A 56,376-nucleotide genomic window follows, 5' to 3' on the forward strand; every position below is an offset into this window, starting at 1 on the left:
CCGGCCTGCGTTACACCGCTTCCCTGGTCTTTCCGCCCGAAGGCAACCTCTGGGGCTGAAAATAATAGGCTGCGATGACGATGCCGAGGCCGCAGAGCGCGACCAGCGCCATGACGTAAAAGCTGACCACGCCGAGTCCGGCGTAGAGGTAACCCGCAGCGATGGTCATCAGCGCCATCGCCATGCCGACATAGAAGAAATAGGCGCCTTGGGCCGAGGATTCCTGCGTCTCCTGCACCGTCGCCACGATCCGCCGCTGCACGCCGGTATGCACGAACGCATAGGTAAAGCCGTGGAAGCATTGCAGCAGGAAGAAGCCGACAAAGCCCGTATTCATGGGAAACAGAATCCAGCGGCAGACGCTGACGGCGCAGCCGAAGCGGATCAGCGTCCAGGCATTGAAGCGCCGGTTGAGACGCTTCGACAGGAAGAACACCGTCACTTCCGAAGCCACACCGGCGCTCCAGAGAAGACCGACCTCAGCGCCGGAGAAGCCGAGCTGATGCCAGTAGATCGATGAGAAAGCATTGAGCACGGCATGGCTTGACTGCTGGATGGCGACGCCGATCAGGAGCAGCAGCAGATGCGGCTCGCGCAGGCCGCTGCCGGTGGCGGCGGGAATGTTGATCGGCTGGCCGCGCCGCCGTGTCGGCCCGATGCGCGGACAGAAGATCGCCATGACCACGGTCATGGTAAAGCCGAACACCATCACCGGCAGCACCATCGCGCCGCCCCACCGGCTGATCAGCCGACCGCCGACCAGCGTCGACACGATGAAGGCGATCGAGCCCCACACACGCATCGACCCATAATCGAGCCCCCAGCGGCGCACGCCCGAGATGACGATCGATTCGACGACCGGCAGATAGGGCGCGAAGGTGGCGCCCTGCAGCGCATAGACGATCGTCACTGGCCAGAAACTCGTCGTCCAGTAGAGCGCAATCGCCGTCAGCAGCGACAGGCCACCTGACCAGAGCAGCACATCGGCGCGTTCCTTCAAACGGTCGGCGATCATGGCGACGATGGGCGCCACCAGCACGCGAACCACCATCGGTATGGCAAGGATGATGCCGATCTCGTGGTCGCTGAAGCTGTGGGTCGCAAGCCAGATGGGAAAGAACGGCAGGACGACGCCGTTTACGAGCAGCGGCGCGCAATAGGAAAGCGCGCTGAGCAGCCGGAAGCGCGGCGGCGCTCCCTCACTCGAGGACTGTTGGGCGGGAATCATGGGTGGACCTGAAGGAAACTTGTCGTTTTCCTAACACACCACCCCGGAGGTGCCTATTGCGAGAAATAGCCCTCCTGAAACGTTTTAGAAAATAAGTGAGGCCCTGTCACCTCGCGGCAACGGCTATATTCTTGTGGCACCGCTGCAGTATGCCGACGCCAATATCAAGCAGCTTGCGGGGCCAGTTCGCCCTCGTCATGCATCTCGATCGCGGTCAACGCCGGCACGGTGCTTGCAAGCGTGCGCCACGTGATCAGTTCGAACGTGCCGTCCTCGTGCTCGGCGACGGCCGTGCAACTTTCCACCCAGTCGCCGGTATTGATGTAGCGGATGCCGTCCATGTCCTGAATGACTGCATGATGGATATGACCGCAGATCACCCCGTCGGCGCCGCTCTTGCGCGCCTCTTCGGCGACGACGCGCTCGAATTCGCCAATGAAATTGACGGCATGCTTGACCTGCAGCTTGGCCCAGGCCGAGAAGGACCAGTAAGGCATGCCGAGGCGCCGGCGCACAGCCGCCAGCAGAATGTTGATGCGGATCGCCGTATCGTAGGCCCAGTCGCCGAGATAGGCGAGCAGGCGGGCATTGCGAACAACGACGTCGAATTCGTCGCCATGCAGGATCAGGTATTTCTTGCCGTCGGCGCCGTCATGCATCATCCGCTCGACGACCTCGATGCCGCCGAAATGCATGCCCGGAAAATCGCGCAGGAACTCGTCGTGATTGCCGGGGATATAGACGACGCGCGTGCCCTTGCGCGCCTTCCGCAAGAGCTTCTGGACGACGTCATTACAGACCTGCGGCCAATACCAGCTGCGCTTCAGCCGCCAGCCGTCGACAATGTCGCCGACGAGAACGATCGTATCCGCCTCGTGGTAGCGCAGGAAATCCAGCAGGAAGTCGGCCTTCGCGGCCTTCGAGCCGAGATGGACATCGGAAATGAAGAGCGTGCGGAAATGTCTGGGTTCCATCATGTCTATCACGAGCTACGGCTCATGCCCCATCTTTCATATAGCCTTCCAAAACCAGACTCGTGTTTCAGGAAGATGACAGACTGGGGAAAAGCCCTGCAAAGCTGGTTATCGCAAGCCAATCGTCCGGTCACGAATCGCCTTCCTGCAATGTTGCCCCGCACACCGCTCGCGTTCATGATGAGGCGATTCCAAGTCTGACAATGCGGGGACGGCTGATGCGCCTTTTTCTCGTTCGCCACGGCGAATCCCTCGGCAATATCGATGAACGGGCCTATCGCCAGTTCGGTGATCACAGCGTCCCACTGACGCAATGGGGCTACCGGCAGGCTTTGGAGGCCGGCTGCGTGATCACATCCTATCTGAGGGCATTGCCGGACGACGGATTTCAGAAGCTGCGCATCTGGTACTCGCCGTTTCTCAGAACACGACAGAGCAAGGATGCGTTGCTCAATGCCCTTCCGGAAGATTTCGTTGGCGATGTCAGGGAAGATTATCTGCTGCGCGAACAGGATTTCGGTCTCTTCACCGAAATTTACGACCAGGCCGAAAGGAAACAGAAGTTCCCCGAAGAATTCGAAAAATGGGCGCGGCTGCGCAGCAATAGCGGCAAGTTTTATGCGCGTCCACCCGATGGCGAAAGCCGGGCGGATGTCGCCCAACGGGTTCGTCTCTTCCTCCAGACGGTCATGCGCGACGGCGAGAACGACGACCATAACATCGCCATTGTCGGTCATGGCGTTACCAACCGGGCGGTCGAAATGAACTTCCTGCAGCACCCTGTTGAATGGTTCGAGCGCTCCGACAATCCCGCAAATGCCGACATCACGCTGATCGAGGGCACGCGCTCGCAAGGCTATGCCTCGATCCTGCTGCACCGGGCGGCCGACCGGCTGCCCGGACAGGATGGCGAGCTGCGCGATGCCCATGGCGCCGACGTGACGATCACACCAAAGCTTGGTGGCTGACCCCACTCAGTGGAAAGATGAAGCTTGGATCCGTTCATCTGTCCGATGTCTGCTCGAGCTCGCGCGCCACGACTTCGTCCCCCCTTGTACGGGGGGACGGATTTCGCGGTCGCAGAGCCCAATCGATCAGGCAGCCCGCACGGCCGCCACCGGTTTCACATTCTGATTCATGCGGAACAGATTGTTCGGATCATAACGCAGCTTGATTTCAGCGAGACGCGCATAATTGGCGCCATAAGCCATCTCGACCCGATCCGTCTCATCCTCCGGCATGAAATTGATATAGGCGGTACCCACAGCATGCGGCTTGGTTGCTTCGAAAAGTTCGCGGGCCCAGCCGATGCAGCTTGCGTCCATCCCGGTCTCCCGCCAGCGTGCATGCACATTCATGACGAAATGCGAGCTGCGCTGCGGAAAGGCAGAGGCTTCGGTCGGAATACGGCCGGCGGCCCCACCGACATGACCGATGAATATCTCACATTCCGGCCCCGGCAGCTTGCGCACGGCGCCGAGGAGAACATCGATCGCGGCATCCGAAAGCGCGGCGAAATCCTGGCTCTTCCAGTAGTTTCGCGCCCCCGGTGTCAGAAGCGGATCAAAAGCCTGCTGCCAGCCGGTAAACGGCACCGGACCGACGACATCGGCAATCGGTTTTCCGATCGCCCGCAATCTGGCCGTTGCCTTTTCCCCCGCCGCAATATCTCCGCAATAGCACATGGCGAGCACCACGATCTCCTTGCCGTGCCATTCGGCCGGAAGGAACGGCAGCGGCGGCGCCTGGCGCATCACCACCCAGCAGGTCAGTTCATCGGGTGCCTCTTCCAGCGCCTGCCGATATTCCCGCAGTACCTTCTCTGCATCGGCGAAAGGATGCACGACCAGTCCGGCGAGTACTTCGGAATGGAGCGGGTTGAGCTGGAATTCGAAGGAGGTCACCACGCCGAAATTGCCGCCGCCGCCGCGCAGCGCCCAGAAGAGATCCGGCCTCTCCGTTTCGCTAGCCTTCACCAGCTCGCCATCGGCCGTCACCACATCCACGGATATCAAATTGTCGAGGGTGAGCCCGAATTTGCGGGTGAGCCAACCGAAACCGCCGCCGAGCGTCAATCCTGCGATGCCGGTCGTCGAATTGATGCCGGTCGGCAGAACCAATCCGAAGGCCAGCGTTTCCTTGTCGATGTCACCGAGCGTGGCACCCGGCTCAATTCTGGCGCGGCTTATCTCGGGATCGACCCGCACCGATTTCATCGCCGACAGATCAATGACGATGCCTCCTTCGCACATGGCGTTGCCGGCAATGCCGTGCCCGCCGCCGCGCACCGACAGGAGCAAACTGTTGTCGCGGGCAAACCGCACCGCGCGCACGACGTCGGCCGCCCCGGCGCAACGCGCGATCAGTCCGGGCCGACGGTCGATCATCGCGTTCCAGATCGCCCGAGCCTCGCTGTAATCCGTATCCTTGCTGGTCAGGAGATTGCCGCGAAATCCAGCGGCAAAAGCATCCATGGCCACGTCATTGACCATCGTCTGCCCGCTTTGCAGCGTCGTCAGGTTCAAATTGTCCATGATTTCCTCCCTGCGACCGGCGCCCCGCACCGTCGCGGGCGGCATTTTGCGCTTGCGGCCGTCGCCAGACAAGTTTCCCCAAAAGGATTAGCTGGCCGCAGCGGCCGCGACATTTGTCATGACAGAAAGATCGGGAGAATGGCGGCAGGCTTCATCGCAGGGCAGAAGCTTGGCCCAGACCGCTCGCTCCACTTCCCACGCGTCCCCGGGAGATCGTCTGGCCCCTGACGAAAACTTCGCCTATCCCCCATTTCCATACTGTCGCCCGTATCCGATTGATGTATGGAGGGAACTCCAGAAAAAGACGTGCACGGAGGCGGCAATGGATCACCAGGATAAATCCAAGACGGACAAGAACCTGACGAGCGGCGATCTCGACGAGCAGGCGCTGTTCTTCCACCGCTATCCCCGCCCCGGCAAGCTGGAGATCCAGGCGACCAAGCCGCTCGGCAACCAGCGCGATCTGGCGCTCGCCTATTCGCCGGGCGTCGCCGCCCCTTGCCTCGCCATCCGCGACAATCCTGAAACGGCGGCCGACTATACCTCGCGCGCCAATCTCGTCGCCGTCATTTCCAACGGCACCGCCGTGCTCGGCCTCGGCAATATCGGCCCGCTGGCTTCCAAGCCGGTCATGGAGGGCAAGGCCGTGCTCTTCAAGAAATTCGCCGGCATCGACGTCTTCGATATCGAAATCGACGCTGCAAGCGTCGACCAGATGGTCTCGACCGTCAGCTCCTTGGAGCCGACCTTCGGCGGCATCAATCTCGAGGACATCAAGGCGCCGGAATGTTTCGAGGTCGAGCGGCGCCTGCGCGAGAAGATGAAGATCCCGGTCTTCCACGACGACCAGCACGGTACGGCAATCATCGTCGCCGCGGCGATCCTGAACGGCCTGGAGCTCGCCGGCAAGTCGATCGAGAACGTCAAGATCGTCGCCTCGGGCGCGGGTGCCGCCGCCCTTGCCTGCCTCAACCTGCTGGTAACCCTCGGCGCAAAGCGCGAAAACATCTGGGTCCATGACCTCGAAGGCCTCGTCTATGAGGGCCGCACCGAGCTGATGGATGAGTGGAAGGCCGTCTATGCCCAGAAGAGCGATACACGCACGCTGGCTGCAAACATCGGCGGCGCCGATGTCTTCCTCGGCCTGTCTGCCGCCGGCGTGCTGAAGCCGGAGCTGCTGGCGCAGATGGCCGACAAGCCGCTGATCATGGCGCTCGCCAATCCGACGCCGGAGATCATGCCGGATCTGGCCCGCGCCGCCCGTCCGGATGCGATGATCTGCACGGGTCGCTCGGATTTCGCCAATCAGGTCAACAACGTCCTCTGCTTCCCCTATATCTTCCGCGGCGCGCTCGATTGCGGCGCCGAGACGATCAACGAGGAAATGAAGATGGCGGCGGTGCGGGCCATTGCCGCGCTTGCCCGCGAAGAACCATCCGATGTCGCCGCCCGCGCCTATTCCGGCGAGACCCCGGTCTTCGGTCCGGACTATCTCATCCCCTCGCCCTTCGATCCGCGCCTCATCCTGCGCATTGCGCCGGCCGTCGCCAAAGCCGCCGAACAGAGCGGCGTCGCCCGCCGCCCGATCCAGGATTTCGACGCCTATTTCGATCAGCTGAACCGTTTCGTCTTCCGCTCCGGCTTCGTCATGAAGCCGATTTTCACCGCCGCCAAGGCTGCCGAGCGCAAGCGCGTCATCTTCTCGGAAGGTGAAGACGAGCGCGTGCTGCGCGCCGCCCAGGTGCTGCTTGAAGAAGGCCTGGCCAAGCCGATCCTCATCGGCCGTCCGCAGGTCATCGAAACCCGGCTCAAGCGCTACGGCCTGCGCATTCGCCCGCTGCAGGATTTCGAAGTCATCAATCCGGAAGACGATCCGCGCTTCCGCGAATATGTCGATCTCTATTTCTCGCTCGTCGGCCGCCGCGGCGTCATTCCGGAAGCCGCCCGCACCATCGTGCGCACCAACACGACAGTCATCGGGGCGCTGGCGCTGAGACGCGGCGAAGCCGATGCGCTGATCTGCGGCCTCGAAGGCCGCTACGAGAAGCACCTGCGCGACGTCCGCCAGATCATCGGCAAGCGTCCGAACGTGCGCGATTTCTCTGCGCTCAGCCTGATGATCTCACAGCGCGGCGCCACCTTCTTCACGGACACCTACGTCACCTTCAATCCAAGCGCCGAGGAGATCGCCGAGGCAACGGTGATGGCCGCCGAGGAAATCCGCCGTTTCGGCATCACCCCGCGCGCCGCTCTCGTCTCGCATTCCAATTTCGGCTCGCGCGAATCCGAAAGCGCCACCAAGATGCGCAACGCCCTGCAGCTCGTGCGCGACGCCGCCCCCGATCTCGAAGTCGATGGCGAAATGCACGGCGAAAGCGCCATCACCGAAGCCCTGCGCAAACGCGTCATGCCGCACACGACGTTGCATGACGAGGCAAACCTGCTGGTTTTCCCGAACCTCGATGCCGCCAACATCACGCTCGGCGTGGTCAAGTCGATGACGGATGGCCTGCATGTCGGCCCGATCCTGCTCGGCGCCGCCATGCCAGCCCATATCCTCGCTCCCTCCGTCACCTCCCGCGGCGTCGTCAACATGGCGGCATTGGCCGTCGTCGAGGCATCGCAGCCGGCTTAAACCGGCTGCCGCCAAACGAGAGCGCCGGCCCCGGCGAAGCCATATCAACCGCCTGCTAGAACAGGATGATTTTAGGCCCGGTCGGCCTAAAATCTGAATCCTACCGCTCACACTGTTCGGCATCATGCTCTAGCGACAGACGCCCTCTATCGGCGAGCGCATCGGCGCGTTCGTTGCCTGCAATCCCTGAATGGCCCTTGCACCAGGCGATGGTCACTAGGGCGTTTCGGGATAGCTGTAGATCGACCGCCTTCCAGAGATCCGCATTGGCGATCGTTCGTTTCCGGGCATTTCCATTCGGGCTGCTTTTCTTCCAGCCGTTATTTTTCCAGATTGGCCGCCAACTGTTGCAGCCTTTGACGGCATAGACGGAATCGGACCAGATGATCGCGCGTTCGCCCGCTGTTTCCCGATTGATCCATATTGCTGCCTCGAGCAGAGCCAACAATTCCATGGAATTATTGGCGGTATCCTCAACGCCACCGAAGCCGCAGGCAATTTCCACGGCATCTCGGAAAGCGACGAAGGCCCAGCCCCCACGCCCGGAACCGGGTTCATGACAACCGTCCACGAACAGGTGAAGGCCGCGTCCGGATTCGGGGGCGTCTGCTGTGGTTGCGGGAAATTGGACCCTGCCGGAAAGGCCTGTCATTTTAACCCAGTCTCGGGCAGTTGCTGGAAAAGATGACGAAAATACGCTAGAAATTTCACTGAGCTTATTAAGAGAAATACGTTAAGGGAAACGCGCGGCCGGTTGAAGTCGCATTCGACCTACCGACCGTTTGCTCATTCCGGGACGACGCCGTGAAACGCCGAAACCTGTCTTTTGTGCTTCTCCTCGCCGTCGCGACGCCCGTCGCTGCCCAGACGAGCGCCATCTGCGACGACTTGCGCGGTCGTCTGGCCGACTTGCCGCGATCCATCGGCACCAGCAATGGGCCGGAAGCACGCCAGTTTGCCGGCGCGATTGCCGAGCAGAATCTTGAGCTGCGCAAGGTCCGCAACGAACTGCGCAGCTACGGTTGCACCTCGGGCAGCATGGTGGTGATTGGCGGCGAGAATGGTGATTATTGCGCCGAGCTCTCGCAGGCCGAAGCCCGGATGATCGACAATATCCGCTATCTCCAGGATCGTCGCGCCGAACTGCGTCAGGGCGGCGGTGATGACGGCGGGCGCCGCGAATTGATGGCCGCGCTCGAGCAGAACGGCTGCAACAACGAGAATTTCTACGACCCGTCCGAGAGCAGCGCCGACGACCCTGCCCCGAGCATCGACGAGCAGGCGATGCGTGGCGATACCTTCATTCCGCTCGGAGGCGGTGAAGAGATCGATCCGCGTTATGGCCTGCCGCGCACCGAGATGCTTTCGCCGGTCAGCACCATCTGCGTGCGCAGCTGCGATGGCGGCTTCTTCCCGATCAGTTCGAACGCCACTTCGGTCGATTTCGGCCGCGATGCTGAGACCTGTGCCAAGATGTGCCCCGGCATCGAGACCGAGCTCTTCTATCGCGACGTCAGGAGCACGGAAGCCTCGAACATGATTTCGGTGGCAACCGGCACACCTTACAGCGCCATGCAGAACGCCTTCGCCTACAAGAACCGCGCGCCTGGTGAAAAAAATACCTGCGCCTGCAATCTCACCGCCTATTACGAAGAGATGCGCAGCAAGCAGGCCGTGAGCGAACCGCCGCAGCAGGGTTCGATCACGACGATCCGCACCAATCCGGCGACAAAAGGCGCAGCGACAACACCGGCGCCGCAACCATCCGTTCCAGATCGTCCCTACGATCCCACGCAGAACAAGGTCCGCCAGGTCGGTCCACAATTCCTGGCCGGCGACCAGGGCTCGATCGATCTTGCCAATCCGGCAAAGCCAGGCCCGCAGCCGCAACAGCAGTGACCACTACGGCTCGCTCCGTCCCCAGCCATCGTGGAAGACGAGTTCATCGAGCGGCAGCCGCTGCCGCCAGCCTTTGACGGAAAGCTCCGGCTCGTCATACAGCCGGCCGACGAAGCCGGCACAGAGCCAGGCGACCACCTCGATATGATCGGGGATGCCGAGAATGGTTTTCAGCTCGCCTTCGCGAAAGATGCTGACCCAGCCGATGCCGATCCCTTCGGCGCGCGCCGCAAGCCAGAGGTTCTGGATGGCGCAGACCGTTGAATAGGAATCCATCCTGGGATTGTGTGTGCGCCCCAGCACGACGCTGCCGCTACGCGTGGGATCGCAGGTCACGCATATGCCAAGCGGCGCCTCGGCGATGCCCTCAAGCTTCAGCGAGCGGTACGCCTGCCGCCGCTCGCCGTCAAACATCAGTGCCGCTTCCTCATTCGCTTTGGCGAAGGCATCCCGGACCCGCGCGCGCACCTCTGGGTTTTTCACCAGGATAAAATTCCACGGCTGCATGAAGCCGACGGAGGGCGCGTGATGGGCGGCCGTCAAGAGCCGCGCCACGACGTCATCCGGCAAGGGATCGGGCAGGAATTGGCTGCGAACATCGCGTCGCGTCATGATCGCGTGATATACGGCCTCGCGTTCGGCCAGAGAAAAACCGGATGCCGCCGACATGGCATCCTCATCAAAGGGTCGCATCGTCAAATCCCCAACAACGCAACCGCCCGCCGTCCGCGCGGGTTGGGTCTATCTTGCCAGGCCGGTCTTCTGACTTGGCGTCATCCGTCTGCCGCAGCCTTCCCGGCAAAAGCCAGTGGCATGGTAAAGCGGCGGGCGTCGGCCTTACAGCGTTGGGCACGTTCCGGTCTTGCACCGGATTCCCGATTCTCCCGCCTGACCGGCGGGCACCTGACGGAGCATCTATTTCAGGAAAGCGCTTCCCGGGCAAGCGCCGGCAGCAGAGCCTGGAGAGGCCATGACGAAGTAGCGATCGGCTTCCTGGCCCCGCCGGTGCACAGGCAGCGGCTGGTCGCGACCACGCTTGCAAATGCATTGGACAAGCCTTTGGCCGACCCTTCTTTCAGGCTGCAGATTCTGCGTGACAACGGAAGGCCGCCACGCTAAATACGCCGCATGTCGATCACTTCTGTCTACGCCTCGCGATTTTATTGGTACCGCTGCTCACAGCGGATGCGGGTCTATGCGTAACTGAAGTCGACGCGACGACAACCCGAACAGCCGCTAGTCTACCTGGCGGCTTTTTTGTTTCCGCACGGTATGACCAAACAGGAGCCCAACCGTGCCCGATATGATTGATGATCTACGTATCCTCGAGATCACCCCGCTGACCAAACCCGCAGATATCATTGCGGAAATCCCCCGAACCGTTGCCGTCAGCGAGACGGTGACCAGCAACCGTCATGCGATCCATAAGATTCTCGAGGGAGAAGACGACCGCCTGATCGTCGTCATCGGCCCTTGCTCCATCCACGATCCTGCTGCGGCGCGCGAATATGCCGAGCGGCTGGCGGAACAGCGGCAGCGCTTTTCCCGCGATCTCGAAATTGTCATGCGCGTCTATTTCGAAAAGCCCCGCACCACAGTCGGCTGGAAAGGCTTGATGAACGATCCGCATCTCGATGGCAGCTACCGCATCGAGGAAGGGCTTCGGATTGCCAGGCGCCTGCTGCTCGACGTCAATGCCATGGGCCTGCCCGCTGGCGTCGAATTCCTCGAGACGATCACGCCGCAATACATTGCCGACCTCGTCAGCTGGGGCGCGATCGGCGCGCGCACGACCGAAAGCCAGATCCATCGCCAGCTCGCCTCCGGCCTCTCCTGCCCGATCGGATTCAAGAACGGCACGGATGGCAGCGCCCGCGTGGCGCTCGATGCCATCCTCGCCGCGTCGCAGCCGCATCACTTCCCCGCCGTCACCAAGGACGGCCAGGCTGCTATTGCCTCAACGAAGGGCAACGAGGACTGCCACATCATCCTGCGCGGCGGCAAGCGCCCGAATTATGACGCTGCCGATGTCCAGGCGGTGGTCAGCGAAGCCGTCAAGCTCGGCGTGGATCCGCGCATCCTCATCGACGCCAGCCATGCCAACAGCAGCAAGGATCCGATGAACCAGCCGCGGGTGGTCAAGGACGTCGCCGGACAGATCGCCGCCGGCAACCGCGACATCAAGGGCATGATGATCGAAAGCAACCTCGTCGCTGGCCGCCAGGATTTGATTCCCGGCAAGCCGCTGGTCTACGGCCAATCCATCACCGACGGCTGCATCGACTGGGACATGTCGGTCGCGGTGTTGGAAGACCTGGCGAAAGCCGCCCGCGAGCGGCGCAAGGCAGCTCTCGCTGCCTGAGTGGCCGCATCAGTTGCCGCAAACAAACCCCACCGCCCATTCACAGGGCGGTGGGGACCGCACGAGATCAGGAGACTCGTGATGCGGCAAAACGTCAGTTGAAACCCAATGCTGCCAACACATACTTGCGTACGTGACACGCATTCACTCAGAGCGTCAGATGGCAGGCAAATTCGGAAAGATGATCTACTACGAGATCGGACCCACGCGCAGTGATCGCGGGGATGGATGGGATTTAATGAATCGCGACCGGCTGCAGTCTGATGGCGGTTGGCTCAAATTGAAGAATGCTTGGCCAGACGGTCGGGGGTCTTGCCAAGGGGGCCCTGGACACTTCCCGACTATCTTGAGCCGCCTCATTTCGTCTTCGATAGACGCCTTGGACGTCCCCCTCATGATTCCGGCATGCGCGACGGGCTCTTCCTGATCTCGGCCAAGATGAAGTCGCTTCTTGAGGAACTGGCACCGGATGCTTGGGACTATAGGCCATGTTCAACGAGTTATCGAAACGGTCAGCCTGCTCCAGAGCTTTGGATAGGCAGCGTTGTAAGAGCTTTCAAAGAAGCGGTGGACCTTGAGAATTCGAACATCAAAGTTTCGGCTTACGGCCTATATCTCCCTCCGATGTATCCGCAAAAGATGGAACTGGCTCTCAAGTCGGAAGTCATCGGTTCCGCGAATTGCTTTCGCCTTCGGGAATATCCAATCTCTGCTTTCTGCGACGATAATTTCCGAGAGCGTTGCAAAGAAGCTGGATTGCGAGGGATTTCCTTCGAAAGAGTTTGAAAGGAGCGCCACCCGAATAGGAGGGTTAGCGCTCCAGTGCGTAACCGCGCTCGCTACATTTCTTCGAGCGCTCTGTGCGACGACAACTCCAATACTTATGCGACGTTGTTTGGCCCACGATTCACCAAAAATCGCGTGGGCAATTTTTAAAGCGGATGATATGCAAAAACGCTTCCTCGCCGAGCTACTAGAAAAGCGGAGAAAGTCGCCTTCAGCGCGAAGAGCCTTTATTATCGCCGCACCGATTGCCGTGCTCGTCACGATCTCGTACGCCATCGATCCGGGCCGAAAGATAATGTTGGCTTTGTGCTTGATGTATAGCATCTTCATCGCACCAAAGGCTACAGAGGGCGTCATTACAAAGTTGAGACACGTCTATATCCTTGCGGTGGTGACATTTCCGTTCTTAGCCATTACCGAGTATTTCCAGTCAGGCGACACCCTAGTAGTTGGATGGCTGATGGTCTTCTCAGTGTTAAGTTATCAGTTCGGTCATGGAAAATTCATCGACGATTTGGCAAAAGCGGCTCGTGCCCGGCGGAAGCGAGATCAATGAGGCCAGATGATTCGTCCCATCCGGCAAAGGCCTTTCATCTTAACTTCCTGACCTCACCGCCCCATCATCAAATGGCGGTCCGCCGCTCTCAAGAGTTCACCGGAAAATACCTGACATAGGCAAATTCGTCACCGTCCGGTGACCAGCAGGGCACATTGATTGTGCCCTGCCCGCCAAATAGCTCGAACAGCGTCTTCAGGTTGCCGCCATCCATATCCATCAGCCGCAGCCGCACGTCGAGATCGCGCGGGTGGTCAAAAACGCTGGGGTCGTAGGACAGGATCAGCACCTTGTCATTCTTGGGCGATGGATGGGCGAACCAGTTGCCCTGATTGTCCGAAGTCACCTGTTCGAGGCCGGTGCCATCGGGATGGATGCGCCAGATCTGCATGAGCCCGGTGCGGCTGGAGTTGAAGTAGATCCATTGCCCATCGGCGGAATAATCCGGCCCGTCGTTGCGGCCCTCGCCATGCGTCAGCCGCGTCTCGATACCGCCGTCGACGGAGATCGTATAGATGTCGAAGAGGTCGTCGCGGATGCCGCAATAAGCGAGCTGGCGCCCATCCGGCGACCAGCCGTGCCAATAGGAGGGCTGATTTTCCGTAACGAGCCGCGGCGTGCCGCCTTCGATCGGCAGGATGTAGATCGACGACTTGCCGAACTCGCTCTTGTCGGAAATGACGATCTCGGTGCCGTCAGGCGAGATGCCGTGATCATTGTTGCAGTTGACGGCAAAGCCGGTGTCGACCTGAATAACCTCGCCGCCATCGAGCGGCAGCCGGAAGAGCAGCCCGTCGCCATTCAACAGGAGATAGGAGCCGTCGGGAGCAAAATTCGGCGCTTCCACCAGCCGATCAGTCTGCCAGACCTCACGCGCCCTGCCCGTCTTGACATTATAGATCTCGACCGAGCTGCGCATGTCTGCTCCTCCCTGATATCGATTGCGTCAGCGATCTCGATTGCGTTAGCGATCCCGGAACCGGTTGGTGATGGGATAGCGCCGGTCGCGCCCGAAATTCTTCTTGGTGATCTTCACGCCCGGCGCCGATTGCCGGCGCTTGTACTCCGCGAGATACAGCAGGTGCTCGACGCGGTGAACGGTCGCGACGTCATGGCCGCGCGCGACGATCTCCTCGACCGCCATCTCCTTCTCGACCAGGCATTCGAGAATATCGTCGAGAACAGGATAGGGCGGCAGCGAATCCTGGTCCTTCTGGTCGGGACGCAGTTCGGCGGACGGCGCCTTGTCGATGATATTCTGCGGGATCACCTCGCCTGACGGCCCCAGCGCACTCGGCGGCACATTCTCGTTGCGCCAGCGGGACAGCGCATAGACCTGCATCTTGTAGAGGTCCTTGATCGGGTTGAAGCCGCCGTTCATGTCGCCATAGAGCGTGGCGTAGCCGACCGACATTTCCGACTTGTTGCCCGTCGTCACCACCATCGCGCCGAACTTGTTGGAGATCGCCATCAGGATGACGCCGCGCGCGCGGCTCTGCAGGTTCTCCTCGGTGATGCCGCTATCCGTGCCCTCGAAGAGATCGGAAAGCGCGCTGCTGAAACCCGTCACCGGCTGCTCGATCGGCACGATATCGTAGCGGCAGCCGAGCGCCTTGGCGCAATCGGCCGCGTCCTTCAGCGAATCCTCCGAGGTATAGCGGTAGGGCAGCATAACGGTGCGCACCCGCTCCTCGCCGAGTGCATCGACGGCGATGGCCGCGCAGATCGCCGAGTCGATGCCGCCGGAAAGGCCGAGAACGACGGTCTTGAAGCCATTCTTGTTGACGTAATCGCGAAAGCCGAGCAGGCAGGCGCGGTAATCGGCCTCCTCGCCCTCGGGGATACGCGCCATCGGCCCTTCGGCGCAGTGCCAGCCGCTTTCGCCGCGCTTCCACGTCGTCACCGCCAGCGCCGTCTCGAACTCGCTCATCTGGAAGGCAAGCGACTTGTCGGCATTGAATGCAAAACTCGCACCGTCGAAGACGAGCTCGTCCTGGCCGCCGAGCTGGGCGGCATAGATCAACGGCAGACCGGTCTCAATCACCTGCTTCAGCACCACCTGATGACGGATATCGACCTTGCCGCGGTAGTAAGGAGAACCATTCGGCGACAGCAGGATTTCCGCGCCGCTTTCGGCCAGCGTCTCGCAGACGCCGAGCTCGCCCCAGATATCCTCGCAGATCGGAATACCGAGCCTCACTCCGCGGAAATTGACCGGCCCGGGCATGGCGCCCTGATGGAAGACACGCTTCTCATCGAACTCACCGTAATTCGGCAGATCGACCTTGTCGCGCACTGCGATGACCTTGCCGCCGTCGAGCACGGCGACGGAATTATAACGCCCGTTCTCGTCCTGCCGGGGAAAACCGATGATGACGCCTGGCCCACCATCGACGGTATCAGCGGCCAGGCTTTCGACCGCCTTCCAGCAAGCACGGATGAAGGCGGGCTTCAGCACCAGATCCTCCGGCGGGTAGCCGGAGATGAAAAGTTCGGTCAGGACGAGCAGATGCGCGCCCTCCCGGGCCGCATCGACGCGGGCCTCGCGTGCCTTGGCAAGATTGCCGGTGACATCGCCGACCGTTGGGTTGAGCTGGCCGATGGCGATGCGGAAGATATCAGAAAGAGCGTTTTCCTGTGTCATGTCATTTATTTAGCCTGCGCCTTCCGTAACCGCAACACGTTGGCGGTCAAAGCGTTGCATCGCGTCGACGAATTTTTTGTGAACGCCGGTAGCATGACCTTGCGGCACCGATCCGCATTGCAATTTGCTGGCGGAGCAGAATACTGGCGCCGAAATCCACTGCATCGACAACGGGCACCGGAAACAGGCCATGTCTAATCTCTCGAACTTCATGCACCATCATTTCGACAAGCCGGCCGATGAACTCGGCGACATCGAAAAACGCGTCCTGGCGAAAGCCCATGAGCGCAAGGTCATTTCGACCGACGTCAATGCCGCCTTCTCCGCCGAAGCTTCGTTCGGCGAGCGTGTCGCCGACGGCATCGCCCGTGTCGGCGGCTCCTGGTCCTTCATCATCGCCTTCCTGGCATTCCTCGGTGTCTGGACGATCATCAACACCATCCTCCTGGCGACCCGCGCCTTCGACCCCTATCCCTTCGTCTTCCTGAACCTGATCCTGTCGATGCTCGCCGCCATCCAGGCGCCGATCATCATGATGTCGCAGAACCGCCAGGCCGAGCGCGACCGCTTCGAGGCCGCAAAGGATTACGAAGTCAATCTCAAGGCCGAGCTCGAAGTGCTCTCCCTGCATCAGAAGATCGATATGCACGTGCTGACCGAGCTGACGGCGCTGCGCGAGGACGTCGCTCGCCTCAGCGCCGCGCTTTCCGCCAGAAGCTAGACCGGATACCTGTCATATTGCGGCAGGCCATCCGTGATCTCGTAGAAATCGCCCTTGTCCGTGCAATAAATGTGGTGACTGAAGGAAAGCCCGGTCGGCTCGTCGAAGCTTCCGGCCAGCACCGAAACCTCCTGCGATTCATCACCCTGCCAGAATAATGCCGAGCCGCAATTCGCGCAGAAGCCGCGCTGCGCCTCACTGCTCGACCGATACCAGCGGACCGCTTCGGCGCCCTCCACCGAAAGAGCCCCGCGCGGCACGTTCGCCGCGGCATAATAAAACCCCGTCTGCCGGCGGCACTGGGAGCAGTGGCAGCCGACGACGGGGCCGAGCTTGCCCGCAATCGAATATCGCACTGCGCCGCAAAGGCAGCCGCCTGTATGCCGTTCGCTCATGATCGCTCCTCCATTTTGCTGGAGGTTGCCGCCGATCGCCACGGGCGTCAAATCCATTCCGTTCAACGAGAGATCAGAAAACTTGAAGCTCACTCGCGTCGTATCGACACGGCCAGGGCGACCTTCCGCTGTTGCCCGTCGACAACACCGACCGATCTCCTCACGTCACCAAGTTGAATTGATCGAGCTTCTCAGCGATACTGTAAGTCCAATTCATTCAACCTGTGGGAGACTGTCATGAGAGCGATCCTGTCCAAACAGAAAGGAAACATCGCCCACAAGGACATTCTGCCTCATGAATATTCGGTTCTCCCGCGCGAGGAAAAGCTCGCGACGCCATAACCCTTTCCTGAAATTTTTTCTGCGCCATCCCGAGACCGCCGACCGCGGCCGGCGATGGGTGCGCGTGCGAAAATTTCTCTCCTACTATCGCCCGCATCTGCCGCTGCTGTTGGCGGATCTGCTTTGTGCCATCCTCGTTGCCGGCACGGCGGTCGCCCTGCCGCTTTGCGCCAATATCGTCACCAGCCGTCTTCTGGCCCTGCCCGATGCGCCGCAGGCCTTCACCCAGATCCTGTTGATGGGCGGCGTCATGCTGGTCGTTCTGGCAGTCCAGATAGCCGCGATCTTCTTCGTCGATTATCGCGGCCACGTCATGGGCGCCCGCATCGAGGCGACGGTCCGGCAGGAGCTGTTCGAGCACTGCCAGAAGCTTTCCTTCAGCTTTTACGACCGCCAGCGCACCGGCCAGCTGATGAGCCGCATCACCAATGACTCCCTTTGGTTGGGCGAGCTCTTCCACCATGGCCCCGAGGATCTCTCTATCGCCGTGCTGAAATATGGCGGCGCCATGCTGGTGCTGTTCTTCATCGATCCGGCATTGGCCAGCCTCATCCTGCTGCTGACCCCTGCGGCAGTGGCTTATGCCCTTTATTTCAACCGGCGCATGAACCGCGCGCTCGAAGCCAGCAAACGGCAGATCGCTGCCGTCAACGAGCGCGTGGAGGACGCGCTCGCGGGAATCCGCGTCGTCCAGTCCTTCGCCAACGAGGCGCTGGAACAAGAACGCTTCGCCGAGCAGAATCGTCGCTTTCTGCAAAGCCGCGCCGATGGCTACCGCAGCGAAGCATGGTTTTCGGTCGGCACCGAAAGCTTCGCCCAGCTCGTCACCATACTGGTGATCGTCGTCGGAGGCTTACGCATCCTAACAGCGCAGCTCACCGTCCCGGATATGCTGACCTTCCTGCTCTGCGTCGCCGTACTGGTCGATCCGGTGCAGCGGCTCGCCAATTTCGTGCGGCTCTGGCAGGAGGGCTATACCGGTTTCATCAGAGCCATGGAAATCCTGGAGATCACTCCTGATATCACCGACCGGCCGGCCGCCCAGTCGATGCCGGTGCCAAGAGGCGAGATCAGTTTCTCCGACGTCGCCTTCGGCTACGAGGCCGATGGTCCACGCGTACTGGAGCGGCTGTCGCTCACCATCGCGCCCGGGGAGTTTGTTGCCCTGGTCGGCCCTTCAGGGGTCGGCAAGAGCACACTGTGCGCACTCATACCGCGCTTCTATGATGTCGAGGCCGGGGCGATCCGCATCGACGGTACCGATATCCGCGATGTGACACTGGCCTCGCTCCGGCGCCATGTCGGGGTGGTGCAGCAGGATGTCTACCTTTTTGCCGGCACCGTAGCGGACAACCTGCGCTACGGCAGGCCCGACGCCAGCGATGCCGAACTGGAAGCGGCGGCCCGGGCCGCCAATGCGCACGACTTCATCATCGCTCTGCCCCAGGGCTATGATACCGATATCGGCCAGCGCGGCGTCAAGCTTTCGGGCGGCCAGCGCCAGCGCATCACCATCGCCCGCGCCTTCCTCAAGGATCCGGAGATTCTGATCTTCGACGAGGCGACCAGCGCGCTCGACAATGAGAGCGAACGGGCGGTGCAGCAGGCGCTGCTGAGCCTGGCGAACGGGCGAACCACGCTGGTCATCGCCCATCGCCTGTCGACCGTCCGCCATGCCGACCGCATCCTGGTGCTGACGGGCGACGGCATCGTCGAACAGGGCACGCATGACGATCTGATGACGCAAGGCGGCGTTTACGCGAACCTTCACAGTGTTCAGGCCAGCATCTGAATTCTGACAGCTCGACCATCAGAGCGTCGATATGGCTGGCCATCAACACGCTCGGTCATCCTCGGCCTTGTGCTGCACAAGGCCGAGGATGACGCCGAGTGAAAGGTCAGCCTTGTGAACAAAAAAGCCCGGGAGAACCGGGCTTTTCGTCATCCGTCCGGCCCAGTCTCAGCCGTTGGCGACCATGCGCTTCTCGTCGCGGCCGCCCTTCATGCGCTCGGCAAGCAGGAAAGCGAGCTCGAGCGCCTGATCGGAATTGAGGCGCGGATCGCAATGGGTGTGGTAGCGATCCTGCAGGTCGTCGGCGGTGACGGCGCGGGCGCCGCCGGTGCATTCCGTCACATCCTTGCCGGTCATTTCGACATGGATGCCGCCGGGATGCGTGCCTTCGGCGCGGTGGATCTGGAAGAAGCTTTCGACTTCCGACAGGATCCGCTCGAAAGGACGGGTCTTGTAGTTGTTGAGCGTAATCGTGTTGCCGTGCATCGGGTCGCAGGACCAGACGACCTTGCGGCCCTCGCGCTCGACGGCGCGGATGAGGCGCGGCAGGTTTTCGGCAACCTTCTCATGGCCGAAACGGCAGATCAGCGTCAGCCGCCCGGCCTCGTTAGCCGGGTTGAGGATGTCGATCAGTTGCAGCAGATCGTCGGCCTGCAGCGATGGGCCGCACTTGAGGCCGATCGGGTTCTTGATGCCGCGGCAATATTCGATATGCGCATGGTCGGCCTGGCGGGTACGGTCGCCGATCCAGATCATATGGCCCGATGTGGCATACCAGTCGCCCGACGTGGAATCGACGCGGGTCAGCGCCTCCTCGTAGCCGAGCAGCAGCGCCTCATGGCTGGTGAAGAAATCCGTCTCGCGCAGGCTCGGGTGGTTTTCCGAGGTGATGCCGATCGCCTTCATGAAATCCATGGTTTCGCTGATGCGGTCGGCAAGCTTGCGGTAACGCTCGCCCTGCGGGCTGTCCTTGACGAAACCGAGCATCCACTGATGCACGTTTTCGAGGTTGGCGTAGCCGCCCATCGCGAAGGCGCGCAGTAGGTTGAGCGTCGCGGCCGACTGGCGGTAGGCCATGGCCTGGCGTTCCGGGTTCGGAATGCGCGACTCCTCGGTGAATTCGATGCCGTTGATGATGTCGCCGCGATAGGCCGGCAGCGTCACATCGCCCTGCTTTTCGACATTCGACGAACGCGGCTTGGCGAACTGGCCGGCGATGCGGCCCACCTTGACGACCGGCAGCTGCGCGCCGAAGGTCAGCACGACGGCCATCTGCAGGAAGGCGCGGAAGAAGTCGCGAATGTTATCGGCGCCGTGTTCGGCGAAGCTCTCGGCGCAGTCGCCGCCCTGCAACAGGAAACCGTTGCCTTCGGCGACATTGGCGAGATGCTTCTTCAGGCGGCGCGCCTCGCCGGCAAAAACGAGCGGCGGATAGCTGGCGAGCGTGGCCTCCGTTGCCGCCAGAGCGGCTGCATCCGGATATTCGGGAACCTGCAGGATCGGTTTCTGCCGCCAGCTGCTCGGGGTCCAATTCTCTGCCATCTCACTCACCTGTTCTCGCCCCAGTTCCTGGAATGCGGCCTACCCTTGATAATCCGGGGGCTTATAGACCTTTAGATCCGGCTTGCAAAGATCAATTGCCCAAAGCGTCCCGTCTGGCCGCCGCAGTCGGCCATTGCCCGGTTAAACCGGCATATACCATGTCGATTTCCCCATATTTTAGACTTTGAATGTAGAAGCGGAAAGAGTTTCAACATCGGGGACATGGCATGGCGATCCTTCCGCCCGGTTTCATATCGGACCGCTCGGGCAATTTCGGCATCATGACGGCATTGCTCATGGTACCGCTTGTCGGGACGGCAGGCATGGCGGTGGATTTCGCCCATGCGCTGAGCCTGAGAACCCAGCTTTATGCCGCAGCCGACGCCGCCGCCGTCGGTTCGATCGCCGAAAAATCCGGCGCGGTCGCAGCAGCGATGGCGATGAACGGCAACGGCACGATCTCGCTCGGCAAGACCGATGCGCGCGACATCTTCATGTCCCAAGTGTCGGGGGAACTGGCCGAGGTTCATGTCGATCTCGGCATCGACGTCACCAAGACCGCCAACAAGTTGAATTCGCAGGTTTCCTTCACCGCCACCGTGCCGACGACCTTCATGCGAATTTTTGGCCGGGACTCGATTACGATCTCCGGCACGGCGACTGCCGAATACCAGACCGCCGCCTTCATGGATTTCTATATCCTGCTCGACAATACGCCCTCCATGGGCGTCGGCGCGACCCCGAGCGACGTTTCAAAGCTGGAGGCCAAGGTAGGCTGCGCCTTTGCCTGCCACCAGATGGACAAGAGCACCAACAACTACACCATCGCCAAAAGCCTCGGTGTCGCCATGCGCATCGACGTGGTGCGCCAGGCGACCCAGGCGCTGACCGATACGGCCAAGGCCGAGCGCGTCAGCAGCGACCAGTTCCGTATGGGCGTCTACACTTTCGGCACCAAGGCCGAGGATGCCAAGCTGACGACGATCTCCGGCCTGACCTCCGACCTGACGAAGGTGAAGAACTATACGGACGCGGTCGATCTGATGACCATTCCCTATCAGAACTACAACAGCGACCAGATCACCAACTTCGACAGCGCCATGACGCAGATGAACACGGTCATCGACCCGGCCGGTGACGGCACGTCGAACACCAGCGCCGAAAAGATTCTGTTCTTCGTATCCGATGGCGTCGGCGACAGCTACAAGCCGTCCACATGCACCAAGAAGACAACCGGGGGCCGCTGTCAGGAGCCGATCGACACCTCGTTCTGCAAGCCCTTGAAGGATCGCGGCGTCAAGATCGCCGTGCTCTATACCACCTATCTGCCGTTGCCGAGCAATAGCTGGTACAATACCTGGATCAAGCCCTTCCAGAGCGAGATCCCGACGAAAATGCAGGCATGCGCCTCGCCCGGATTCTATTTCGAGGTGTCGCCGACCGACGGTATCACCGATGCGATGAAGGCGCTTTTCCTCAAGGTCATCCGCGCGCCACGCATTACCAGCTAAAGAGCTGAACCGGACCTAACTGTTCTAGACACGCTTGCCGTCGCGAATGCGGTAGCTCGGCGCATACATGGTGACCAGCTCCTCGGCTGCCGTCGGGTGCAGCGCCATCGTCCGGTCGAAGTCATCCTTGGTGCAGCCGGCCTTCAGCGTGATGCCAAGCAGCTGCGCCATTTCCCCGGCATCATGGCCGAGGATATGGGCACCGACCACCCTACTGCTCGCCGCATCGACGATCAGCTTCATGATCATGCGCTCGGCCCGGCCGGAAAGCGTGGCCTTCAGCGGCCGGAACTGAGCGCGATAAACCTCGAGTTCGCCGTAGCGCTTGCCGGCCTCCTCTTCCGAGAGACCGACGGTGCCGATCTCCGGCTGTGAGAAGACGGCAGTCGGGATCAACTCGTAGTCCGGCCGCGTCGGATTGTTCTTGTACTCGGTTTCGATGAAGCACATTGCCTCGTGAATCGCCACCGGCGTCAGCTGTACCCGGTTGGTGACATCGCCGAGGGCGTAGATATTTTCGACATTGGTACGGGAATAGTCGTCAACGATGATGGCGCCGCGCTCGTCGACAGCGACGCCGGCCGCCTCCAGACCAAGGCCCTCGGTGTTGGGATCGCGCCCGAGCGCCAGCAGAACCACGCCAGCCCGCAGCGTGCCATTATTCATCGTCTCGAGAATCAGCCCGTCCTCACCTTCGGAGACCTTTTGCAGCGTGTCGTGGCAGAGAATGCGTATACCCTTGGCGACCATCGCCTCGTGCAGCCCGCGCCGCAGATCCTCGTCGAAACGCGACAGGATTTCGGCGCCGCGATAGATCAGCGTCGTCTCGACGCCGAGTCCATGGAAAATATTGGCGAACTCGACGGCGATATAGCCGCCGCCGGCGATTACGATTGATTTCGGCAGCTCCTCAAGATGGAAGGCCTCGTTGGAGGAAATGCAGAACTCGTGACCGGGAAGGGCCGCATGCGGGTTCGGCCTTCCGCCGGTGGCGATGACGACCGTTTTTGCGGTCACCGTCTGCCCTGTTTTCGCAAGCCGGACGGTATGAGCATCGACCAGCTCGGCGCGCGATTCCAGGATCTCGGCATTGGCGCCGGCGAGCCCCTTCTTGTAGAGCCCTTCCAGCCGCGCAATCTCGGCATCCTTGGCCGCCACCAGCTTCTTCCAGTCGAAGCTGCTTTCGCCGACCGTCCAGCCGAAGCCTTCCGCATCCTCGAAATGCTCGTGAAACTGCGAGGCATAGACGAAGAGCTTCTTCGGTACGCAGCCGCGGATGACGCATGTGCCGCCATAGCGATACTCCTCGGCGATCGCCACCCTCTTGCCGAGCGAGGCAGCCACGCGAGCGGCGCGCACGCCCCCGGAACCGCCGCCGATGACGAAGAGGTCGTAGTCGTAGGAAGACATGAGGAACTCCGGAAGGGAATCGCAGGAAAGGACGTTCCTGATATAGGGGCGATCCTCATGAAAACAAAAGCCCCGCCCTGCCTCTTCCTAACCCCATTGCCGAATCTTCATCGGAACCGCTCACCGGGTATGTTGAGCTCGATCACCGTTCGACGGTTGACCCGGTCACCGATTTGCGGTTGACCCGGCCAGCGGAGGCTGGCAGGGCAATGCTTGAGACGCAAAAGGATGCCGGAGCAAAAGATGGATCAAACTCTGTTCGCCAAGTTGTGCAAGGCCGGCAAATTCAAGGAGGCGCTCAATCTCGCCATCGAGGGTCACGAAGACGAGAAATTCACGCCGAGCCGCTTTGCGATGGACAAGAAAACCGGAATGCCGATTTTCTACCGCGGCAACAAGCGCGTCGAGCCGGATGAGACCGGCGCATGGCAATTGGCCAAAAGCTCGAAGGATTGGGACTGAGCGTCACACCACCTTGGCGGATTGCCGCTGTCATCAGGTGATGCGGAAATCCGTCGGCATCTTCTCAAGCCGGACCGTTTCCGTCTCCACGCCAGCAATCGATGCCCCTGCAGGCCCGCGCCTCAAACGCTCGATCATCGCTGAGATCACATGGTCCGGCCCGGCAACCAAGGCGGCGACGGAACCGTCCGCCTCGTTGCGCACCCAGCCAGTCAGCCCGAGCCGCAACGCCTCATCGCGCGTCCACATGCGAAAACCCACACCTTGGACCCTGCCTGTTATTCGTACTCGCACGGCCTCATAACGATCGGACATGTCTGCCTCACCAACCTTTGCCAGGCTCTGATGCATCATAACAAAAAAGCCCGGACGATGCCGGGCTTTCGCAAATTCTGTGGCAGTCGTTACTGCTGGGCGGCCGGTGCCGGAGCGACCGGACTGTCGGTTGCCGGCGGCGGTGCCTTGATAACCTTGGAAAGCTCGGCATTGCTCTGCTTTTCCAGGTCGCGCGAAATGCCCTGCGCCCAAATGTCGGCAGCCTTGGCCGTTTCGCGGGAGGCGACCGGGCCGTCGCGCAGCAGCTTCTTGCCGACGTCGGAATTATAGAAATCGGCAATCGCCTTCAGCTCGTCGATCGTAAAGGCCTTGGCGTAGGTAAGTGCCGCCTCCTTTTCCAGATCACCACGGCGTGGCGCCAGCTTCAGCGCCTGCGCGTCGACCGTCGAGGAAATGATGTCCTGGTAATTCGGCGAATCCTGAATCAGGCCGGCCTTCAGGCGCTCGGCGAGACCGGGCAGGATGTTGTCGAACTGGGCCGTGGCGCCGATGGCGTCGATCGCGGCACGAGATGCCTTCAGCTGTTCCTCGGAGACTTCCTGCGCCTTGACGGCGGAGCCGAAGGCAAGCCCGGAAAGAACGATGGTCGCAGCGGCAAAACGGCCAAGACCTGCAATGTTCATCATGAGTGTATGCTCCTGTTATCTGTTTGCCTGCAGCGTGCGCGCACCTGCAGGACCGGCAATGATCGCAAGTGCCGCCATATTGATAAAGAGCCCGTGTTCGACGACGCCGGGTATGGAATTCAGCTCGCTCGAAAGCGCCTCTGCATCAGGAATGCGGCCAAAAGATGCATCGATGATGTGATGGCCGCCATCCGTGGTAAACTCTCCGTCACCCGACTGGCGCAGGCTGAGTTCGCCGGAAAGGCCGAGCCGGGCCGCGACTTTCTCGATCGCGATCCGCGTCGAAACCAGACCGAACGGGTTGACCTCGATCGGCAGCGCGTAGGCGCCAAGCGTATCGACCAGCTTGCTCTCGTCGGCGATGACAATCATCCGTTCAGAAGCGGCCGCAACGATCTTTTCGCGCAGCAGCGCGCCGCCCCCGCCCTTGATCAATCTGAGCGCCGGATCGACCTCGTCGGCGCCGTCGACCGTCAGATCGAGCGCCGGCAGCTCGTCGAGCGACTTCAGCGGAACACCGAGTTCGACGCAGAGCCGTGCGGTCCGTTCGGATGTCGGAACGCCTTCGACTCTGAAGCCGCCCGCAACCTTCTCCGCCAGCAGCCGGACGAATTCTTCCGCCGTGCTGCCTGTCCCGATCCCGAGGCGCATCCCTTCTTCGACATGGGCGAGTGCGGCCTCGGCGGCCTTGATCTTCATTTCGCGGGCATCCATGCGCCGCCAGCTCCGATTTATTGCGTTGGATGTGCTGTTTACACGGCTCGCCTGGCAAACGAAAGTCAAAATCATCACGGAAAATGAAAAGCCGAAACAAATGCCTGCGGCCGCCCCGGCCGGCATCCTAACGTTGCTTTCCGCCGCGTGATCGCCTACCTCAGGAACGACCATCGTCCCCTGACGTGCCCCGTCGCTTCCTGGGACGACCCATCGCTCAAAGAGGCAAGCCCTTGACCCCTGCCCCCATTCGCCCAGCGCTGATCGTCTTCGATCTCGACGGTACCCTTCTCGATACCCATGCAGACCTGGTCGAAAGCCTGAACCATACGATCGCAGACCTTGGCCTCGAACCGGTCAGCTATGACGACCTCACCCACCTCGTCGGCCAGGGCGCGCGCGTGATGATCGAGCGTGCCTGCCGGCTGCGCGGCCATCCGCTCGAAAGCGCCGCCGTCCCGCGGCTGCTCGAACGCTTCGTCGCGCATTATGCCGGTAATATGCCAGGCCACACCGAACCCTATCCCGGCCTGGTCGCCGCGATGGACCGGCTGAAAGCGGCCGGCTACCGCCTTGCCGTCTGCACCAACAAGATGGAAAGCCTGGCGTTCGGTCTGCTCGACAAGCTGGACCTTGTCGGCTACTTCGACGCCATCACCGGTGGCGATACTTTCGAATACCGCAAACCTGACGCCCGCCATCTCACCGGCACTATCGATCGCGCCGGCGGCGACATCGCCCGCACCGTGATGATCGGCGACAGCATCAACGACATCGCCGTGGCGAAGAACGCTGCCGTGCCGTCGATCGCCGTTCCCTTCGGTTACTCGGACGTGCCGGTTTCAAGCCTCGATCCGGATGTGATCATCATGCACTACGATGAACTCACGCCGGCGTTGGTGGAGCGGTTGTTGCGGGAGTATGCGGAGAAGGTCGCGGTCTGAGGCTGTCACCCTCCTCCTCATCCCCCATTCCCTTGCCGGCGTGCCCGTGGCAACCCCGGCACGGCATTCCCTCTCCTCCGTCATTCCTTCGAGCTTAAACCCAGGCGAACAACGACGTCGGTAAAACAAAACGGGCGACCCGAAGACCGCCCGTTTCATAATCCAGCAAAACCTGTATCAGATCTGCGCGCCGCGCGCCTTGGTCGTGGCGTCGAAGGCCTTTTCGACATAGGCATCGCGGCCGTAGACGTCGTCAAAATATTCCACGACGCCGTCCTTGTTCGGCCAGGCGGTGAAGTAGGACACGTAAACCGGGATCTTCTGCGGCACCTTCACCGCATGATTCTGTCCGGAAGCGATCTGCTTGGCGACGTCGTCGACCGTCGTGCCGAGCACGGCGGCTGCCATCGCGCGCGGATTGGAAAGACGCACGCAGCCGTGGCTCAGAGCCCGCATGTCACGCTTGAAGAAGCTCTTCGACGGCGTGTCGTGCATATAGATCGCATGGCTGTTCGGGAACAGGATCTTGAGTTCACCGAGGGCATTGTCGCTGCTCGGCGGCTGGCGCACCGAAACATTGTCGGTCGAGCCGTACCAGTCGACACTGGACGAGGCAACGGCGTGGCCGTTCACTTCGACCTCATAGCCGAGCTGGTCGAGATAGTTCGGATCCGAGCGCAGCTTGGGCAGCATCTCGTTGATAATGATCGACTGCGGCACGCCCCAGAACGGGTTGAACTCGACCGTCTCGATCTCGTCGTCGAAGAAATAGGTCTGATTGTTCTTGCCGCCGACGACGACACGCATCGACAGCTGTTCCTTGCCGTCATTGTGATAGTAGGCCATGTAGGCCGGCTGATTGATCATGACGTAGCGCGAACCGAGATCTTCCGGCAGCCAGCGCGCCTGCTCCATGGCGACTTCAAGTTTGTCGATCTTCGAGGCATTGGTGTCACCGCCGGTCATGGCGCGCACCGTCGCCTGACCGATGACGCCGTCGGCCTTCAACCCGCGCTCCTTCTGGAAATCCTCGACCAGCGCGACGATATCAGGCGAATAGTCGCTGCCGCCGTCGTAGGCTGCAAAGGTCGCGGCGTGATCGGTCCTCAGCGTCTCGGAACCGTGCTTCTGGACGGCCTTGACGATATTGGCGACCTCGGGCGAGCTCTCACCGGGCTTCAGCAGGCCGCTGAGCGAAACGACGATCTGCTCCTCATTGCCGCCATCGGCGGCGTGAAGCTTGGCAAGCTCCGCCTTCAGCGCCTCGAACTGCGGACTGTCTGGCGAGCGGCTGGCGATATAGGCACCGGCATCGGGGCTCATGCGGGCAAGCTTGAGGACCGGAGCCAGATTGACCACCTTGCGCTGGAAGTCGTGATAGCCGGAAATCTTGTTCGGATCGATGCGGCCGCGAACCGTATCCTGCACGAAGGCGAGGACCTTGGCCGAAAGCTCGAGCTCGAACTGCGTCAGCGCCCGGTCGCGGGCGGCGGGATCGGGATTGGCCGGGTCGATCACCGGCGCCTGGACTGCGTAATCAGCGGAATCGAGACCGACGACAGCCGCATCAGCAAGCGCTGCCATCGCCGACTTGGCACGATCGTTGATCTGGCTGCCCTCGACCCAGACGAGCGGATTGCTGCTGTTGCTGTAATAGGCTTCGAGTGCCTTGGCGACATCGGCATTGGCGCGCACCTTGGCCTGCGCCAGGAAGCGGCGCTGTACCGCCGGTTCGGCGCCGGTATCGCCATTGGCAGAAACATCGGCGACCGCGCCGGTGACGATAGGATCGGCGAATTTGCTCGTATCGACGAACTGCAGCGTTTCGGTTTTATAGGTGTAGTACCGCGGACCGCTCACCTTCGGCAGCGCCGCTTCCGGATCAAGCCCGCCGAGCGAACCGCCATCGGCGCCACGCGGCACCGGCCGGCCGGGCGCCTGGTCCATGAAGATGGTGCTCTGGGTACGCTGCCTGTCGCCGCGCAGCATATCCATCAGCGTATAGGCATGCGCGGGAGCGGCACTCATCACTGCTACGCCGCAGGAAATTGCCATTGCGGATACCGCGCTTTTAAAAACGAACGTCATATATCTTCCAGTCCCGGTGTCATGCTGTTTTATCACGAGCACAAAGCTCAAGCTCAAATCCCGCGAAACTCAAGCAGCGTCCGGCTTCTTGATCAGAAACCGGCCTGCGCCGCCAGCGCCGGCGGACTCAATTTCATGTGAGGAGAATCCTGCACGGCGCCGCGCAGCAGTTCACACAAAATTATGAAATTATTAGTTAATTTTTTACCGAATTTTCGCCGACAGACCAGTCCGGCAAAAACGTGGAGGCGTATAAAATTTCCAAAGTGGCTGAAAAGGCACGCCTTTGGTGAGGCATAAACATGACTGAAATATTCAATATTTCCGGCAAGGTCCGGTTTTCTTGCCCTGGTTTCCGACCTATAAGACCACATCTTTCGAATATGCCAGAAAACAGCATGTAAAGGGAAGGCAAGAGACATGACCGCAACCCGCACCGAAACCGATACTTTTGGTCCCATCGATGTCGCCGCCGACCGATATTGGGGCGCCCAGGCCGAACGTTCACTCGGCAATTTCAGGATCGGCTGGGAAAAGCAGCCGCTCTCGATCGTGCGTGCGCTCGGCATTGTAAAGCAGGCGGCCGCTCGTGCCAACATGTCGCTCGGCCAGCTCGACCCCGCCCTCGGCAAGGCCATCGTCGATGCCGCCCAGGAGGTGATTGACGGCAAGCTTGACGACCATTTCCCGCTGGTCGTCTGGCAGACCGGTTCCGGCACGCAGTCGAACATGAACGCCAACGAAGTGATCTCCAATCGTGCCATAGAAATGCTTGGTGGCGTCATGGGTTCCAAGAAGCCGGTGCACCCGAACGATCACGTTAATATGAGCCAGTCATCCAACGACACCTATCCGACGGCCATGCATATTGCCTGCGCCGAGCGGATCGCCCATCATCTGCTGCCGGCCCTCAAGCACTTGCATGCCGCCCTCGACATGAAGGTCACCGAATTCAGCCACATCATCAAGATCGGCCGCACCCACACCCAGGATGCGACGCCGCTGACCCTCGGCCAGGAATTTTCCGGCTATGCCGCCCAGCTCGGCTCCGCCATCAGACGTATCGAGATGACCCTGCCCGGCCTCTGCGAACTCGCCCAGGGCGGCACGGCGGTTGGCACCGGCCTCAACGCGCCGGTGGGCTTTGCCGAGAAGGTGGCCGAAGAGATCGCCGCCATCACCGGCATGCCCTTCGTGACCGCACCGAACAAGTTCGAAGCGCTCGCCTCGCATGACAGCATGGTCTTTTCCCACGGCGCCATCAACGCGGCGGCCGCAGCCCTCTTCAAGATCGCCAACGATATCCGCCTGCTCGGCTCCGGCCCGCGCGCCGGTCTCGGCGAACTGGCGCTGCCGGAAAACGAGCCCGGCTCGTCGATCATGCCCGGCAAGGTCAACCCGACGCAATGCGAAGCGCTGACGCAGGTCTGCATCCACATCTTCGGCAATCACGCCGCCCTGACTTTCGCCGACAGCCAGGGCCATTTCGAGCTCAACGTCTATAATCCGATGATGGCCTATAATTTCCTGCAGTCGGTACAGCTGCTTGCCGACGCCGCCGTCTCCTTCACCGACAACTGCGTCGTCGGCATCGAGGCGCGCGAAGACAATATTAGGGCCGGCCTCGAACGCTCGCTGATGCTGGTCACTGCCCTCGCCCCGAAGATTGGCTACGACGCCGCCGCCAAGATCGCCAAGACGGCCCACAAGAACGGCACGACACTCAAGGAAGAGGCGCTGGCAAGCGGCCTCGTATCAGCTGAGGATTATGACGCGATCGTTCGCCCGGAAACGATGATCGGCCCGAAATAGGCTGGCGTTTGCCATCCCGCCCCGAACAGTGTCGGGTTGAGCCACGGGTTCGACCCGCCCCTCCATCCTGCAAATGGAGAAACCGACGCCGGCCCGGCTTAAAGGTCTGAAAGCTGAAATAAGCTCCGGCGCGGCCGCAGCCTATTCAGCAGGCATGTATGAAGCGGCCCTTCTGTCTCTCTCCAACCGTTTGAGAAACTGGGCAATCTTCTTCTCGACGCAGAAATAAAAGACGAGTCCAACGGAAACGCAGAATATCGTCGTGACCACGAGCAATGGAATTCGAAGGGCAAGCGGCGCAGTCCAGCGTTCGACCCCGGCAATATAAATGGCGAGTTTTGCGACACCGATCGCAATCATATGAGTCAGGTAGAGCGAGTAGGACGAATCCCCCAATATCTTCAACCATGTCAATTTCGGAAAAAGGCTTGCACGTTCGGCGACCAGGGCACCCAGAACGATAAGGACCGACGGAACGCCCCATACGAGAACCCGAATGAAACCGTTTGGCTTATCAAGGAAGGAGGAAGCGGCGATGGACACGAGTCCCAGCACCATCAATGCCACCGACAGCTTGGTCGAAGTGACGTCCGCTCTCGACATGACGAACGCGATGACAATGCCGGCCAGAAACTCCAGCAACAACGGCGATGCGTAAACGATAGAATATGGGGTCACTGGCGCGAACAGGCCGATTGCCACGCAAAGCATAAGAAAACCCGTTATCGCCAGAAGACGCTCCGTTCTGCCTTTCAAGAACAGGACAAGGCAAAACGCGGTGTAAAAGAACATCTCATAATTCAGCGTCCAACCCGGAACGAGAACCGGCTGAACGACACCGGTGCCGTCTACATAAGGGACAAACAGCAGTGACCGGATGATATCAGCGGCGCCAAAGACGGCATTATCGTAATTTTTGGGCGAGACGGTAGCCGCAACCACAAATAGCAGTGTGCAGATCCAATAGATGGGCAGAACCCGCTGAATGCGGTTTCGGATGAACTGCAAAGGCGCGGTCGGTTTCGCGTCCGAAATAGTCCACATGATGAAGCCGCTGATTATGAAAAACAGGTCTACACCAGCTGCCAGCGGAACAAAATTCCAACCAAAAATGAACGCAACATGAAAGATAGTGACCGCGATCGCCGCAACAGCACGGAGGTATTGTACAGAATAAACCATGAGCTCCTCGCTTTGTGCGTCGCAACATGACACGAGAGAGTTGTGGATTCAATCAAAGTTTCGAAAACTTAAATAGCGCGCTATCAACCAGATGCACCTTATCGCCCCGGCGATGGCCGTGCACGCCACGCTGTTGCGACAGCACTTCCCGCGCTGCCGCGATGCCCAGACGTCGGGCTGGCTCATGCAAAAAAGAGACAGAACGGGGCATAACAAAACGCAGCAAGAGCGACTGACCAGCCCTCATACCAGCAGCGAAAAATTGTCCATCACGACCGAATTGCCCATGAAATCGAAACGGATTTCTTCGATATCTTCCAGATTCACCTCGAGACTGGGACCGGTGACCTCAAGCTCCTGCTGATAGACAATCTGGCCGTCGTTCAGGCCAGTGAGCGTCAGGTGAAAGGGCGATGCGGACAATTCGGCGATCGAGGCGCTCTGAAAGGTGAACTCCCCGCCGTCGAGCATTTTCAGGGTTACGGGCGCAGAACCCGGGGACAGGACAGTATCGCTGAAACCATCCTCGGTAATGGCGTCGACACCAGGAATGGTATCATAGACGATGCCGTTCAGAAGCGTCACGTCGTGGCTGCCGTTCACGGAGAGCGCAAAGCCCCGGTAATTGGGAAGCGGGAAATCATCCGCCCTCGTCAAAACGCCCATATCATCGAAATCCAGAACTTCGTGGTATTTTTCACCTTCGTTGACGCCGTCGATCGCAAGGGTCAGCACGCCGAGGTCCGTGCCCCCCGAGCCGTCCGACATCTTGTAGCTCAGCTTTTCGATGAGCTGATCGTACTTGCCTAAATTCTTCACCACGTCCAGCGTCTGGTCCAGCTCATATGTGAAGTGGCCATCAAGCTTCACCTTGAAGGTTCCGTACTTGCCTTCAATGATCGTTTCATTGTCGGGCCCATGCTTGGCATCGACACGGATGCCATTGACGAAGCGAACATACATGTCCGCTCCTTCGGGATCGCTGGCCAGGCGCAGAAGATCACCCCTAATCCAGTCATGTTCGAAAAAAACGAGAAGGTCGTCGACAGCAGTTGGCTTTGCATTCGTCATTAGAAGCCCCGGCAGGTTAACGCTGCCGGGAATATGAACCGGGCTGAAGCTGAAGGCAACCTGAAGTCGTTGTTTTACGACAAATGCGATTTCACCTTGTCTTAACTCGCTTAATGCGTGTGACATGCTGATTGCAAAATCCGGCACGACGTGCCGCAACGCCAAACTCCGCCGCATGCAGATTGCTTTTGCCCGACGGGGGATTTAGATCGGTTCCAATTTAGCGACGCGCCCACCAGAAAGGTCACTTCGATGGCTGACGATCTCTTTCCCCTTGGCAAGGATGCCACTCCCTATCGCAAGATCAGCAGCGATCATGTGTCGGTCGATACGTTCAAGGGTCAGGAGATCCTGACCGTCGAGCCGGAAGGCATCCGCCTGCTCGCCGAAACCGCCTTTGCAGACATCAACCACCTGCTGCGCCCCGGCCATCTGAAGCAGCTCGCCTCAATCCTCGACGATCCCGAGGCAACCGACAATGACCGCTTCGTCGCCTACGATCTCCTGAAGAATGCCAATATCGCCGCCGGCGGCGTGCTGCCCATGTGCCAGGATACCGGCACGGCGATCATCATGGGCAAGAAGGGCCGCAGGGTCTGGACCGAAGGCGGGGATGCCGCCGCCCTCGCCCGCGGCGTCATGGATGCCTATGAGAAGAAGAACCTGCGTTATTCGCAGCTCGCGCCGGTGAAAATGTTCGAGGAGAAGAACACCAGGAACAACCTGCCGGCCCAGATCGATATCTATGAGGAAGGCACCGACGCCTACGAATTCCTCTTCGTCGCCAAGGGCGGCGGCTCGGCCAACAAGACCTTTCTCTACCAGGGCACCCCCTCGCTTTTGACCCATGACCGAATGATCGACTTCCTTAAGGAGAAGATCCTGACGTTGGGGACGGCAGCCTGTCCACCCTACCATCTGGCGATCGTCATTGGCGGCACCTCGGCCGAGATGAACCTGAAAACGGTCAAGCTTGCCTCGACCCGTTATCTCGACGAACTGCCGACCGAAGGTTCGGAAAGCGGCCACGCCTTCCGCGACATCGAGATGGAAAAAGAAATCCACAAGCTGACGCAGCAGATGGGTGTCGGCGCCCAGTTCGGCGGCAAGTATTTCTGTCATGACGTGCGTGTCATCCGCCTGCCCCGCCACGGCGCCTCGCTGCCGATCGGCCTCGGCGTCTCCTGTTCCGCCGACCGGCAGGCCAAGGGTAAGATCACCCGCGACGGCATCTTCATCGAACAGCTGGAGACAGATCCGTCGAAATACATGCCCGAAATCGATGAGGCGAAGCTATCGGAATCGACAGTGCATATCGACCTCAACCGGCCGATGGCCGAGGTGCTTGCCGAGCTGTCACAGCATCCGGTCAAGACGCGCCTGTCCTTGACCGGGACGATCATCGTCGCCCGCGACCTGGCGCATGCCAAGATCCGCGAGCGGCTGGAAAAGGGCGAAGGCATGCCCGACTATCTGAAGAACCACCCGGTATATTACGCCGGCCCGGCCAAGACGCCGGCCGGCTACGCCTCCGGCTCCTTCGGCCCGACGACGGCCGGCCGCATGGACAGTTACGTCGACCAATTCCAGTCCTTCGGCGGCTCGATGGTGATGCTCGCCAAGGGCAACCGCTCGCGCGCAGTCCGCGAGGCATGCAAGAAACATGGCGGTTTCTACCTCGGCTCGATCGGCGGCCCCGCAGCCCGCCTCGCGCAGGACTGCATCCGCAAGGTCGAAGTATTCGAATATCCCGAACTCGGCATGGAAGCGGTCTGGAAGATCGAGGTCGAAGACTTCCCCGCCTTCATCGTCATCGACAACAAGGGTAATGATTTCTTCCAGGAACTGAACCTGGGGTGATTGCGGCAGGCTCGATGGCCGCGGGCGGACTTTCTACCGCATTGTTTCGCCCGCAATATCCGCAGCATTCACCACATCGCCGTCATCCACCCGGGCCAGGATTTCCGTGCGGAAAGCTCCGGTGAGGAAGCCTGTATTTTCCAGCAGCAGGGTGCCAGCGGCAATGACGGTGACGGCGATGATGGCGAAGGACGTGTGACGAGACCTTTTCATTACGCCTGAACTCGCAGACTGCGACCGGCCCGGCCGTCAGGAAGTATCCTTGCAAAATGCTCGTTCTGAAATAGCCGGCACCCAAAACCAACTGTCGACAAGATGAATATGAACCCCAAAGCAAGAAGAACTGTAAGTTTTTCAAACACCATTCCCGTGCAGCGGGTATGGATTATCCCGCCAAATATACGTTTTTTGATGAAAAATCATAGGCCTGCCGGAAGTATTGCTCCCCCGGGAACTTGTCGTATGTAATCTTTGGTATATGTCGCTTTAATCTTTTCCCAAGAAATTTAAGCTAACAACTAAATTATTGCCTTTGAATATATGAGGAGTATCGCCGGATGAATACGGCTGTCGCGCCCAAGGTGCAGGTTCCCGATGTCGCGGGTCAGATCACCTATGCCATGCGCTCGATGGGCGTTGCCCCGATACCCCGCAACTACGAACTCTTCTACGAGGCCTATATCGGCTCCAATCCCGCCCTTACCCGAGAACTGGCGGCGCTCGGCGCGCATGCGACACAGGCCGAACTCGACGCGCTTGGCGCACAATATTTCAACACGAGCCCAGTCCGGGTCTTCGACGACGCCCACACGCGCATATCAGGCGAGCTCGACGGGCTGCTGCGGATCCTGAAGCAGGAGCAGAGCTCGCTCGAAAGCTATACCAGACTGCTCGGCGAGACCCACAAGCGCATCACCTCCAAGAGCAATGCCAGCGTCGAACTGATCGAAAACGCCATTGACCTGTTAAGCCAGGCGACTGGAGATACCATGGCGCATGGCGAACGCACCGTCGAGGACGTCGTCCAGCGCTCTCAGGAGATGGATCAAGTCCGCAAGGAACTCGATGAATATAAGCGTATCGCCAACACCGACTCGCTGACGCGCCTTTCCAACCGCCGTGCCTTCGACGACCGCCTCGCCGCCGTTTTCAACAATCCGGGCATGCGGCCGGTGACGGCCCTGCTGCTCGCCGACATCGATAATTTCAAGAAGATCAACGACACCTACGGCCATCCCGTCGGCGACAAGATTCTCGCCACCGTCGCCTCCGTGATCCGCAGCAATGTCCGGCGCGACGTCTTCGTCGCCCGTGCCGGCGGTGAGGAATTCGCGCTGATCATCGAGGGCAACACAGCCGAGGAAGTGACGGCGATCGCTGAGCGCATCCGCCGAACGCTCGAAACCACCCCGTTCAAAAACTCCCGCACACGGGTGAATTACGGCCCGATCACCGTCTCGATCGGCATCTGCATGGCCTCGAATGCCGAGGATGCCGGCGAGCTTTACAGCAGGGCCGACATTGCCCTTTACGGCGCCAAGAATGCCGGTCGCAATTGCATTGTCCTCTATCAGGACGGGATGCAGAAGGACTTCAGCAAGAGCTGGCTGATCTACAAAGCCTGACGGCTTTCACCACATCGTCTTCGCCGCGCGACCGGGCCATTCCCGGTCGTAGGTTTCCTGGTCGAAATCGCCGACGGCGGCCTTCAGCATCTGCCCCGGCGTCGGAAGGCCCGTCGGATCTGCGAAATGCGCGGCATTCCAGAGTTCGGCCCGCATCACGGCGCGCGCGCACTGGAAATAGACCTGGTCGATCGAAATGACGACGACGGTGCGCGGATGTTTGCCGTCCATCACGAAACTCGAAAGCAGCGCCTCGTCGTTGGAGACGACGCCGCGGCCATTGATGCGCATCGTCGTGTTCGAGCCAGGGATCAGGAACATCAGCGCAAGCCTCGGATCGCGCACGATATTGGAGAGCGAATCGACGCGATTGTTGCCGCGCCAGTCCGGCAGATGCAGTGTCTCGTCATCGACGACACGCACCACGCCGCCGAGATCGCCGCGCGGCGAACAGTCGAGGCCTTCCGGCCCGACGGTCGCAAGCGCGGCAAAAGGCGAGATCTCGATCATCTCACGGTAAAGCGGCGTCAGCCGCTTGGTCACCTTGTCGACCGAGGCCTGCGATAGGCCTGCGCCATAGATCGTATTGAGCTCTTCGATGCTGCTGATGATTTTCATGAGGCGTCCCGGCGCGGCTTGATCTTCGCGCCGGACGCTACAATGCCGCGCGCCGTGCCGGAAGCTCAAAAATCGGAATGATTTCCGCATCTTTTTTGATGCTTTCGTCGGAGACGTCTTCCTCGGGGCGACTGTCATGGAGAAACATCGCGATCGCCTCGAGAACCGGCGCGGCGCTCACGATGCGCCGATGCCCGAAACCATTGGCCCACAACAGCCGGACGCCGTCGCCTGCCGCCCCGTAACGCCTGGCATGGGCCGGCGACACTTCCTTGTCGTCCTCCGCATGGATGACAAGCACCGGCCGGCCGAGGCTCCCCGCCGCCCCGCCAGCATCGAAATCTTCAAGTCTCCGACCGGTGACGCGATGGACTTCATTCTCGAGGACTGTCTGTGCGGCGGGGCGAAGGCCAACCATGCGGCCGAAACCGATAAACAGCCAGCGCATCTCGCTCGGTGCGCCGATCAGCACCAGTCGCTCGACATTGAGAGGTGCTGCATCGGGGAGCAGCCCCGACGCCGAGACCATCAGCGCCGCGCCGCCGAAGGAATGGCCGATCGCCGCATCGAAAGCGCCGAACCGCGCCTCGGCCGCCAGGATCGTTTCCACCGCAAGCCCCATATGCAGGAAGCGTCCGCCGGCGCGCCCATGGCCGGGAAAATCGAGCGCCACCACCTCCGCGCCCGTTGCCGCAAGCATCGAAACGAGCTCGGCCATATATTCGGCGCTCGAGCCCCAGCCATGCGTCACCAGGAAACGCTTGCGTTTTCCCCGCGCCCCGCCATTCAGCCGATAGGCATGCGCTTTCGCCCCGCCGGCAAGCTTGAGGGGAATGCGTTCGGCGCCGGCAAGCCGGGCGGCGCCCGCGGCATGCGCCACCTTCGCCCTTGCTCCCTTCGGCCGCGGCGACGGTGTGCGGCAGAACAGCCGGAACGCCGCTCTGCCGGCCAGCTCCGGTGAAACCGCCTGCAGAACCGAAAAACCCAGGCGGGTGACCTCAAGCGCAAAATTTGCCATAGTGAGAATCCAAAAGACTGTTCAACACTGAACAATAAAGTACAACGATGAACAAAAATCAATCCCTCCCCTGGGATCATCCGCGTTTTCGCAGCTGGATCGCGGTGGCGCGCGCCTGCCAGTTGATGCAGCAGTCGCTGACCCGCTCGCTTGCCGATCTCGACATCAAGCCGCCGCACCTCGACATTCTCGTCAATCTTTATCGTTTCGAAGGCATCTCGCAGCAGGAGCTGGCTCGCAAGCTCTTGGTCGGCCGCTCCAACATGAGCATGCTACTGCCGCAGATGGAAAAACGCGGACTGATCGAGCGGCGCGGCGACGCGCGCGACAAGCGCGTGTTGCGCCTTTACCTCACCGTGGAAGGCCGCAGGCTGACCGAAGCGGCGATGGCGATCCAGACCGACCTTATCGAACGCACGCTCTCCGACGAGCCGATCGAGCAATGCATGGCGACCGCCACCTCAATGGAGCGGATCATCGGCGTGCTGCTGCAGGACCTCAGGGACGAGGACTGATATTCAAAGCAGCGTTGGTGCCTCCGCCGTGCCGGTCAGCGAGCGGTATTCCCAGGCCGCGACGATGATCAGCACCAGCGTCGCCAGAATCCCCAGCAGATAGATCTCGATGAAGGGCGCGGCAAAGGCGAGCAGGATCAGGAACACCAGGCCGGCGAGATGCGAGAGCGGCAGCTTTCCGCTGGTCGCGCCCTTGAACCAGAGATTGCCGATCAGGAACAGGCCGGAGCCGCCGAGCACCGCCGCAGCGATGCCGAGATCGCCTGTCTCATGCGGATGCGAGAACATGAACTCGACGGCCACCGCATGCACGATGATGCCGGCAAGGATCGGGATATGACCGTAGGTGAAGGCGAGCCGTGCCAAAGCTCCCGGCGTCTCTTCATGTTCGATGCGATGGGCGGCGCGCCCGTGGCCGAAGCGGAAATAGAGCCACCACATGGCGACCGTTCCGATAAAGCCAGTGACGAAGACGAGGCTGGTCAGGCCCGAGATCGGCAGTTCGGAAAAGGTGCGGCCGGAAACGAGAATCGCTTCGCCGAGGCAGATGATGACGAAGAGCGCGCAACGCTCGGCCATGTGCGCGCCGGACACATCCCAGTCGGTTGGAACGGAGCGGCCGAGGCCTGGTACCGCAAAGCCCGCGGCCGGTCCGGCATATTCAATCGCCAGCGCGATTACCCAGGCGATCAGACGAGCTTCGTGCTCGAGCAGCCCGCCGGCGATCCAGAAGATGCCGGCCGCCGCGAGCCAGACGGTGATGCGGGTAAAATTCATTGTGTTGGCGCGGTCGACCCGTGTCATCGCATAGGTCGTAAACAGCGAGCGCCCGGCCTGCATCGCCACATAGGCGCCGGCAAAAAGCAGCCCCTTGTCGCCGAATGCCTCTGGGATGGAGGCTGACAGCACCAGGCCCAGCATCATCAGCGCCACCAGCATGCCGCGCACGGGCATCTTGTCCGGGTCGAGCCAGTTCGTCACCCAGGCGGTGAAGATCCACACCCACCACACGGCAAAGGTCATCAGCGCCGCTTCTGCGGCGCCGAGCGGCGTATAATGGGCGGCAAGCGCATGCGAAAGCTGCGAGATCGAAAAGACGAAGACCAGGTCGAAGAACAGTTCGAGGAAGGTCACCTTGTTGCCGGCCGCACTCCCCTTGGCGCGCAGCCAGTTCTTTCCGTTCGCTTTCGCCATATATCCTCCAATACTATTGATTTCAGCGCGGCTTTTCGGCGGTGTCGCGGTTCATGCCCTTTTCCCTGAGTTCGTCCTCATAGGCCGAAAAAAGCTCCGCCCCGCGTTCGCCGAGCTCCCGCAAATAAGTCCAGGTGTAGATGCCGGTATCGTGCATGTCGTCGAAGCCGATCCTGACGGCATAATTGCCGGTCGGCGTCATCGAGATGATTGCGACGTTGCGTTTCCCCGGCACCGTCACCTTTTGCCCCGGCCCGTGCCCCTGCACCTCGGCCGACGGCGACAGCACACGCAGAAGCTCGGCCGACAGGTCGAAGCTCTGGCCGTCGTCGAAGGTTATTGCCAGCCTCTGCCGGTCTTTCGAAACGCGAAGTTCGCTCGGCCAGGTATCGCTCATCTCTATCACCCTCTTTCCCCTGGAGAAGTAGGCGTTCGCCTTTTTCGTGGCAAGCGCAAATTAGCGTGTGCGAAATCCCGTTTCCCTTGACGGCGCAATCACATATGCACAAATAGAAAGATATCGCTTGAAAACAGGCAGGCATTCGGTCTGGCACGCCTCAGATCCGGCTGCGGAGGAATTGGTGAATACGAGAATAGGAACGACAGGCAACGCATCGCCGCTTACGGCGGATGCACGTCCGATGATCGACCCTTTCGGCCGGGCAGTCACCTATCTCCGCGTCTCCGTCACCGACCGCTGCGATTTCCGCTGCACCTATTGCATGGCCGAGAATATGACCTTCCTGCCGAAGAAGGATCTGCTGACGCTGGAAGAGTTGGACCGGCTCTGTTCCGCCTTTATCGCCAAGGGCGTGAGGAAGATCCGGCTGACCGGCGGTGAGCCACTGGTGCGCAAGAACATCATGTATCTCGTGCGCCAGCTCGGCGAAAAGATCGGCGCCGGCCTCGACGAGCTGACGCTAACCACCAATGGCTCACAGCTGTCGCGCCATGCCGAAGAACTCTATGAGTGCGGCGTACGCCGCATCAACGTCTCGCTCGATACGCTCGATCCCGACAAGTTCCGCAAGATCACCCGCTGGGGCGATTTCGCCAAGGTCATGGAAGGCATCGACGCCGCCCAGAAGGCCGGTATCAGGATCAAGCTCAACGCCGTGGCGCTCAAGGATTTCAACGCCGCCGAAATGCCGGATCTGCTGCGCTTCGCCCATGGCCGCGGCATGGATTTGACCGTCATCGAGACCATGCCGATGGGCGAAATCGACGAGGACCGCACCGACCAATACTTGCCGCTCTCCGAGCTCCGCGCCGATCTCGAACGTCAGTTCACGCTGACCGAGATCGATTACCAGACCGGCGGCCCGGCGCGGTACGTCAGGGTCGAAGAAACCGGCGGCCGCCTCGGCTTCATCACGCCGATGACCCATAATTTCTGCGAGAGCTGCAATCGCGTCCGCCTCACCTGCACCGGCACGCTCTACATGTGCCTCGGCCAGAACGACGCCGCCGATCTCAGAGCCGCACTGCGCGCCACCGAAGACGACGCCCTCCTCCACGCCGCCATCGACGAGGCCATCACCGGCAAGCCCAAGGGCCACGACTTCATCATCGACCGGACGCATAATCGCCCGGCCGTGGCGCGGCACATGAGTGTCACCGGTGGGTGAGATGCGGTCTCGCGAAGCGGGGAGCATCGATCCAGTGAATCGATCGCAGCGTCGAACGCCCTGAGGTTAAGCGAAGGGCCGGGATACGGTGCGGTTTGCTCCCTCTTCTCCCCAGCGGGGAGAAGATGCCGGCAGGCAGATGAGGGGGCCGCACGGCACGCCCTCTATTGCCCTCGCAAACGCTCAGCGCACTCGCTCCCTTGCTCTGCCGGGCATCTTTCCGCTGGGGAGAAAGCAAATTTGCCGCAACGCCATCCCCATCATCCCGGCTTACGCGCACAAATCGCAAACCGCTCCTGCACCATGCGCTCCAGCCCGCGCAGAAACGGCATCTTGCGCGCCTGCGCCCAATGAATATCTCCGAGCTTGCGGTCGACCACGATATCCGTAAAGCCGGCCTGGCGCAGAAGCTCGACGACCGCTTCGGCCGGCATGTCATGGGAGAAATGCACGCGCGAGCGGATCTTCTGGTGCCGCGCCATCATCTCCGGCGACATATGGCTCGCCGCCGGCTTGCCTGATATCTTCGTCCAAAGTTTCTGCAGGCCCTTGACCCAAGTCTCCTTGCCCATATTGCCGTCGAGGATCAGCACCTTGCCACCCGGCTTCAACACCGCAAACCATTCCTTGAAGGCCGAGGCTGGGTCCACCAGCGTCCAGACGAGATGCCGGTTGGTGATAACGTCGTAGCTGTCCCGCGGCTCCATCGTATTCTCGGCGTCGCCGGAAACGAAGCGGATATCGGTGCCGCGCTTCTTCGCCTTGGCGCGCGCCTGCGCCAGCATCGCGTCCGACCAGTCCAACCCGGTGACCTTGAAACCGACATCGTTCATCAGGTGCGAGATGACTGCGGTGCCGCAGGCAAGATCGAGGGCAGCGCGCCCTTGCCCCTCGCCGAGATGCTTCCGGATCAGCCGCTGCCAGCCTTTCCGCTCGCCTTCCGAAAAGATTTCATGGCCGACGCTCTGGTCGAACGTCGCCGCCCTTTCCGACCAAAAATCGCGGATTTCATCGCGGATGGAATAATTTGTATTCATCGAATTCATCTCAAGTGCCCCGGCGTCGGATCAGTTTGGAAATGCTCTAAAACATATAACTTGATTCACAAAGTCATATTTCTTATGCCTGCGGACATTATTCAGACGTCAGGGGAATTTCCAGATGAGTTTCGTGAAAATGCTCGTAGTGTCCGCAGCTGCGATTGCCGGTTTGATGCCGCTTTCGGCCTGGGCGCAGTCCTTCACCATCAAGGATGTCGCCGGCCGTGAAGTGGCCTTCGACAAGCCGGTCGAGCGTGTGATCCTTGGGGAAGGCCGCATGCTCTACGCTGTCGCGCCAATCGAGAAGGACGATCCCTTCGCCAAGATCGTCGGCTGGCGCAACGATCTCTGGACCACCGACAAGGACGGCTTCAATGCCTATGTCGAGAAGTTTCCTAAAGGCAAGGATCTGCCTTTCCTCGGCAATCTGACCGACGGCACGCTGCAGACCGAGACGGTCGTCAAGCTTCATCCCGATGTGCTGCTGCTGCCGATCGGCAACAAGACGGCGGCCGACGAAGTCAAACTCGAAGACATGCTCGCCGGCATCGGCGTGAAGATCGTCTACATCGATTTCCGCGAGCATATCCTCGCCAACACCGAGCCGAGCCTGAAGATCCTCGGCAAGCTCTTCGGCCATGAGGACCGCGCTGAAGCCGTCGCCGCCTACTGGAAAGAGCAGATGGCGCGCGTCACCGACAGGCTGAAGGCCGCCAATCCGCCGGAGCCGAATGTCTTCATGTATCGCGCCGCCGGCCTGGTGGAATGCTGCGGCACCTTCGGCCCCGATAATTTCGGCCTGATGGTCGATTTGGCCGGCGGCCACAATCTCGGCTCAGATTTCCTGCCGGGTTATACCGGCTCGATCAATGCCGAACAGGTCGTCGCCTCCAATCCGGAGGTCATCGTCGTCACCGGCTCCAACTGGAGCCAGACCAAGGATGCCAAGGATTTCGTCAATGTCGGCCCGAACGCCGCTGCCACCCTCGGCGACAGCCGCAAGGCATTGATCACGCTGATGGAAAACCCCGCCTTCACCGGCTCCAAGGCGGTGGCCGGCGGCAATGTTCATGCGATCTGGCACCAGTTCTATACCAGCCCCTATCAGTTCGTCGCCGTCCAGCAGCTGGCAAAGTGGTTCCATCCGAACCTCTTCGCCGATCTCGACCCGGATGCCACCTTCAAGGAATTCCACAAGAAATTCCTGCCGGTCGCCTATCAGCCGGGTTACTGGGTCGACGCCAAGGCCGGCCAGTAAATCGCAATGGCCGAGATCGCCGCACATTCGATCGACGTGGAAGCCGGGAGGGAGCGCTACCGCGCCCTCGCCCGGCGCAAGCTGCTGATCCTTTTCGCCATGACGGCAGCACTATGTCTGTCCTTCGCCGTCGATCTCGCCTGGGGGCCGGCCCGCTATAGTCTCGGCGAGGTCGTCTCCGCCCTCCTCGACCCGTCTTCGGTTTCCGATCAGATCCGTGCCGTCGTCTGGGACATCCGCATGCCGGTCGCCGTCATGGCGATCGTCGTCGGCGCCTCACTTTCCGTCGCCGGCGCGCAGATGCAGACGATCCTCGCCAATCCGCTCGCCAGTCCCTTCACGCTCGGCATCTCGGCCGCGGCAAGCTTCGGCGCCGCACTCGCGATCGTCACCAGCGTGCCACTGCTGCCTGTCGCCGCCGGCCTGCTCGTGCCGGTCAACGCCTTCATCATGGCGCTGATCGCCACGCTTTTCATCCATTTCGTCTCGCAGGCCCGCGGCGTCTCAGTGCAAACGGTGGTCCTGCTCGGCATCGCCCTGGTCTTCACCTTCAACGCAGCCCTCGCCTTCCTTCAATATCTCGCTTCCGAACAGGCGCTGTCGGCCGTCGTCTTCTGGACGATGGGCAGCCTCACCAAGGCCACATGGTCGAAGATCTGGGTGACGCTCGCCGTTCTGCTGATTGCCCTGCCGCTCTTCGCCCGCAATGCCTGGGCGCTGACCGCCATCCGCCTCGGCGAGGACAAGGCCGCAAGCTTCGGCGTCGATGTCCGCCGCATCCGGCTGGAAACCACGCTCGTCGTCTCGCTGCTTGCCGCCGTGCCCGTCAGCTTTGTCGGCACCATCGGTTTCATCGGCCTCGTCGGCCCGCATATCGCACGCATGATCCTCGGCGAGGATCAGCGCTTCTTCCTGCCGGGCTCGATCCTGTCAGGCGCGCTGCTCCTGTCACTGACCTCGATCGTCTCGAAGTCGATCATTCCCGGCGTCGTCTTCCCGATCGGCATCATCACCGCGCTGGTCGGCGTGCCCTTCTTCTTCTCGCTCATCCTCTCGAACAGGAGCCGGTCATGGTAGCCCTTCAGTTACAGTCGGTCGGCGCCTATCACGGCCGCAGGCTCTTCGTCGAAGATGTGACCACGCCGGTATTGAAATCGGGCGAGATCGTCGCGGTCATCGGCCCGAACGCTGCCGGCAAGTCTACCCTCTTCAAGCGCATCACCGGCCTGCTCAAGGGGCCGGGCGATGTCGTCGTCGAAGGTTCGAAGGCGAAGAACGCCATCAGCTATATGCCGCAGGATACCTCGGCGAACGCGGTGCTGACCGTCTACGAATCCATTCTGCTCGCCCGCAAGCAAGGCCAGTCCTGGGCTGTCGGCGATAACGACCTGCGCTTCATCGACGAGATCATGGCGGCGCTCGATATCACCGCCCTGGCCTTCCGCGATCTCGGCGCCCTCTCCGGCGGCCAGCGCCAGCTCGTCTCCATCGCCCAGGCGCTGGTCCGCGAGCCGGAAATCATGCTGATGGACGAACCAACCAGCGCCCTCGACCTCCACCGCCAGGTCGAAGTCCTCGACTTCATGCGCCGCCGAGCCCGCGCCAAAGGCATGATCGTCCTCATCGCCATCCACGACCTCAACCAGGCGCTGCGCTTCGCCGACAAAGTCCTCCTCATCGCCAACGGCCGCATGCGCGCCTGCGGCGCCCCAAGGGATGTCGTCACCTCGGAGATGCTGCGGGAGATTTACAGGGTCCAAGCCCGGGTGGAGAAATGCTCGATGGACCACGATCATGTGATCGTGGATGGGACGGCGCATTGACGCTGGCGGACCAGCGCGAAAGACAGCGCATCGTGAAGCGTCATGGCCCGAGAGAGCCTCATCCTGAGGTGCGCAGCCCGTAGGGTGAAGCCTCGAAGGACGAGGCGGGCGCTCCCGCCAAGGCGCAACCATCTTGAGGAAGACAGCGGCGGCATCCTTCGAGGCGATCCCGCGGATCACATCTCAGGATGAGGACCCGTGGAGGATGCCTCAGCACATCAGTCGATCAATCGCTGCGCCGTAAATTTGTCCGTAACCAGCATATCGATAACCCCGACGCGCAGCGCACCTGCAATAGCGTCGGTCTTTTTGGCACCGCCGGCCAGAGCAATGACCCGGTCCACCCGTTCGAGATCCTCAAGTGGCAGCCCAATAACCCGGTCGTCCAGAGGCGTCTTGACCGGCTTGCCGTTCCTATCGAAGAAGCGCAGCGAGATATCGCCGACGGCTCCCGCTTCGGCCAGATCGGAGAGTTCGCGCGAGGAAAAGATATTGCCGGACCGAGCGAGAAGTTCGGAAGGTTCGACGGCTCCAATGCCGACGATCGCCAGCGTTATGCTGCCGAACAGGTCCATGGTCTCGCGGACGAACGGGTCGGCCTGCATCAGAAGTTTTGCCTCTCTTGATGTCGTAACACCCTGCACGGGGAGCAGTTTCGGCTCGGCGCCGGTCAGTCGCGCAAGCCGCGTGGTCAGCTGCGTCGCATGCGTCTGCACGGAAGGATCGCCCATGCCGCCCAGGGTCTGGACGACATACTTCGCCTGAGAGCTCTTCTGCGGGTGAATGTTCTCGACCATCTTGAAGATGGTCTGGCTCCAGCTCGAAACGCCGATGATCTCCCCCGGCGCAAGCGTCACCTCAAGGAGATGTGCCGCCGCCTCGCCGATCCGGGCCATAATGGCCCCGTCCCGGTCTTCCGTGCATTCGACGACGATCGCCTCCGGCAGATCGTATTTCTCGCGAAGCGCGCCCTCGAGCTCGCTATAGGTGCCGACGGGGGGGATGACGCTGGTTCGGACGATATCTTCAGCCTCGGCACGCTTGAGCATGCGCGATACCGTCGCCTGCGACAGGCGAAGGTGCTGTGCGATCTCCGCCTGCCGCCGCCCCTCGATGTGGTACATCTGGGCGACCCTTGAAATGAGGCGGAGTTCGTTGAGGCGAGTCATCGCTGATCCCGGAGTGAATTTTTATTCACCTTTAGCCTGTGTTTCGCGGGACGTCGAGCGGGCAAGCGCATCATTCCAGGTCGCCAGAAGGGCCGCTCGATCCACGGCTTGCGGCTCAATGGTTCGGGTGGTTCGCGGCAGCTCCGAGACAACACGGAGATCGCTCCACAAGCCGAGGGAGAGCCCCGCCAGATAAGCAGCGCCGAGAGCCGACGCCTCGGGTGCTTCGCATTGGATCACGGGATGCTCGATGAGGTTTGAGACGCACTGCATCAGGAAGCGGTTCTGGCTCGGTCCCCCATCCACATAGAGCGCCCCGAGCGCGCCGCCGCTTTGCGCCCGCATGGCCGCGATCACATCATGCACCTGGAAGGCGATGGAATCGGTTACCGACCGTGCCATCTGCGCGCGTGTCGTCTTGAAGTTGATCTGGGAGAACAAAGCACGGGCATCGGAATTCCAATAAGGCGCACCAAGCCCCACGAACGCCGGCACGAAGCCAGGCGCGCCCGGCTCGGCGCTCGCCGCAAGTTCGACAAGCGCGGCGACGTCAGCCAGGCCGAGAATGTCCGCCATCCAGGGAAGGCTGGCGGCGCAAACGAGGATATTGCCCTCGAAAGCTAAAGTCGGCTCCCCCCCGATCCGCCATGCGACGGTGGTTGTAACGCCGTTGCGCGGGGCAATGAATTGCGGCAGCGTCGTCATGACCGAAGAGCCGGTTCCGAAGGTCACCTTGCCGTCGCCCGGCTTGAATGCGCCATGGCCGAACAGGGCTGCGTGACTGTCTCCGATCGCGGCCATTATAGGCGTGCCGTCCGGCACCCCAGGCAATCCTTGCGTCCTGCCGAAATCGGCAGAGCTGTCGAGCACCTCGGGCAGCAGCGCGATATCGACGCCGAAGATCTCGCCGAGTTCCTCGCTCCATTTCTGTTCCCGCAGGTCGAACAACTGGCTCCTGGCGGCGTTCGAAGCGTCGCAGACATGCCGGCGCCCGCCCGTCAGGCAGTGGACGAGCCAGCTGTCGATCGTTCCCAGCCGCACCGGCCGCCCGGCAGGAATCCGGTCGAGCAGCCATCGGAATTTCGAACCGGGGAACATCGGATCCAATGGCAGGCCGGTCAGCGCCTGCACACGGCCGAGGTGGCCGTCGGCAATCAGACGTTCGCAATCCTGCGCCGTTCGACGGCACTGCCAGCTGACGACCGGTCCAAGCGGTTCTCCTGTTTCAGCATCCCACGCGGTAACGGACTCGCGCTGGTTGGAAATAGCGACCGCCTCGATCGTCACGTCGGGGCTGGTCTTCAGGCATGCGTCGATCGCTTCGCAGACCGAGGCGTAAAGCCGGCGTGGATCTTGTTCGACCCAGCCCTCCCTCGGATAGGAGATGCCGACCGGCGCCGAACCCCGGCGGACAATTTCTCCCTTTTCGGAAACGAGAACTGCCTTTGAATTGGTCGTACCCTGGTCGATTGCCAGAATTGCCCGCATTCTATCCTCCACAGATCAGGCGGCGGCCGCAGCGGCAAAATGTGCCCCGGCCGCCTCACGTGATCCCAGTTACTTGCGCTTGATCAGCGCCTGTGCGGCGTCGGCGATGGCGGATGGCGACATCCCGTATTCGTCGAGCAGGAACTCTGCCGAACCGGTCGGGGCGTAGACGCCGGGAACGCCGAGACGCTTCATCGGCACTGGAGCATTGTCGACCACCACTTCAGCCACCGCGGAGCCGAGCCCGCCAAAGATCGAATGCTCTTCGGCCGTGACGATCGCTCCGGTTTCCCGAGCGGCGGTAATGATGGCCTCCTCGTCGATCGGACGAACCGTTGCGAGATTGAGCACCCTGGCATCGATGCCGCGTTCGGCGAGAATCTCGGCAGCCTTCACGATGCGATGCGTCAAGGTGCCGTTGGCGATCAGAGTGACGTCGGAACCCTGGCGCAGGAGATTCGCCTTGCCGAGTTCGAACCTATGCCCCTCCGGAAGAAGGTCGGGCACTCCGACCCGTGACAGACGCAGGAAACAGGGCCCGTTGTAGGTCGCCGCCCAGGCAACGGCAGCAGCGGTTTCGATCCGGTCGCAAGGCGCGATGACCGGGAGATTGGGCAATACGCGCGTCCAGGCGAAGTCTTCGATCGAGTGATGAGTCGGACCGAGTTCGCCATAGGCCATGCCGGATGAAATGCCTACCAGCTTGACGTTGGCGTTCGAGTAGGAAATGTCGGCCTTGATCTGCTCCAGCGACCGGCCCGTGAGAAACGGAGCAGCGCCGCACACGAAGGGCAGCCGCCCGCCATTGGCGAGCCCTGCTCCGACGCCGACCATGTTCTGCTCCGCGATGCCGACATTGACGAGGCGCTCCGGAAACCTCGACTTGAAGCCGCCGAGCTTGGAGGAACCGACCGAGTCGTTGCAGACCGCGACGATCGTTTCGTTTTCGGCTGCCAGCCGCTCGAGCGTAGAGGCGAATGCGTCGCGGCAATCGTGGAGCTTGGGTGGGTTTACTGGCGCGTTCATTACAGTGCCTCCGACAATTCTGCCAATGCGATTTCGTATTGTTCCCTACTTGGCACCTTATGGTGCCACTCGACCCGGTCCTGCATGAAGGAGATTCCATGGCCCTTGTTGGTGTGGGCGACGATGCAGTGCGGTCCTGAACCCCGGCGTTCGAGAGCCGGAACGATCTCGCGCATATTGTTGCCGTCGATCTCGGTGACTTCCCAGCCGAAGGCTTCGAGCTTCGGACGAAGCGGAGCGAGATCGTTGGTTTCGGCAAGCGCAGCACCCTGCTGAAACCTGTTGTGATCGATGATCAAGGTCAAGTTGTCGAGCCTGAACTGGGCTGCCGCCATGATCGCTTCCCAGTTGGAACCCTCCTGCATCTCACCGTCGCCGGTAACGACATAGGTGCGATATCCAGCGCCCGAGAGCTTGGCGGCTTTCGCCATTCCCACCGCGACCGGAAGGCCGTGGCCAAGCGGACCGGTATTCGTTTCGACGCCAGGAACCTTGTTGCAGTTCGGATGCCCGTTCAGCCTCGAATGCGGCTGCAGGAAGGTGGAAATCTCCTCCTCCGGGATGAAGCCGCGTTTTGCGAGCGTCACATAGAGGGCGCAAGCCGTATGTCCCTTTGAAAGAACGAACCTGTCGCGGTCGGGATGCTTCGGCTGGTCCGGCCAGACATTCAGCACACGAAAATAGAGCGCGGTCAAAATGTCGATGACCGACATCTCCCCGCCAATATGGCCGGCGCCCGCTTCAAAGACCGCCTGGAGATCGCGCAATCGGATCTCGCGGGCGATGCGCTCAAGTTCTGTCGTATCCATAGGGTTCCTCTTTATGCATAAATATTCACTTATCGATATTTTTGCACAACACACCGATTAGTCAAGCCTCCAAACGAGGCGCTCATGAGGATATGCCGGTACAAATAGAGTTGACAGCAGGAAAGCAAGTTGTTAATGAATTTTCCAGCAATGGTGAATAATTATTCTAGCTTGCACAAATATCGGATACAAGCCTAGGCATGGGAGGAGCAATGGTGGCGCTCGATATCAATGAACACAGGCTTTCGTCCGGCGCTTGGCTCGGTAAGCTCAAGGGAGCGACCGGTCCGCTCGTGGGATTGCTCGCGCTGTGCATCTTTCTGAGCTTCAGCACAGACACGTTTCTTTCGGTTCGAAACGGCCTCAATATTCTCGACCAGATCACCGTCCTCGGCATCATGGCGGTCGGAATGACCTTCGTCATCCTGATCGGCGGCATCGATCTGTCCGTCGGCTCGGCCCTCGCCCTGGCGATGATGGTCATGGGCTGGACGGCCAACGTCGCCGGTCTGCCGCTGCCCGTCGGCATCGCCTTTGCCCTGATCGCTTCGGCTATTTCAGGCCTGATCGTCGGGCTTCTGGTGACGCAGTTCAGGGTTCCTGCCTTCATCGCCACGCTTGCGATGATGTCGGCGGCGCGCGGCGTTGCGAACATGATCACGGACGGTCAGCAGATCGTCGGCTTCCCCGACTGGTTCATGATGCTGGCGATCGATCGCCATTTCGGCGTCATGACTGCCACGGTCTTCCTCATGCTCGCGGTCGTTCTTGCGGCGTGGCTCTTCCTGCACTTCCGCTCCGAAGGACGCATGCTCTATGCGGTCGGCGGCAACCCCGAAGTCGCGCGACTGGCCGGCATCAACGTTCCGCTGGTGACGATATCAGTCTATGTCGTGAGCGCCGTCCTTGCGGGGCTCGCAGGCATCGTGCTCGCCGCCCGCCTGGATTCTGTCCAGCCGTCCAGCGGCCTGGGCTATGAACTGGACACCATCGCCGCGGTCGTCATCGGCGGGACATCGCTCTCCGGCGGCGCGGGCGGCATCGGGGGAACATTGATCGGCGTCCTGATCATCGGTGTGCTTCGCAACGGCCTCAACCTTCTCAACGTCTCGCCCTTCCTGCAGCAGGTGATCATCGGGATCGTCATCGTGCTCGCGGTCGGCGCAGAGACCATTCGTCGGCGTCGCGCCTGACGCGCATGCTCCGCCGCGTTGGCGGACACGGAATTCCGTCCCGGAAATTCGGGGCGGATCAATAACCCCAGGGGGAGGACATACCCTAGGGTCCATCAAAAAACGGAGGAACTACAATGAAAATTGCGCGCACCATGTTCGCGTCCGCTGCACTGCTCGGTCTCATGCTCGGTCCCGTACACGCGGCGGAACTGAAGAAGCTCGGCCTGGCCGTTGCCAACCTTCAGGCAAACTTCTTCAACCAGATCAAGCAATCGGTCGAGGCCGAAGCCAAGAAGCGTGGCATCGAAGTCATCACGGTCGACGCGAAGGGCGACGGGCCGACGCAGGTCAATCAGATCCAGGATCTTCTGACCCAGAAAATCGACGCGCTGATCTACATTCCGGCAGGTGCGGCAGCGGCGACCGTTCCGGTCAAGCTCGCGAAGAACGCCGGCATTCCGGTCGTCAACGTCGACCGCAACGCCGAAGGCGCGCCCGGCGATACTTTCCTCGCGACCGATTCCGTCGCCTCTGCCAAGGCGGTGTGCGACTACATCCTGAAGGAAGCCGGCGGCAAGGGGAAGATGGTCATCATCCACGGCCAGAAGGGCACGACGCCGGAAGTCGATCGCTCGAAGGGCTGCGGTGAATCGCTCAAGGCCTATCCGGATGTCAAGGTCGTCGCCGAACAATATTCGAACATCTGGAGCCAGGACGAGGGCTTTCAGATCATGCAGAATATGCTGCAGGCAAACCCCGACGTCTCAATCGTCTTCGCACAGGCCGATGGTCTCGCACTTGGCGCCGCGCAGGCGATCAAGGTCGCCAATCCCTCGCAGAAGATCGTGGTCGGCGGCTTCGACGGCGATACCGCGGCTCTCGAAGCCCTCAGCAAGGGCGTCTTCAACGTGACGGCGACCCAGCAGACCCAGAAAATGGGCCGCGACGCAGTCGAAAACGCCGCCAAGCTTGTCGCCGGTGAAAAAGTACCGCCGGTACAGCTCTTGGATGCCACGCTGACAACCAAGGAAAACGTCGCAGGCTTCATCGCCAACCATCCCTAGCGTCCTTTGTGCGTCCGAAAGGACGCACGGCGCTCTAATGAAGCCGAGGTCTTGAGGAGGTGTGCCGTGACTGATCCCGTTCTTTCCCTGAGGGGCATATCCAAGTGGTATGGGCCGCTCCAGGTGCTGAAGAATGTCAGCCTGGACGTCTACCCCGGTGAAGTGGTCGCACTTCTCGGTGAAAACGGAGCAGGCAAGTCGACACTGTCGGGCATCATTGCCGGTTCACGCACACCCTCCGAGGGATCGATGACATGGCTGGGGCAGCCTTATGCCCCGGCCACCCCACGCGAAGCGATCGACAAGGGCGTCGTCCTGATCCATCAGGAACTGCAGCTTCTGCCGCAGCTGTCGATCGCGGAAAACGTCTTCATCGGACGCTGGCCGATGAAGAACGGCGTCGTCGACCGGGCTCAGATGGTTCGCCGGGCCCAGGACCAGCTCGCGCGTTTGAACCTCCATATACCGGCCACACGGATGGTCGCCGGCCTTTCCACCGCAAATCAACAGCTCATCGAGATCGCCAAGGCGCTGGCTCTCAACGCCAAGCTCCTGATTCTCGATGAACCGACAGCCGCCCTCGGCGGCGCGGAGACGGAAGCCCTGTTCGAACAGGTTCGCAAGCTTCGCTCGGAAGGTGTGGGCATCGTCTACATTTCCCACCGCATGGAAGAGATCAAGCAGATCACCGACCGGATCGTCGTTCTTCGCGACGGGGAGCGGGTGCAGGAATTCTCAGACAGCGCCACCCCGGTGCGAACGATCGTCGAGAGCATGGTCGGACGCCCGCTTGATCGCCTGTTCCCTACCCTGCCCATTCCGACGGAGCGCCCGGTCCTGGAGGTCTCTGGGCTGAGCTCGCCTGATGACTCTTTCCGTGACGTTACCTTCGAGGTGCGGGCCGGAGAAATTCTCGGCATCGCCGGACTGGTCGGCGCCGGCCGCACCGAACTGGTGCGTGCGATTTCGGGAGCGGATCCGATCAGCGCGGGTTCGATCAAGCTGGCAGGCGAGGAACTCAGGCTGCGTGACCCGGCCGACGCGATCGCCAAAGGCATCGTGATGGTTCCGGAAGATCGCAAGGAGCAAGGCCTGATCGTCGGGCACCGGATCAGCGAAAACATCATCTATGCCAATCTGGATAAACTCGGCGGTGGCTGGATTACGCCGCGCATCAAGCGCTCCTTCGCGGAAAAGGCCGTTGCCAAATTCGGCGTCAAGGGCCGCGCCGAGCAATACGCTTCCGATCTTTCCGGCGGCAACCAGCAGAAGGTCGTGATCGCCAAGTGGCTCTTGCGCGATCCCAAGGTCGTCGTCCTCGACGAACCGACGCGCGGCATCGACGTCGGCGCCCGCGCGGGCATCTACGACATCATCGTCGACCTTGCCAAACAGGGTGTGGCGGTCATTGTCGTAAGCTCCGACCTCGAGGAAGTTCTCGGCATTTCCAATCGCATTCTCGTGCTTGCCCAGGGCAAGCAGGCAGGCATCCTCGATCGTGACCAGGCAAATGACGTCTCGGTCATGGAGCTAGCGACCATCTAAACAGACAGAGAAAGGAAGAGCGGTGTCTGACATCACTCTGAACGCCCCGAAGCTTTTCGACCTTAGCGGCCAGGTTGCCATCGTCACCGGTGCCGGCAGCGGCATCGGGCAGCGCATTGCCATCGGCCTTGCGCAATGCGGCGCTGATGTGGCGCTGCTCGACCGTCGAACCGACGATGGACTGGCGAAGACAGCTGAACATATTCGCGCCGCCGGCCGCCGCTCGATCGAGATCGCTGCCGATGTGACGAGCAAATCCTCGCTTGCCGATGCCGTCGCACGAACCGAAGCGGATCTCGGCGCCTTGACGCTGGCCGTCAACGCTGCAGGCATCGCCAACGCGAACCCGGCAGAAGATATGGAGGAAGATCAATACCAGACGTTGATGGATATCAACCTGAAAGGCATCTTTCTTTCCTGCCAGGCCGAGGCCCGCGCCATGCTGAAGAATGGACGCGGCTCCATCGTCAACATCGCTTCCATGTCGGGCGTCATCGTCAACCGGGGCCTCAGCCAAGCGCATTACAACGCCTCCAAGGCGGGCGTGATCCATATGTCGAAGTCTATGGCGATGGAATGGGTCGGCCGCGGCATTCGCGTCAACACCATCTCCCCCGGCTATACGGCAACGCCGATGAACACCCGTCCGGAGATGGTCCACCAGACCAAGCTTTTCGAGGAGCAAACACCGATGCAACGCATGGCTGATGTTGACGAGATGGTCGGTCCGGCGGTGTTCTTGCTGTCGAATGCAGCAAGTTTCGTCACCGGCGTCGATCTTCTCGTCGATGGCGGTTTCTGCTGCTGGTGATGCGGATGAGAAAGCTCGTTGCCGGCAACTGGAACATGAACCGATCTCGCTTCCTCCCTGGCTGAGATCGAGGCGCTGAAGGGACCAACGGGCAAGACGGCGCGATATCGCCGTCCGCCCGCCCTTCGCGCTGATCGAACGAGCTGAGGCCACGGCGTCGTCATTGGCGCTCAAAGGCAACGCGAATTCATTGAGCCGAATTTGCGTCCCTCGACGGACACCCGAAAGGAAAGAGCATGAAACGCTTCGAAAACAAGACTGTCGTCATCACCGGGGCCAGCCGCGGCATCGGCGCCGCCATCGCAAGGCGCTTTGCGCGCGAGGGCGCCAATCTCGTCGTCTCGGCGAACGAGGATCTGGTCCACGGCGTTGCCAAAGCGATCCGGGCCGAGGGCGGCAAGGCAATCTCCTTCATCGGCGACGTTACCGACAAGGCGAGCGTCAAGGCGCTCTACGATGCCGCAGAAAAGGAATTCGGCGCGGTCGATGTCTCGATCCAGAATGCCGGCGTCATCACCATCGCCCGCATCGAGGACATGACCGAAAACGAGTGGGACAAGGTCATGGCCGTCAACACCAAAGGCGTCTTCCTCTGCGCTCAGGAGGCCATTGCCAGAATGCGCAAGCACAAGCGCGGCGGCCGCATCATCAACACCGCCTCCGGCCAGGCCCGCGACGGCTTCATCTACACCCCGCACTACGCCGCCTCGAAAATGGGCGTCGTCGGCATCACCCAGAGCCTGGCGAAGGAAGTCGCGATCGAAAAGATTACCGTCAACGCCTTCTGCCCCGGCATCATCGAAACCGACATGTGGGCCTATAACGACCAGGCCTGGGGCAAGCTGCTCGGCAACTACGCCCCCGGTGAACTGATGAAGGAATGGGTCGAAGGCATCCCGATGAAGCGCGCCGGAACCGGCGAAGATGTCGCCGGCCTGGTCACCTTCCTCGCCAGCGACGACGCCGCTTATATCACCGGCCAGACGATCAATGTCGATGGCGGGTTAATCATGTCCTGAACCTAGGAGAGACGGTGGCCGACCCCGTGCTTCGAGGCCCCTTTCGGGGGCACCTCAGGATGAGGTCGGAGATAGGTGGCAGCCCAGCTCAGCAGGAGGCGCAGGCGCAATTCACACCCGCAATGTTGCTACGCGGCAGGCACCACGATCAGCCCTCATCCTGAGGTGCCCCGAAAGGGGCCTCGAAGGACGAGGGCGGGTGACTCATCCTCATCAGATTTCCGCCTTCGCTTACGTCCGACTGATCGAAACGCCGCCATCGGCGAGCATCGCCGTCCCCGTCACAAAACTCGACAGGTCGGAGGCCAGGAACAACGCCGCATTGGCGATCTCTTCCGGCTGCGCCATACGTTTCAGCGCATGCAGCCCGTTGACAAAAGCAAGCAATTCCTCAGTCGCACCAGGCGCGTTGGTGATGGCGGCCGGCGTATCGGTGCCGCCGGGCAGCAGGGCATTGACGCGGATCTTCCGCGACGCGAGTTCGGCGGCAAGAACCTGCACGAGGCCGATCAATCCCGCCTTGCTCGCCGCATACGCTCCCATGCCCGGCATGCCGGCGGTATAGCCGACGAAGGTGGAGGTGAAGATCAGCGATCCGCCGCCCTCGCCCATCGCTGCCGACTGGTGCTTGGCGCCAAGGAAGGAGGCGGTGAGATTGGTCTCGATCGTCTCGCGCCAGCCGTCCAGCGACAGCCCGGCGACCGGCCCCATTTCGCCAAGTCCGCCGGCATTGTTGAAGGCGATATCGAGCTTGCCGAAACGCCAAAGAGCCGTTTCGACGAGCCTTATCTGCAGCGTCTCGTCCCTGACATCGCCGGACACGGCGACGGCCTGTCCGCCCTCAGCCTCGATTTCGGCCACGACGGCGTCGAGCGCCTCCTGCCGTCTTCCTGTAATAACCAGCTTTGCGCCTTCCCGCGCAAAAACCTTTGCTGCCGCGCGGCCGATGCCGGAGCTGGCGCCGGTGATGATAGCGGATTTGTCGTTCAGAAGTGCCATGTCGATTTCTCCTCAGTTGTCGAGGCACTTCAAATCTCAGACATCCGGCGTGGCAGCCACCCGTTTCCTGCGCGCGAACAAGAGAGACGACAGCACCTCCATGGCGGATCAGGCCAAGCCGCGATT

At 61.0% G+C, this 56,376-nt stretch carries 54 protein-coding genes and 1 riboswitch (1 of these 55 cut by a window edge); of the genes, 26 read left to right on the forward strand and 28 right to left on the reverse strand.

What is annotated here, in order from left to right; genetic code table 11:
• A protein-coding gene (dgcA, locus tag EFD56_RS10735; RefSeq protein WP_085742613.1) for an N-acetyl-D-Glu racemase DgcA crosses the window boundary here: on the forward strand, positions 1-59 show its end. Its footprint begins 925 nt before the window's first position; only the last 59 of its 984 coding nucleotides appear in the window; its start codon lies off the left edge, out of view; the stop codon is at positions 57-59.
• Here the strand turns inward: dgcA and EFD56_RS10740 are convergent.
• The gene (locus EFD56_RS10740) at positions 11-1,228 is read right to left on the reverse strand and encodes an MFS transporter (RefSeq protein ID WP_085742614.1); all 1,218 of its coding nucleotides are present in this window, start codon (positions 1,226-1,228) and stop codon (positions 11-13) included. The two genes, dgcA and EFD56_RS10740, sit on opposite strands and share 49 nt — an antisense overlap.
• Positions 1,229-1,392: 164 nt before the next feature.
• Positions 1,393-2,205, reverse strand: a complete 813-nt coding sequence (locus EFD56_RS10745) for a UDP-2,3-diacylglucosamine diphosphatase (protein ID WP_037139697.1) — start codon at positions 2,203-2,205, stop codon at positions 1,393-1,395.
• Positions 2,206-2,420: 215 nt separating this feature from the next.
• On the opposite strand from EFD56_RS10745, the gene EFD56_RS10750 reads away from it, so the two are divergent.
• Positions 2,421-3,170, forward strand: coding sequence for a histidine phosphatase family protein (locus tag EFD56_RS10750; protein WP_004676129.1), 750 nt, complete (start codon positions 2,421-2,423; stop codon positions 3,168-3,170).
• Between the two features lie 126 nt (positions 3,171-3,296).
• Here EFD56_RS10750 and EFD56_RS10755 read toward each other — a convergent pair whose 3' ends face one another.
• Entirely contained in the window at positions 3,297-4,736 is a 1,440-nt protein-coding gene (locus EFD56_RS10755; RefSeq protein WP_085743641.1) for an FAD-binding oxidoreductase, read from the reverse strand.
• Between the two features lie 322 nt (positions 4,737-5,058).
• Between EFD56_RS10755 and EFD56_RS10760 the strand changes: the two genes are divergently transcribed.
• Positions 5,059-7,371 (forward strand): NADP-dependent malic enzyme, encoded by a 2,313-nt coding sequence (locus EFD56_RS10760; RefSeq protein ID WP_085742615.1) that lies wholly within the window; start codon positions 5,059-5,061, stop codon positions 7,369-7,371.
• Positions 7,372-7,471: 100 nt separating this feature from the next.
• On the opposite strand, the gene EFD56_RS10765 is transcribed toward EFD56_RS10760, so the two are convergent.
• On the reverse strand, positions 7,472-8,023 hold the full coding sequence (locus EFD56_RS10765; RefSeq protein ID WP_085742616.1) for a ribonuclease H family protein: 552 nt from the start codon (positions 8,021-8,023) through the stop codon (positions 7,472-7,474).
• Between the two features lie 152 nt (positions 8,024-8,175).
• Between EFD56_RS10765 and EFD56_RS10770 the strand changes: the two genes are divergently transcribed.
• A complete protein-coding gene (locus EFD56_RS10770) occupies positions 8,176-9,270 on the forward strand; it encodes a DUF2865 domain-containing protein (RefSeq protein WP_126905204.1) in 1,095 nt (364 codons plus the stop codon).
• A gap of 3 nt (positions 9,271-9,273) precedes the next feature.
• Here EFD56_RS10770 and bluB read toward each other — a convergent pair whose 3' ends face one another.
• On the reverse strand, positions 9,274-9,963 hold the full coding sequence (bluB, locus tag EFD56_RS10775; RefSeq protein WP_085742617.1) for a 5,6-dimethylbenzimidazole synthase: 690 nt from the start codon (positions 9,961-9,963) through the stop codon (positions 9,274-9,276).
• A 42-nt stretch (positions 9,964-10,005) separates the two neighbouring features.
• Positions 10,006-10,192, reverse strand: a riboswitch (cobalamin riboswitch).
• A 372-nt stretch (positions 10,193-10,564) separates the two neighbouring features.
• On the opposite strand from bluB, the gene EFD56_RS10785 reads away from it, so the two are divergent.
• The 3 genes from EFD56_RS10785 to EFD56_RS10795 all read left to right on the forward strand — a co-directional run bounded on the left by EFD56_RS10785 (position 10,565) and on the right by EFD56_RS10795 (position 12,974).
• On the forward strand, positions 10,565-11,632 hold the full coding sequence (locus EFD56_RS10785) for a 3-deoxy-7-phosphoheptulonate synthase (protein WP_126905206.1): 1,068 nt from the start codon (positions 10,565-10,567) through the stop codon (positions 11,630-11,632).
• A gap of 312 nt (positions 11,633-11,944) precedes the next feature.
• The gene (locus tag EFD56_RS10790; RefSeq protein ID WP_225881602.1) at positions 11,945-12,418 is read left to right on the forward strand and encodes an imm11 family protein; all 474 of its coding nucleotides are present in this window, start codon (positions 11,945-11,947) and stop codon (positions 12,416-12,418) included.
• Between the two features lie 109 nt (positions 12,419-12,527).
• The gene (locus EFD56_RS10795) at positions 12,528-12,974 is read left to right on the forward strand and encodes a hypothetical protein (protein WP_126905208.1); all 447 of its coding nucleotides are present in this window, start codon (positions 12,528-12,530) and stop codon (positions 12,972-12,974) included.
• An 88-nt stretch (positions 12,975-13,062) separates the two neighbouring features.
• On the opposite strand, the gene EFD56_RS10800 is transcribed toward EFD56_RS10795, so the two are convergent.
• Together EFD56_RS10800 and EFD56_RS10805 are read right to left on the reverse strand one after the other, a co-directional pair.
• Positions 13,063-13,893 carry a TolB family protein gene (locus tag EFD56_RS10800; protein ID WP_085742620.1) on the reverse strand — a complete coding sequence of 277 codons (831 nt, stop codon included), beginning with the start codon at positions 13,891-13,893 and terminating at the stop codon, positions 13,063-13,065.
• Positions 13,894-13,938: 45 nt separating this feature from the next.
• On the reverse strand, positions 13,939-15,618 hold the full coding sequence (locus tag EFD56_RS10805; protein ID WP_085742621.1) for an NAD+ synthase: 1,680 nt from the start codon (positions 15,616-15,618) through the stop codon (positions 13,939-13,941).
• A 190-nt stretch (positions 15,619-15,808) separates the two neighbouring features.
• Here EFD56_RS10805 and EFD56_RS10810 point away from each other — a divergent pair, with 190 nt between their 5' ends.
• Positions 15,809-16,339 carry a DUF1003 domain-containing protein gene (locus EFD56_RS10810; protein WP_010005854.1) on the forward strand — a complete coding sequence of 177 codons (531 nt, stop codon included), beginning with the start codon at positions 15,809-15,811 and terminating at the stop codon, positions 16,337-16,339.
• On the opposite strand, the gene EFD56_RS10815 is transcribed toward EFD56_RS10810, so the two are convergent.
• Positions 16,336-16,734, reverse strand: a complete 399-nt coding sequence (locus EFD56_RS10815; RefSeq protein ID WP_064828871.1) for a GFA family protein — start codon at positions 16,732-16,734, stop codon at positions 16,336-16,338. The two genes, EFD56_RS10810 and EFD56_RS10815, sit on opposite strands and share 4 nt — an antisense overlap.
• A gap of 295 nt (positions 16,735-17,029) precedes the next feature.
• Here EFD56_RS10815 and EFD56_RS10820 point away from each other — a divergent pair, with 295 nt between their 5' ends.
• The gene (locus EFD56_RS10820; RefSeq protein ID WP_126905209.1) at positions 17,030-18,868 is read left to right on the forward strand and encodes an ABC transporter ATP-binding protein; all 1,839 of its coding nucleotides are present in this window, start codon (positions 17,030-17,032) and stop codon (positions 18,866-18,868) included.
• A 168-nt stretch (positions 18,869-19,036) separates the two neighbouring features.
• Here EFD56_RS10820 and EFD56_RS10825 read toward each other — a convergent pair whose 3' ends face one another.
• Positions 19,037-20,410: a class II 3-deoxy-7-phosphoheptulonate synthase gene (locus EFD56_RS10825; protein WP_003579666.1), complete on the reverse strand. Its 1,374-nt coding sequence runs from the start codon at positions 20,408-20,410 to the stop codon at positions 19,037-19,039.
• 227 nt (positions 20,411-20,637) lie between these two features.
• On the opposite strand from EFD56_RS10825, the gene EFD56_RS10835 reads away from it, so the two are divergent.
• A complete protein-coding gene (locus EFD56_RS10835) occupies positions 20,638-21,921 on the forward strand; it encodes a pilus assembly protein TadG-related protein (protein ID WP_126905210.1) in 1,284 nt (427 codons plus the stop codon).
• A gap of 24 nt (positions 21,922-21,945) precedes the next feature.
• Here EFD56_RS10835 and gor read toward each other — a convergent pair whose 3' ends face one another.
• Positions 21,946-23,331 carry a glutathione-disulfide reductase gene (gene gor, locus EFD56_RS10840; RefSeq protein WP_126905211.1) on the reverse strand — a complete coding sequence of 462 codons (1,386 nt, stop codon included), beginning with the start codon at positions 23,329-23,331 and terminating at the stop codon, positions 21,946-21,948.
• A 243-nt stretch (positions 23,332-23,574) separates the two neighbouring features.
• On the opposite strand from gor, the gene EFD56_RS10845 reads away from it, so the two are divergent.
• The gene (locus tag EFD56_RS10845; protein ID WP_004676116.1) at positions 23,575-23,793 is read left to right on the forward strand and encodes a hypothetical protein; all 219 of its coding nucleotides are present in this window, start codon (positions 23,575-23,577) and stop codon (positions 23,791-23,793) included.
• Positions 23,794-23,826: 33 nt separating this feature from the next.
• Here the strand turns inward: EFD56_RS10845 and EFD56_RS10850 are convergent, their stop codons facing one another.
• The 3 genes from EFD56_RS10850 to rpiA all read right to left on the reverse strand — a co-directional run bounded on the left by EFD56_RS10850 (position 23,827) and on the right by rpiA (position 25,469).
• Positions 23,827-24,108, reverse strand: coding sequence for an acylphosphatase (locus EFD56_RS10850; RefSeq protein WP_126905212.1), 282 nt, complete (start codon positions 24,106-24,108; stop codon positions 23,827-23,829).
• 89 nt (positions 24,109-24,197) lie between these two features.
• Positions 24,198-24,755 carry a DUF2059 domain-containing protein gene (locus EFD56_RS10855; RefSeq protein ID WP_004676114.1) on the reverse strand — a complete coding sequence of 186 codons (558 nt, stop codon included), beginning with the start codon at positions 24,753-24,755 and terminating at the stop codon, positions 24,198-24,200.
• Positions 24,756-24,770: 15 nt separating this feature from the next.
• Complete coding sequence (gene rpiA, locus EFD56_RS10860) at positions 24,771-25,469, reverse strand: ribose-5-phosphate isomerase RpiA (RefSeq protein WP_126905213.1); 699 nt, start codon at positions 25,467-25,469, stop codon at positions 24,771-24,773.
• Between rpiA and EFD56_RS32585 the strand changes: the two genes are divergently transcribed.
• Both EFD56_RS32585 and EFD56_RS10865 read left to right on the forward strand, forming a co-directional pair.
• Entirely contained in the window at positions 25,468-25,620 is a 153-nt protein-coding gene (locus EFD56_RS32585; protein ID WP_016733239.1) for a hypothetical protein, read from the forward strand. The genes rpiA and EFD56_RS32585 overlap by 2 nt on opposite strands.
• Positions 25,621-25,702: 82 nt before the next feature.
• Positions 25,703-26,413, forward strand: coding sequence for an HAD family hydrolase (locus tag EFD56_RS10865; protein WP_126905214.1), 711 nt, complete (start codon positions 25,703-25,705; stop codon positions 26,411-26,413).
• A 177-nt stretch (positions 26,414-26,590) separates the two neighbouring features.
• On the opposite strand, the gene EFD56_RS10870 is transcribed toward EFD56_RS10865, so the two are convergent.
• Both EFD56_RS10870 and EFD56_RS10875 read right to left on the reverse strand, forming a co-directional pair.
• The gene (locus EFD56_RS10870) at positions 26,591-28,501 is read right to left on the reverse strand and encodes a L,D-transpeptidase family protein (RefSeq protein ID WP_126905215.1); all 1,911 of its coding nucleotides are present in this window, start codon (positions 28,499-28,501) and stop codon (positions 26,591-26,593) included.
• Positions 28,502-28,593: 92 nt separating this feature from the next.
• Positions 28,594-28,923 carry a hypothetical protein gene (locus EFD56_RS10875; protein WP_126905216.1) on the reverse strand — a complete coding sequence of 110 codons (330 nt, stop codon included), beginning with the start codon at positions 28,921-28,923 and terminating at the stop codon, positions 28,594-28,596.
• Here EFD56_RS10875 and fumC point away from each other — a divergent pair.
• Positions 28,922-30,313, forward strand: coding sequence for a class II fumarate hydratase (fumC, locus tag EFD56_RS10880; protein WP_126905217.1), 1,392 nt, complete (start codon positions 28,922-28,924; stop codon positions 30,311-30,313). The genes EFD56_RS10875 and fumC overlap by 2 nt on opposite strands.
• 141 nt (positions 30,314-30,454) lie before the next feature.
• On the opposite strand, the gene EFD56_RS10885 is transcribed toward fumC, so the two are convergent.
• A complete protein-coding gene (locus tag EFD56_RS10885; protein WP_064818351.1) occupies positions 30,455-31,495 on the reverse strand; it encodes an acyltransferase family protein in 1,041 nt (346 codons plus the stop codon).
• A gap of 243 nt (positions 31,496-31,738) precedes the next feature.
• Positions 31,739-32,566 (reverse strand): VCBS domain-containing protein, encoded by an 828-nt coding sequence (locus EFD56_RS10890; protein ID WP_126905333.1) that lies wholly within the window; start codon positions 32,564-32,566, stop codon positions 31,739-31,741.
• Between the two features lie 252 nt (positions 32,567-32,818).
• Between EFD56_RS10890 and EFD56_RS10895 the strand changes: the two genes are divergently transcribed.
• Positions 32,819-34,426, forward strand: a complete 1,608-nt coding sequence (locus EFD56_RS10895) for a fumarate hydratase (RefSeq protein WP_037117565.1) — start codon at positions 32,819-32,821, stop codon at positions 34,424-34,426.
• 33 nt (positions 34,427-34,459) lie between these two features.
• Here the strand turns inward: EFD56_RS10895 and EFD56_RS10900 are convergent, their stop codons facing one another.
• Complete coding sequence (locus EFD56_RS10900; protein ID WP_037117567.1) at positions 34,460-34,639, reverse strand: hypothetical protein; 180 nt, start codon at positions 34,637-34,639, stop codon at positions 34,460-34,462.
• Between the two features lie 344 nt (positions 34,640-34,983).
• On the opposite strand from EFD56_RS10900, the gene EFD56_RS10905 reads away from it, so the two are divergent.
• Complete coding sequence (locus EFD56_RS10905) at positions 34,984-36,051, forward strand: GGDEF domain-containing protein (RefSeq protein WP_126905218.1); 1,068 nt, start codon at positions 34,984-34,986, stop codon at positions 36,049-36,051.
• 6 nt (positions 36,052-36,057) lie between these two features.
• Here the strand turns inward: EFD56_RS10905 and EFD56_RS10910 are convergent, their stop codons facing one another.
• Together EFD56_RS10910 and EFD56_RS10915 are read right to left on the reverse strand one after the other, a co-directional pair.
• Complete coding sequence (locus EFD56_RS10910; protein ID WP_126905219.1) at positions 36,058-36,669, reverse strand: pyridoxamine 5'-phosphate oxidase family protein; 612 nt, start codon at positions 36,667-36,669, stop codon at positions 36,058-36,060.
• A gap of 37 nt (positions 36,670-36,706) precedes the next feature.
• Positions 36,707-37,687, reverse strand: a complete 981-nt coding sequence (locus tag EFD56_RS10915; protein ID WP_126905220.1) for an alpha/beta hydrolase — start codon at positions 37,685-37,687, stop codon at positions 36,707-36,709.
• 47 nt (positions 37,688-37,734) lie between these two features.
• On the opposite strand from EFD56_RS10915, the gene EFD56_RS10920 reads away from it, so the two are divergent.
• The gene (locus EFD56_RS10920; RefSeq protein ID WP_126905221.1) at positions 37,735-38,202 is read left to right on the forward strand and encodes a MarR family winged helix-turn-helix transcriptional regulator; all 468 of its coding nucleotides are present in this window, start codon (positions 37,735-37,737) and stop codon (positions 38,200-38,202) included.
• 3 nt (positions 38,203-38,205) lie between these two features.
• Here the strand turns inward: EFD56_RS10920 and EFD56_RS10925 are convergent, their stop codons facing one another.
• Both EFD56_RS10925 and EFD56_RS10930 read right to left on the reverse strand, forming a co-directional pair.
• Positions 38,206-39,396 carry a low temperature requirement protein A gene (locus EFD56_RS10925; RefSeq protein ID WP_126905222.1) on the reverse strand — a complete coding sequence of 397 codons (1,191 nt, stop codon included), beginning with the start codon at positions 39,394-39,396 and terminating at the stop codon, positions 38,206-38,208.
• 22 nt (positions 39,397-39,418) lie between these two features.
• The gene (locus tag EFD56_RS10930; RefSeq protein ID WP_010012633.1) at positions 39,419-39,793 is read right to left on the reverse strand and encodes a gamma-butyrobetaine hydroxylase family protein; all 375 of its coding nucleotides are present in this window, start codon (positions 39,791-39,793) and stop codon (positions 39,419-39,421) included.
• A gap of 184 nt (positions 39,794-39,977) precedes the next feature.
• On the opposite strand from EFD56_RS10930, the gene moaA reads away from it, so the two are divergent.
• Positions 39,978-41,024, forward strand: a complete 1,047-nt coding sequence (gene moaA / locus EFD56_RS10935) for a GTP 3',8-cyclase MoaA (protein WP_126905223.1) — start codon at positions 39,978-39,980, stop codon at positions 41,022-41,024.
• 260 nt (positions 41,025-41,284) lie between these two features.
• Here moaA and EFD56_RS10940 read toward each other — a convergent pair whose 3' ends face one another.
• On the reverse strand, positions 41,285-42,070 hold the full coding sequence (locus EFD56_RS10940) for a class I SAM-dependent methyltransferase (protein ID WP_037139737.1): 786 nt from the start codon (positions 42,068-42,070) through the stop codon (positions 41,285-41,287).
• 115 nt (positions 42,071-42,185) lie between these two features.
• Between EFD56_RS10940 and EFD56_RS10945 the strand changes: the two genes are divergently transcribed.
• The 3 genes from EFD56_RS10945 to EFD56_RS10955 are packed head-to-tail and all read left to right on the forward strand — an operon-like array spanning position 42,186 to position 45,145.
• Entirely contained in the window at positions 42,186-43,322 is a 1,137-nt protein-coding gene (locus tag EFD56_RS10945; protein ID WP_126905224.1) for an ABC transporter substrate-binding protein, read from the forward strand.
• A gap of 6 nt (positions 43,323-43,328) precedes the next feature.
• The gene (locus EFD56_RS10950; protein WP_126905225.1) at positions 43,329-44,399 is read left to right on the forward strand and encodes a FecCD family ABC transporter permease; all 1,071 of its coding nucleotides are present in this window, start codon (positions 43,329-43,331) and stop codon (positions 44,397-44,399) included.
• The gene (locus EFD56_RS10955) at positions 44,393-45,145 is read left to right on the forward strand and encodes an ABC transporter ATP-binding protein (protein WP_126905226.1); all 753 of its coding nucleotides are present in this window, start codon (positions 44,393-44,395) and stop codon (positions 45,143-45,145) included. The genes EFD56_RS10950 and EFD56_RS10955 overlap by 7 nt, the downstream gene beginning before the upstream one ends.
• Positions 45,146-45,363: 218 nt before the next feature.
• Here the strand turns inward: EFD56_RS10955 and EFD56_RS10960 are convergent, their stop codons facing one another.
• From EFD56_RS10960 to EFD56_RS10975, 4 genes are all read right to left on the reverse strand, one after another.
• Entirely contained in the window at positions 45,364-46,314 is a 951-nt protein-coding gene (locus tag EFD56_RS10960) for a sugar-binding transcriptional regulator (protein WP_126905227.1), read from the reverse strand.
• A 21-nt stretch (positions 46,315-46,335) separates the two neighbouring features.
• Complete coding sequence (locus EFD56_RS10965) at positions 46,336-47,802, reverse strand: FGGY family carbohydrate kinase (RefSeq protein ID WP_126905228.1); 1,467 nt, start codon at positions 47,800-47,802, stop codon at positions 46,336-46,338.
• Positions 47,803-47,871: 69 nt separating this feature from the next.
• On the reverse strand, positions 47,872-48,828 hold the full coding sequence (locus EFD56_RS10970; RefSeq protein WP_126905229.1) for a transketolase family protein: 957 nt from the start codon (positions 48,826-48,828) through the stop codon (positions 47,872-47,874).
• Entirely contained in the window at positions 48,828-49,637 is an 810-nt protein-coding gene (locus EFD56_RS10975; RefSeq protein ID WP_126905230.1) for a transketolase, read from the reverse strand. The genes EFD56_RS10970 and EFD56_RS10975 overlap by 1 nt, the downstream gene beginning before the upstream one ends.
• Positions 49,638-49,849: 212 nt before the next feature.
• On the opposite strand from EFD56_RS10975, the gene EFD56_RS10980 reads away from it, so the two are divergent.
• The 5 genes from EFD56_RS10980 to EFD56_RS11000 all read left to right on the forward strand — a co-directional run bounded on the left by EFD56_RS10980 (position 49,850) and on the right by EFD56_RS11000 (position 55,251).
• Positions 49,850-50,830, forward strand: coding sequence for an ABC transporter permease (locus tag EFD56_RS10980; RefSeq protein WP_012484068.1), 981 nt, complete (start codon positions 49,850-49,852; stop codon positions 50,828-50,830).
• Between the two features lie 116 nt (positions 50,831-50,946).
• Positions 50,947-51,876: a sugar ABC transporter substrate-binding protein gene (locus EFD56_RS10985; protein ID WP_077989274.1), complete on the forward strand. Its 930-nt coding sequence runs from the start codon at positions 50,947-50,949 to the stop codon at positions 51,874-51,876.
• A 66-nt stretch (positions 51,877-51,942) separates the two neighbouring features.
• On the forward strand, positions 51,943-53,421 hold the full coding sequence (locus EFD56_RS10990) for a sugar ABC transporter ATP-binding protein (RefSeq protein ID WP_126905231.1): 1,479 nt from the start codon (positions 51,943-51,945) through the stop codon (positions 53,419-53,421).
• A 22-nt stretch (positions 53,422-53,443) separates the two neighbouring features.
• Positions 53,444-54,232 (forward strand): SDR family oxidoreductase, encoded by a 789-nt coding sequence (locus EFD56_RS10995; RefSeq protein WP_037139756.1) that lies wholly within the window; start codon positions 53,444-53,446, stop codon positions 54,230-54,232.
• 236 nt (positions 54,233-54,468) lie between these two features.
• Positions 54,469-55,251 (forward strand): glucose 1-dehydrogenase, encoded by a 783-nt coding sequence (locus EFD56_RS11000; protein WP_126905232.1) that lies wholly within the window; start codon positions 54,469-54,471, stop codon positions 55,249-55,251.
• A gap of 231 nt (positions 55,252-55,482) precedes the next feature.
• On the opposite strand, the gene EFD56_RS11005 is transcribed toward EFD56_RS11000, so the two are convergent.
• Positions 55,483-56,250 carry an SDR family oxidoreductase gene (locus EFD56_RS11005; RefSeq protein ID WP_126905233.1) on the reverse strand — a complete coding sequence of 256 codons (768 nt, stop codon included), beginning with the start codon at positions 56,248-56,250 and terminating at the stop codon, positions 55,483-55,485.
• Positions 56,251-56,376: the final 126 nt, after the last annotated feature.

Origin of the sequence: Rhizobium phaseoli (assembly GCF_003985125.1) — a bacterium.
Lineage (GTDB): Bacteria > Pseudomonadota > Alphaproteobacteria > Rhizobiales > Rhizobiaceae > Rhizobium > Rhizobium phaseoli.

Coding starts and splice junctions, on each gene's coding strand:
- EFD56_RS10740 (WP_085742614.1), bottom strand. CDS start 1,228: ATGATTCCCGCCCAACAGTCCTCGAGTGAGGGAGCGCCGCCGCGCTTC.
- EFD56_RS10745 (WP_037139697.1), bottom strand. CDS start 2,205: ATGATGGAACCCAGACATTTCCGCACGCTCTTCATTTCCGATGTCCAT.
- EFD56_RS10750 (WP_004676129.1), top strand. CDS start 2,421: ATGCGCCTTTTTCTCGTTCGCCACGGCGAATCCCTCGGCAATATCGAT.
- EFD56_RS10755 (WP_085743641.1), bottom strand. CDS start 4,736: ATGGACAATTTGAACCTGACGACGCTGCAAAGCGGGCAGACGATGGTC.
- EFD56_RS10760 (WP_085742615.1), top strand. CDS start 5,059: ATGGATCACCAGGATAAATCCAAGACGGACAAGAACCTGACGAGCGGC.
- EFD56_RS10765 (WP_085742616.1), bottom strand. CDS start 8,023: ATGACAGGCCTTTCCGGCAGGGTCCAATTTCCCGCAACCACAGCAGAC.
- bluB (WP_085742617.1), bottom strand. CDS start 9,963: ATGCGACCCTTTGATGAGGATGCCATGTCGGCGGCATCCGGTTTTTCT.
- EFD56_RS10800 (WP_085742620.1), bottom strand. CDS start 13,893: ATGCGCAGCTCGGTCGAGATCTATAATGTCAAGACGGGCAGGGCGCGT.
- EFD56_RS10805 (WP_085742621.1), bottom strand. CDS start 15,618: ATGACACAGGAAAACGCTCTTTCTGATATCTTCCGCATCGCCATCGGC.
- EFD56_RS10810 (WP_010005854.1), top strand. CDS start 15,809: ATGTCTAATCTCTCGAACTTCATGCACCATCATTTCGACAAGCCGGCC.
- EFD56_RS10815 (WP_064828871.1), bottom strand. CDS start 16,734: ATGAGCGAACGGCATACAGGCGGCTGCCTTTGCGGCGCAGTGCGATAT.
- EFD56_RS10820 (WP_126905209.1), top strand. CDS start 17,030: ATGAATATTCGGTTCTCCCGCGCGAGGAAAAGCTCGCGACGCCATAAC.
- EFD56_RS10825 (WP_003579666.1), bottom strand. CDS start 20,410: ATGGCAGAGAATTGGACCCCGAGCAGCTGGCGGCAGAAACCGATCCTG.
- EFD56_RS10835 (WP_126905210.1), top strand. CDS start 20,638: ATGGCGATCCTTCCGCCCGGTTTCATATCGGACCGCTCGGGCAATTTC.
- gor (WP_126905211.1), bottom strand. CDS start 23,331: ATGTCTTCCTACGACTACGACCTCTTCGTCATCGGCGGCGGTTCCGGG.
- EFD56_RS10845 (WP_004676116.1), top strand. CDS start 23,575: ATGGATCAAACTCTGTTCGCCAAGTTGTGCAAGGCCGGCAAATTCAAG.
- EFD56_RS10850 (WP_126905212.1), bottom strand. CDS start 24,108: ATGTCCGATCGTTATGAGGCCGTGCGAGTACGAATAACAGGCAGGGTC.
- EFD56_RS10855 (WP_004676114.1), bottom strand. CDS start 24,755: ATGATGAACATTGCAGGTCTTGGCCGTTTTGCCGCTGCGACCATCGTT.
- EFD56_RS32585 (WP_016733239.1), top strand. CDS start 25,468: ATGCGCCGCCAGCTCCGATTTATTGCGTTGGATGTGCTGTTTACACGG.
- rpiA (WP_126905213.1), bottom strand. CDS start 25,469: ATGGATGCCCGCGAAATGAAGATCAAGGCCGCCGAGGCCGCACTCGCC.
- EFD56_RS10870 (WP_126905215.1), bottom strand. CDS start 28,501: ATGACGTTCGTTTTTAAAAGCGCGGTATCCGCAATGGCAATTTCCTGC.
- fumC (WP_126905217.1), top strand. CDS start 28,922: ATGACCGCAACCCGCACCGAAACCGATACTTTTGGTCCCATCGATGTC.
- EFD56_RS10875 (WP_126905216.1), bottom strand. CDS start 28,923: ATGTCTCTTGCCTTCCCTTTACATGCTGTTTTCTGGCATATTCGAAAG.
- EFD56_RS10885 (WP_064818351.1), bottom strand. CDS start 31,495: ATGGTTTATTCTGTACAATACCTCCGTGCTGTTGCGGCGATCGCGGTC.
- EFD56_RS10890 (WP_126905333.1), bottom strand. CDS start 32,566: ATGACGAATGCAAAGCCAACTGCTGTCGACGACCTTCTCGTTTTTTTC.
- EFD56_RS10895 (WP_037117565.1), top strand. CDS start 32,819: ATGGCTGACGATCTCTTTCCCCTTGGCAAGGATGCCACTCCCTATCGC.
- EFD56_RS10900 (WP_037117567.1), bottom strand. CDS start 34,639: ATGAAAAGGTCTCGTCACACGTCCTTCGCCATCATCGCCGTCACCGTC.
- EFD56_RS10905 (WP_126905218.1), top strand. CDS start 34,984: ATGAATACGGCTGTCGCGCCCAAGGTGCAGGTTCCCGATGTCGCGGGT.
- EFD56_RS10910 (WP_126905219.1), bottom strand. CDS start 36,669: ATGAAAATCATCAGCAGCATCGAAGAGCTCAATACGATCTATGGCGCA.
- EFD56_RS10915 (WP_126905220.1), bottom strand. CDS start 37,687: ATGGCAAATTTTGCGCTTGAGGTCACCCGCCTGGGTTTTTCGGTTCTG.
- EFD56_RS10920 (WP_126905221.1), top strand. CDS start 37,735: ATGAACAAAAATCAATCCCTCCCCTGGGATCATCCGCGTTTTCGCAGC.
- EFD56_RS10925 (WP_126905222.1), bottom strand. CDS start 39,396: ATGGCGAAAGCGAACGGAAAGAACTGGCTGCGCGCCAAGGGGAGTGCG.
- EFD56_RS10930 (WP_010012633.1), bottom strand. CDS start 39,793: ATGAGCGATACCTGGCCGAGCGAACTTCGCGTTTCGAAAGACCGGCAG.
- EFD56_RS10940 (WP_037139737.1), bottom strand. CDS start 42,070: ATGAATTCGATGAATACAAATTATTCCATCCGCGATGAAATCCGCGAT.
- EFD56_RS10945 (WP_126905224.1), top strand. CDS start 42,186: ATGAGTTTCGTGAAAATGCTCGTAGTGTCCGCAGCTGCGATTGCCGGT.
- EFD56_RS10950 (WP_126905225.1), top strand. CDS start 43,329: ATGGCCGAGATCGCCGCACATTCGATCGACGTGGAAGCCGGGAGGGAG.
- EFD56_RS10955 (WP_126905226.1), top strand. CDS start 44,393: ATGGTAGCCCTTCAGTTACAGTCGGTCGGCGCCTATCACGGCCGCAGG.
- EFD56_RS10960 (WP_126905227.1), bottom strand. CDS start 46,314: ATGACTCGCCTCAACGAACTCCGCCTCATTTCAAGGGTCGCCCAGATG.
- EFD56_RS10965 (WP_126905228.1), bottom strand. CDS start 47,802: ATGCGGGCAATTCTGGCAATCGACCAGGGTACGACCAATTCAAAGGCA.
- EFD56_RS10970 (WP_126905229.1), bottom strand. CDS start 48,828: ATGAACGCGCCAGTAAACCCACCCAAGCTCCACGATTGCCGCGACGCA.
- EFD56_RS10975 (WP_126905230.1), bottom strand. CDS start 49,637: ATGGATACGACAGAACTTGAGCGCATCGCCCGCGAGATCCGATTGCGC.
- EFD56_RS10980 (WP_012484068.1), top strand. CDS start 49,850: ATGGTGGCGCTCGATATCAATGAACACAGGCTTTCGTCCGGCGCTTGG.
- EFD56_RS10985 (WP_077989274.1), top strand. CDS start 50,947: ATGAAAATTGCGCGCACCATGTTCGCGTCCGCTGCACTGCTCGGTCTC.
- EFD56_RS11000 (WP_126905232.1), top strand. CDS start 54,469: ATGAAACGCTTCGAAAACAAGACTGTCGTCATCACCGGGGCCAGCCGC.
- EFD56_RS11005 (WP_126905233.1), bottom strand. CDS start 56,250: ATGGCACTTCTGAACGACAAATCCGCTATCATCACCGGCGCCAGCTCC.